The 56665-nt window shown below is 74.9% G+C and carries 47 protein-coding genes and 2 pseudogenes (1 of these 49 cut by a window edge); 19 read left to right on the forward strand and 30 right to left on the reverse strand.

All coding sequences use genetic code 11. The annotated features are described in order from the left end of the window. The 5 genes and pseudogenes from AB0O11_RS19280 to AB0O11_RS19300 form a co-directional block, all read left to right on the forward strand. Window positions 1–384, forward strand: a 384-nt coding sequence (locus AB0O11_RS19280) for an amidohydrolase family protein (RefSeq protein WP_363388093.1), incomplete at its 5' end; no start/stop codon positions are given. A 148-nt stretch (window positions 385–532) separates the two neighbouring features. Then, window positions 533–1432 carry a hypothetical protein gene (locus AB0O11_RS19285; RefSeq protein ID WP_363388096.1) on the forward strand — a complete coding sequence of 300 codons (900 nt, stop codon included), beginning with the start codon at window positions 533–535 and terminating at the stop codon, window positions 1430–1432. Window positions 1433–1682: 250 nt separating this feature from the next. After that, window positions 1683–2321 (forward strand): protein-L-isoaspartate(D-aspartate) O-methyltransferase, encoded by a 639-nt coding sequence (locus tag AB0O11_RS19290; RefSeq protein ID WP_363388383.1) that lies wholly within the window; start codon window positions 1683–1685, stop codon window positions 2319–2321. A gap of 227 nt (window positions 2322–2548) precedes the next feature. Next, window positions 2549–4327 (forward strand): annotated as a pseudogene (locus tag AB0O11_RS19295) (poly(A) polymerase); the annotation flags it as partial. A gap of 178 nt (window positions 4328–4505) precedes the next feature. Then, the gene (locus tag AB0O11_RS19300; protein ID WP_363388099.1) at window positions 4506–6452 is read left to right on the forward strand and encodes a KUP/HAK/KT family potassium transporter; all 1947 of its coding nucleotides are present in this window, start codon (window positions 4506–4508) and stop codon (window positions 6450–6452) included. A gap of 354 nt (window positions 6453–6806) precedes the next feature. Here AB0O11_RS19300 and AB0O11_RS19305 read toward each other — a convergent pair whose 3' ends face one another. After that, on the reverse strand, window positions 6807–8192 hold the full coding sequence (locus AB0O11_RS19305) for an MBL fold metallo-hydrolase (RefSeq protein ID WP_363388102.1): 1386 nt from the start codon (window positions 8190–8192) through the stop codon (window positions 6807–6809). A gap of 399 nt (window positions 8193–8591) precedes the next feature. Here AB0O11_RS19305 and AB0O11_RS19310 point away from each other — a divergent pair, with 399 nt between their 5' ends. The 5 genes from AB0O11_RS19310 to AB0O11_RS19330 all read left to right on the forward strand — a co-directional run bounded on the left by AB0O11_RS19310 (window position 8592) and on the right by AB0O11_RS19330 (window position 15172). Then, window positions 8592–8981: a rhodanese-like domain-containing protein gene (locus tag AB0O11_RS19310; RefSeq protein WP_363388105.1), complete on the forward strand. Its 390-nt coding sequence runs from the start codon at window positions 8592–8594 to the stop codon at window positions 8979–8981. Continuing rightward, the gene (locus tag AB0O11_RS19315; protein WP_363388108.1) at window positions 8978–9727 is read left to right on the forward strand and encodes a sulfite exporter TauE/SafE family protein; all 750 of its coding nucleotides are present in this window, start codon (window positions 8978–8980) and stop codon (window positions 9725–9727) included. The genes AB0O11_RS19310 and AB0O11_RS19315 overlap by 4 nt, the downstream gene beginning before the upstream one ends. A gap of 80 nt (window positions 9728–9807) precedes the next feature. Then, a complete protein-coding gene (locus tag AB0O11_RS19320; RefSeq protein ID WP_363388111.1) occupies window positions 9808–10374 on the forward strand; it encodes a rhodanese-like domain-containing protein in 567 nt (188 codons plus the stop codon). A gap of 270 nt (window positions 10375–10644) precedes the next feature. Beyond that, the gene (locus AB0O11_RS19325; RefSeq protein WP_363388114.1) at window positions 10645–13011 is read left to right on the forward strand and encodes an RICIN domain-containing protein; all 2367 of its coding nucleotides are present in this window, start codon (window positions 10645–10647) and stop codon (window positions 13009–13011) included. Window positions 13012–13120: 109 nt separating this feature from the next. After that, on the forward strand, window positions 13121–15172 hold the full coding sequence (locus AB0O11_RS19330; protein ID WP_363388117.1) for an alpha-galactosidase: 2052 nt from the start codon (window positions 13121–13123) through the stop codon (window positions 15170–15172). Window positions 15173–15178: 6 nt separating this feature from the next. Here the strand turns inward: AB0O11_RS19330 and AB0O11_RS19335 are convergent, their stop codons facing one another. Next, the gene (locus AB0O11_RS19335) at window positions 15179–15622 is read right to left on the reverse strand and encodes a hypothetical protein (protein WP_363388120.1); all 444 of its coding nucleotides are present in this window, start codon (window positions 15620–15622) and stop codon (window positions 15179–15181) included. Between the two features lie 194 nt (window positions 15623–15816). On the opposite strand from AB0O11_RS19335, the pseudogene AB0O11_RS19340 reads away from it, so the two are divergent. Next, window positions 15817–16257: pseudogene (locus AB0O11_RS19340) on the forward strand (sigma factor); the annotation flags it as partial. A gap of 31 nt (window positions 16258–16288) precedes the next feature. Here AB0O11_RS19340 and AB0O11_RS19345 read toward each other — a convergent pair. After that, window positions 16289–17521: an MFS transporter gene (locus tag AB0O11_RS19345; protein ID WP_363388124.1), complete on the reverse strand. Its 1233-nt coding sequence runs from the start codon at window positions 17519–17521 to the stop codon at window positions 16289–16291. Between the two features lie 54 nt (window positions 17522–17575). Here AB0O11_RS19345 and AB0O11_RS19350 point away from each other — a divergent pair, with 54 nt between their 5' ends. From AB0O11_RS19350 to AB0O11_RS19360, 3 genes are read left to right on the forward strand one after another with little or no spacing between them, the layout of a single operon-like run. Further along, window positions 17576–18319, forward strand: coding sequence for a helix-turn-helix transcriptional regulator (locus AB0O11_RS19350; protein ID WP_363388127.1), 744 nt, complete (start codon window positions 17576–17578; stop codon window positions 18317–18319). Between the two features lie 36 nt (window positions 18320–18355). Further along, window positions 18356–19099, forward strand: a complete 744-nt coding sequence (locus AB0O11_RS19355; RefSeq protein ID WP_363388130.1) for an SOS response-associated peptidase — start codon at window positions 18356–18358, stop codon at window positions 19097–19099. Between the two features lie 20 nt (window positions 19100–19119). Next, a complete protein-coding gene (locus tag AB0O11_RS19360; protein ID WP_363388133.1) occupies window positions 19120–19470 on the forward strand; it encodes a nuclear transport factor 2 family protein in 351 nt (116 codons plus the stop codon). A gap of 34 nt (window positions 19471–19504) precedes the next feature. Here the strand turns inward: AB0O11_RS19360 and AB0O11_RS19365 are convergent, their stop codons facing one another. The 12 genes from AB0O11_RS19365 to AB0O11_RS19420 all read right to left on the reverse strand — a co-directional run bounded on the left by AB0O11_RS19365 (window position 19505) and on the right by AB0O11_RS19420 (window position 36371). Further along, window positions 19505–21133: a thiopeptide-type bacteriocin biosynthesis protein gene (locus AB0O11_RS19365; RefSeq protein WP_363388136.1), complete on the reverse strand. Its 1629-nt coding sequence runs from the start codon at window positions 21131–21133 to the stop codon at window positions 19505–19507. Window positions 21134–21151: 18 nt separating this feature from the next. Next, complete coding sequence (locus AB0O11_RS19370; RefSeq protein WP_363388138.1) at window positions 21152–23053, reverse strand: TOMM precursor leader peptide-binding protein; 1902 nt, start codon at window positions 23051–23053, stop codon at window positions 21152–21154. Then, window positions 23050–24765: a hypothetical protein gene (locus AB0O11_RS19375; RefSeq protein WP_363388141.1), complete on the reverse strand. Its 1716-nt coding sequence runs from the start codon at window positions 24763–24765 to the stop codon at window positions 23050–23052. The genes AB0O11_RS19370 and AB0O11_RS19375 overlap by 4 nt, the downstream gene beginning before the upstream one ends. Continuing rightward, window positions 24762–25961 carry a hypothetical protein gene (locus AB0O11_RS19380; protein ID WP_363388144.1) on the reverse strand — a complete coding sequence of 400 codons (1200 nt, stop codon included), beginning with the start codon at window positions 25959–25961 and terminating at the stop codon, window positions 24762–24764. The genes AB0O11_RS19375 and AB0O11_RS19380 overlap by 4 nt, the downstream gene beginning before the upstream one ends. Continuing rightward, window positions 25954–28596 carry a lantibiotic dehydratase gene (locus AB0O11_RS19385; protein WP_363388147.1) on the reverse strand — a complete coding sequence of 881 codons (2643 nt, stop codon included), beginning with the start codon at window positions 28594–28596 and terminating at the stop codon, window positions 25954–25956. The genes AB0O11_RS19380 and AB0O11_RS19385 overlap by 8 nt, the downstream gene beginning before the upstream one ends. Window positions 28597–28820: 224 nt before the next feature. Continuing rightward, window positions 28821–29018, reverse strand: a complete 198-nt coding sequence (locus AB0O11_RS19390) for a thiazolylpeptide-type bacteriocin (protein ID WP_363388150.1) — start codon at window positions 29016–29018, stop codon at window positions 28821–28823. A gap of 566 nt (window positions 29019–29584) precedes the next feature. Continuing rightward, a complete protein-coding gene (gene lanL / locus AB0O11_RS19395; protein ID WP_363388153.1) occupies window positions 29585–32128 on the reverse strand; it encodes a class IV lanthionine synthetase LanL in 2544 nt (847 codons plus the stop codon). A gap of 55 nt (window positions 32129–32183) precedes the next feature. Next, window positions 32184–32351 (reverse strand): SflA family class IV lanthipeptide, encoded by a 168-nt coding sequence (locus AB0O11_RS19400; protein ID WP_224284346.1) that lies wholly within the window; start codon window positions 32349–32351, stop codon window positions 32184–32186. Between the two features lie 195 nt (window positions 32352–32546). Next, window positions 32547–33458, reverse strand: coding sequence for a squalene/phytoene synthase family protein (locus AB0O11_RS19405; protein ID WP_363388157.1), 912 nt, complete (start codon window positions 33456–33458; stop codon window positions 32547–32549). Between the two features lie 90 nt (window positions 33459–33548). Further along, entirely contained in the window at window positions 33549–34094 is a 546-nt protein-coding gene (locus AB0O11_RS19410) for a hypothetical protein (RefSeq protein ID WP_363388159.1), read from the reverse strand. Between the two features lie 132 nt (window positions 34095–34226). Then, window positions 34227–35465, reverse strand: coding sequence for a styrene monooxygenase/indole monooxygenase family protein (locus AB0O11_RS19415; RefSeq protein ID WP_363388162.1), 1239 nt, complete (start codon window positions 35463–35465; stop codon window positions 34227–34229). A gap of 255 nt (window positions 35466–35720) precedes the next feature. After that, window positions 35721–36371, reverse strand: coding sequence for a pyridoxamine 5'-phosphate oxidase family protein (locus AB0O11_RS19420; RefSeq protein WP_363388164.1), 651 nt, complete (start codon window positions 36369–36371; stop codon window positions 35721–35723). A gap of 266 nt (window positions 36372–36637) precedes the next feature. Here AB0O11_RS19420 and AB0O11_RS19425 point away from each other — a divergent pair, with 266 nt between their 5' ends. Then, window positions 36638–37501, forward strand: coding sequence for an NAD(P)H-binding protein (locus tag AB0O11_RS19425; protein ID WP_363388167.1), 864 nt, complete (start codon window positions 36638–36640; stop codon window positions 37499–37501). 19 nt (window positions 37502–37520) lie between these two features. Here the strand turns inward: AB0O11_RS19425 and AB0O11_RS19430 are convergent, their stop codons facing one another. Further along, a complete protein-coding gene (locus tag AB0O11_RS19430; protein ID WP_363388170.1) occupies window positions 37521–38705 on the reverse strand; it encodes an MFS transporter in 1185 nt (394 codons plus the stop codon). Window positions 38706–38982: 277 nt separating this feature from the next. On the opposite strand from AB0O11_RS19430, the gene AB0O11_RS19435 reads away from it, so the two are divergent. Then, window positions 38983–40347 carry an FAD-dependent oxidoreductase gene (locus AB0O11_RS19435; RefSeq protein ID WP_363388173.1) on the forward strand — a complete coding sequence of 455 codons (1365 nt, stop codon included), beginning with the start codon at window positions 38983–38985 and terminating at the stop codon, window positions 40345–40347. Between the two features lie 197 nt (window positions 40348–40544). On the opposite strand, the gene AB0O11_RS19440 is transcribed toward AB0O11_RS19435, so the two are convergent. From AB0O11_RS19440 to AB0O11_RS19460, 5 genes are all read right to left on the reverse strand, one after another. Next, entirely contained in the window at window positions 40545–41165 is a 621-nt protein-coding gene (locus tag AB0O11_RS19440) for a TetR-like C-terminal domain-containing protein (RefSeq protein WP_363388176.1), read from the reverse strand. A 241-nt stretch (window positions 41166–41406) separates the two neighbouring features. Further along, window positions 41407–42084, reverse strand: a complete 678-nt coding sequence (locus AB0O11_RS19445) for a response regulator transcription factor (RefSeq protein WP_363388179.1) — start codon at window positions 42082–42084, stop codon at window positions 41407–41409. Next, window positions 42081–43418 carry a histidine kinase gene (locus AB0O11_RS19450; RefSeq protein ID WP_363388386.1) on the reverse strand — a complete coding sequence of 446 codons (1338 nt, stop codon included), beginning with the start codon at window positions 43416–43418 and terminating at the stop codon, window positions 42081–42083. Before AB0O11_RS19450 ends, AB0O11_RS19445 begins: the two co-directional genes overlap by 4 nt. Before the next feature lie 203 nt (window positions 43419–43621). After that, window positions 43622–44470: an ABC transporter permease gene (locus tag AB0O11_RS19455; RefSeq protein ID WP_363388182.1), complete on the reverse strand. Its 849-nt coding sequence runs from the start codon at window positions 44468–44470 to the stop codon at window positions 43622–43624. Further along, the gene (locus AB0O11_RS19460; protein WP_363388185.1) at window positions 44467–45426 is read right to left on the reverse strand and encodes an ATP-binding cassette domain-containing protein; all 960 of its coding nucleotides are present in this window, start codon (window positions 45424–45426) and stop codon (window positions 44467–44469) included. The genes AB0O11_RS19455 and AB0O11_RS19460 overlap by 4 nt, the downstream gene beginning before the upstream one ends. Before the next feature lie 276 nt (window positions 45427–45702). On the opposite strand from AB0O11_RS19460, the gene AB0O11_RS19465 reads away from it, so the two are divergent. Next, on the forward strand, window positions 45703–46095 hold the full coding sequence (locus AB0O11_RS19465; protein WP_363388187.1) for a DUF302 domain-containing protein: 393 nt from the start codon (window positions 45703–45705) through the stop codon (window positions 46093–46095). Between the two features lie 10 nt (window positions 46096–46105). Beyond that, a complete protein-coding gene (locus AB0O11_RS19470; RefSeq protein WP_363388190.1) occupies window positions 46106–46951 on the forward strand; it encodes a universal stress protein in 846 nt (281 codons plus the stop codon). A gap of 158 nt (window positions 46952–47109) precedes the next feature. Here the strand turns inward: AB0O11_RS19470 and AB0O11_RS19475 are convergent, their stop codons facing one another. After that, window positions 47110–48078 carry an alpha/beta hydrolase gene (locus tag AB0O11_RS19475; protein ID WP_363388193.1) on the reverse strand — a complete coding sequence of 323 codons (969 nt, stop codon included), beginning with the start codon at window positions 48076–48078 and terminating at the stop codon, window positions 47110–47112. A gap of 366 nt (window positions 48079–48444) precedes the next feature. Between AB0O11_RS19475 and AB0O11_RS19480 the strand changes: the two genes are divergently transcribed. Continuing rightward, on the forward strand, window positions 48445–49533 hold the full coding sequence (locus tag AB0O11_RS19480) for a branched-chain amino acid aminotransferase (protein ID WP_363388196.1): 1089 nt from the start codon (window positions 48445–48447) through the stop codon (window positions 49531–49533). A 45-nt stretch (window positions 49534–49578) separates the two neighbouring features. On the opposite strand, the gene AB0O11_RS19485 is transcribed toward AB0O11_RS19480, so the two are convergent. From AB0O11_RS19485 to AB0O11_RS19520, 8 genes are all read right to left on the reverse strand, one after another. After that, entirely contained in the window at window positions 49579–51138 is a 1560-nt protein-coding gene (locus tag AB0O11_RS19485; protein ID WP_363388199.1) for a long-chain fatty acid--CoA ligase, read from the reverse strand. A 39-nt stretch (window positions 51139–51177) separates the two neighbouring features. Beyond that, complete coding sequence (locus AB0O11_RS19490) at window positions 51178–52095, reverse strand: alpha/beta fold hydrolase (RefSeq protein ID WP_363388202.1); 918 nt, start codon at window positions 52093–52095, stop codon at window positions 51178–51180. Continuing rightward, window positions 52092–53069, reverse strand: coding sequence for a beta-ketoacyl-ACP synthase 3 (locus AB0O11_RS19495; RefSeq protein WP_363388205.1), 978 nt, complete (start codon window positions 53067–53069; stop codon window positions 52092–52094). The genes AB0O11_RS19490 and AB0O11_RS19495 overlap by 4 nt, the downstream gene beginning before the upstream one ends. Further along, complete coding sequence (fabI, locus tag AB0O11_RS19500; protein WP_363388208.1) at window positions 53066–53878, reverse strand: enoyl-ACP reductase FabI; 813 nt, start codon at window positions 53876–53878, stop codon at window positions 53066–53068. The genes AB0O11_RS19495 and fabI overlap by 4 nt, the downstream gene beginning before the upstream one ends. Next, window positions 53878–55119 carry a beta-ketoacyl-[acyl-carrier-protein] synthase family protein gene (locus AB0O11_RS19505; protein ID WP_363388211.1) on the reverse strand — a complete coding sequence of 414 codons (1242 nt, stop codon included), beginning with the start codon at window positions 55117–55119 and terminating at the stop codon, window positions 53878–53880. The genes fabI and AB0O11_RS19505 overlap by 1 nt, the downstream gene beginning before the upstream one ends. Continuing rightward, window positions 55116–55370: an acyl carrier protein gene (locus AB0O11_RS19510; protein ID WP_363388214.1), complete on the reverse strand. Its 255-nt coding sequence runs from the start codon at window positions 55368–55370 to the stop codon at window positions 55116–55118. The genes AB0O11_RS19505 and AB0O11_RS19510 overlap by 4 nt, the downstream gene beginning before the upstream one ends. Window positions 55371–55434: 64 nt before the next feature. Then, window positions 55435–56553: a radical SAM protein gene (locus AB0O11_RS19515; RefSeq protein ID WP_363388217.1), complete on the reverse strand. Its 1119-nt coding sequence runs from the start codon at window positions 56551–56553 to the stop codon at window positions 55435–55437. Between the two features lie 48 nt (window positions 56554–56601). Then, a protein-coding gene (locus tag AB0O11_RS19520) for a Phenylacetic acid catabolic protein (protein ID WP_363388220.1) crosses the window boundary here: on the reverse strand, window positions 56602–56665 show its end. The gene runs 656 nt beyond the window's last position; only the last 64 of its 720 coding nucleotides appear in the window; the start codon falls outside the window, past its right edge; it ends in the stop codon at window positions 56602–56604.

Raw genomic sequence — 56665 nt, forward strand, 5'->3', positions numbered from 1 at the left:
CGGGTCGCCCTGATCACCGACGCGATGGGCGCGGCCGGCATGGGCGACGGCCTCTACCCGCTCGGCCCGCTCCAGGTCGAGGTCAAGGACGGCGTCGCCATGCTCCCCGACGGCAGCTCCATCGCCGGCTCCACGCTGACCCTCGACCGAGTGTTCCGCCGAGCACTCACGACAGGGAAGCTGACGCTCGGCCAAGCCGTCGAGTCGCTGTCCGCCACCCCGGCCCGGCTGCTCGGCCTGAGCGACTCGATCGGCTCGCTGGAGACCGGCAAGCTCGCCGACCTGGTCGTGGTCGACTCCGACGACTACGACCTGGTCGCCGTCATGCGCCGCGGCCGCTGGGTCCTCGGCGGCGACACGTTCTCCACCGTCAAGCCCGCCTGAGCAACGCCGACGGCCGCCCTCCCCCAGCGGGGACGGGCGGCCGTGGTGTGTCCGGGGCCAGGAGGCGGCTCGGGCAGCCCCTTGGCCCGGTTCGCCGCTCCACCGGGCGTACGCCGGGCGGCGAGCGGCCGTGACGGCGGACGAGGCCGTGGCATTGACGCCCGACGGCTTCCGTCCGATGCCGCGGTGGGACCTGAAGCCCCACGGTGGGAAGACGATCGCAGATCTGGTCTTCGTCAACCGCTTCATCGGCGGCGCGGCCGCCTGGGACGAGACGGACATCGACAACATCGACCAGGCGCTCAAGTCCTCGATGTCGGACCCCACGCTCCAGGCGGTGATCGCCCAGTACTACCGGGGTGCGATCACCTCCACGATGCTGCCGTCCGAGGTGGTGGAGGGCGCCGGGCCGGCGGGGTCGAGGTTCTTCAAGGACGATGCGGAGACACTCGCCGCGGACCTCTTCTCGGCCGGGGTGCTCGGCAACAGCGATCCTGGGCAGAGCGTCATCAACATGATGCTGCCGCGCGGGGTCATCCTCGTCGACGACTTCTCGCCGGGCTTCCAGCCGCCGGACGGTACCGAGGAACAGCACGGCCGCCGCACCCGCGCACTGATCAAGATCGACGACGACGCGAGCGACTCGACCAAGGGACTGGGCGGCTACCACGGCTCGGTGCACGTGCGGCAGGACGGCCGGGACGTCACGTTCTACTACGCGGTCGGGGTGTTCTCGGAGGGGCACAACGGCATACCGGTGTTCGGCAACGCGAACAACGCCTGGGCAAACGTCGTCGCCACCTTCTACCACGAGCTCAACGAAGCACGGACCGATCCCGACGTGGAGGATGCCATCCGACTGAACGACGATTCGAAGATCGGGTGGTACTCGGAGACCGGCGAGGGCGAGATCGGCGATCTTCCCATCAACGAGGCCGAACCCGACCTCACGCGCGTCTTCAGGTTCGTGAAGCTCGCGAACGGCAGCGGCGAGGTGCCGGTCCAGCTCATGTGGTCCAACAAGGCGCACGCGCCGGCATCCGGGTGACCGAGCCCGGAGGTCGATGGCGCTCACGGTGGCGCCGGCCGGCGACACGGTGCTCGGGCGCAGTGTTCTCGCGGAACTGCGGCGCTCGCCGGCACCCGGGACGCTGCTCTCCGCGGAGGTGCCCGAGGTACCGGCGGCGGCCGACCTGGTCGTTCCCAACCCGGAGTCCGAGGCTTCGCTCTCGCCCGCCCTGTGCCGTTGGGCGCCGTCGAGAACCGGCAGGTGTTCCGAGTTCGGAGCGGGAGGAAGGGTGAGCGGGGCTTGCCCGGAGGATCTGGTGCGCGCGGTGCGCGCAGCCGGTGTCCGCGACGAGCGGCTGCTCGATGCGATTCGTGCGATCCCGCGCGCGGGGTTCGTCCCGGCCGGGCAGGGGAGGGCCGCGTACCAGGACACGCCGGTCCCGATCCCGCACGGGCTGGTGACCACGCAGCCGTCGCTGTCCGCGGCGATGATCGAGGGCCTCGCCCTCGTCGGAGACGAGCACGTTCTCGAAGTGGGCACCGGTCTCGGCTTCCAGACGGCTCTGCTGGCGCACCTCGCGGCCGATGTGGTGAGCATCGAGCTGTGGTCGGACCTGGCCGCACAGGCACGGCAGAACCTCGACCGGCAGGGTGTCACCAATGTTGAGCTGTTCGTCGGGGACGGCAGCGAAGGAGTGCCCGGGCCTGCCCCGTACGACGCCGTACTGGTGTCGGCCGCGTATCCCGATGTTCCCCCACCGCTCGTCGAGCAGCTCCGGCCCGGTGGCCGTCTCGTCCAGCCCATCGGGCCGGGCGGCCGGGAGGACGTCGTGGCTTTCCGGCGGACGGCCTCGGGGCTGGAACGCGAGCGGGTGCTCATCGCGGCGAGGTTCGTCCGCCTCCACGGCGAGTACGGCTTCCCACCTTGATCCGGTGGACGCGGGACCTTGTCGTACGGCGGCCTACGGCGGTCGCCGCTCCGGGGCACCTCCGAGGGAGGGCCGCCGAGGAGCGCTTCGAGCCCTTGCGCACGCCGGAGAGGCGACAGCCTCTGACCCGAGTGGGCCGCGCACCGGCGGCGGGCGGCCTGTTCATGTCGGACCATCGGGGTGTGGAGGCCATCTTCGACCCTGGTGGCGGCGATGTGGGCGGGGCCCTCGATGTCGCGCCGACCGCGCGCACCGCGCTGGCCTGGCTCCCGCCGCGCGAGCTCTGGCCGCCGATCCAGAACGTCCGCCTGGCGCACGACCCGCAGATCCGCCGCTGGCCGCCGCACGTCAACGTGCTCTTCGGCTTCGTACCGGAGGCCGAGTTCGAGGCCGCTGCCCCACTGCTGGCCGCCGCGGCGGCCGAAACGCCGGCCTTCGGGATCCGGCTCCAGGGCGTGCACGCCTTCCGGCACCGGTCGGACTCGACGGTGTGGCTGGATCCCGCGGTGGCCGACCCGGCACCGTGGGCTGCACTGCACCGCGCACTGCGGGAGCGCTTCCCGCGCTGCCGGGGGCGCTCCGAGGGCTTCACGCCGCACCTGTCGCTCGGACGGACCGGCGATCCGAAGCGGCTCACCGCCGAGCTGACGGCCCGGCTGCCGGGGATGTCGACGCGGGTCGACGAACTGGTGCTGCTCTCGCGGCGCGGCGACGAGCCCATGCGGCCGCGGGCCACCGTCGCGCTGGGAACCGGCGAGTTCCGCTGGTTGCCCGAGCCGGTGCCGGAGGGCGGGGCGCAGACGGAGGGCGGGGCGCAGACGGCTGCACAGGCGTCGCACCTCGCCGCTGCCACGGACGAGGCAGCCGGAGAGCAGCTCGCCACACGGATCGCGGCCACGCTGCCCGAGGGCGTGGTCCATCTGGTCGGTTCACGCCGGATGGGCTGCGCGCTGGCGGGTGCGGACGTGGACCTGGTGGCGGCACTGCCCGGCGCCGTCGACCTCGACGAGCTGCGGGCCCGGCTGGCCGCCGCGCTACCGGAGGCCGACCGGCTTCGTCCGGTCACCGGGGCCCGGGTGCCGGGTCTGCGGCTGAGCCTCGGCGCCTTGGGCGTGGACCTGGTCGTGGTCGCCACCGGCCCGATCGCCCCCACCGAGGCGGTGGCTCGGCGTGCCGAACTGGGCGAGGCGGCCGCGGTCGCGCTCAGCGCGGTGAGCGACGCGGACGCGCTGCGGGCGGCCGTCGGCTCCCGGCACGCCACCTTCGCGCTGCTGGCCCGCCAGGTGAAGGCCTGGGCGAAGGCGCGCGGGTTGGACTCGGCGCCGTTCGGCGGCCTGCCGGGGCCGGCCTGGGCCGTGCTGGCCGCGCGCACCGTCCGGGAGGCCGGCGAGCAGAAGCCCACGGAGCTGCTGCGCCGCTTCTTCGGCAGCTGGGCCACCTGGGACTGGCACGATCCGGTCGCGCTCACCGGCCCGCCCCTGCGACAGCGCTCCGAGGGCGTCACCGTGCTCACCCCGACCGCGCCGGTGCGCAGCTGCACCGAGCAGGTCAGTGCCGGCGGCCTGGCGCTGCTGGGCAAGGAGCTCCTCCAGGCCTGGGAGCTGCTGGAGCCCGGAGCCGAGCAGCGGGCCGGCAGCGCGCCGCAGGCCGGTGCGGGCTGCCCGTCCGAGCTGCTGTCGGCGCCGCCGCTGCACCGTCGCCATGCCGCCTGGGCCCTGCTCACCGTCCGCCCGCCCGGGCCCGAGGAGTTCGAGGAGATCCTGGGCCGGGTGCGCGGCCGGCTGCTCGCCCTGCTCGCCGAGCTCGCCGCCGCGGGCGCGCCGGACGCGCACGCCTGGCCACGCCCGTTCGAGAGCGGCCCGGCGCACGTCCGGTACGCCATCGGCCTCGGCCGCACCCCGCCCGACCCGGTCCGCCTCGCCGAGCTCGCCGAGCGCTGGGCCGGAGACCTGCCCGGTGTCGACCTGACGCACGCGGAGGGCGGCACGGTCGCGACGCTGCACTGACCATGCCGACATCCGCACCGAGTGGCGTACAGCAGCGTTCGAACGCAGAGCGGCAAGGCACCGGCCTTCGAGGAACTCGACGACGCGGTGCGCCTGTCCCCGTGGTTGCGCGTGCGATCATCGTCCGCACTGACGCACCCGGGCCGCGTGACGGCGGCACGCACGGAGGAGGTCGCCCATGGCCGATCGCGGTGCCGCGCCGCAGCCGACGGAGGATCGGCGTCCGGGCGCGCGGAACACGGCGAGCCTCGCGCTGGTCGTGGGCGCCCTGGGTGTGGTCTTCGGCGACATCGGGACCAGTCCGATCTACACGCTCCAGACCGTGTTCAACCCGGGCGACCCGCACCCCGTCCCGGTCACCACGGAGAACGTGTACGGGGTGGTGTCACTCGTCTTCTGGTCGGTGGTGGTCATCGTGCTGGTCACCTACGTGCTGCTGGCGATGCGCGCCGACAACGAGGGCGAGGGCGGCATCATGGCGCTGATCACCCTGCTCCGGCGGTCGAGCTCGCCACGCAGCCGCAGGGCCACCGGGGTGCTGGCCGCACTGGGCATCTTCGGCGCCTCACTGTTCTTCGGCGACAGCATGATCACCCCGGCGATCTCGGTGCTGTCCGCGGTCGAGGGGCTCAAGGTCGTGGAGCCCTCGTTGGAGAGCGCGGTGGTGCCGCTCACCGCGGCGATCATCGTGCTGCTGTTCCTGGTCCAGCGCCGCGGAACGGCGGCCGTGGGCCGGGTGTTCGGACCCGTGATGATCGTCTGGTTCGTGGCCATCGGCGTGTGCGGCGTGTCCGGCATCGCCGACCATCCGCAGATCCTCAGGGCGCTGTCGCCGAGCTACGCGCTGGGCTTCCTGCTCGGCCACTTCGGGACCGCCTTCTTCGCTCTGGCCGCGGTCGTGCTCGCGGTCACCGGCGCCGAGGCGCTCTACGCCGACATGGGGCACTTCGGCCGCCGGCCGATCACCCGGGGCTGGCTGTTCCTCGTGTTCCCGGCCTGCGTCCTGAGCTACCTCGGCCAGGGCGCGCTGATCCTCGGGGACCCACGCAACATCAACAGCCCGTTCTTCCTTCTCGCTCCGGGCTGGGGACGGCTGCCGATGGTCGTGCTGGCCACGGCGGCGACCGTGATCGCCTCCCAGGCGGTGATCACCGGCGCCTACTCGGTCGCCTCCCAGGCCGCCCAGCTCGGCTACCTGCCGCGGCTGCGGATCGCGTACACCTCCGAGTCGACGATGGGCCAGATCTACGTCCCCTGGATCAACTGGCTGCTGATGGTCTCGGTCCTCACCCTGGTCTTCGCCTTCCGCAGCTCCACGGCGCTCGCGTTCGCCTTCGGCATGGCGGTCACCGGCACCATCACCATCACCACCCTGCTGTTCTTCCAGGTCGCCCATGCCCGCTGGGGCACACCGGTGTGGCTCGTCGTGGCCGGCGCGACGCTGCTGCTCTCCGTGGACCTGCTGTTCGTGGCGGCCAACACGACCAAACTCCTGCACGGTGCGTGGCTGCCGCTGCTGATCGGCATCACCGCGTTCACCGTCATGACGACCTGGCAGCGCGGCCGAGCGATCGTCACCGCCGAGCGGGCACGGCACGAAGGCCCGCTGCGCGAGTTCGTCGAGGGCCTCCACAGCGGGAAGGTCCCGGCGCTCCTGGTCCCCGGCACGGCCGTCTTCCTCAACCGGGGGAAACAGACCGCACCGCTGGCCCTACGGGCGAACGTCGAACACAACCATGTCCGGCACGACCAGGTCGTGATCCTCTCCATCGAGACCGAGACCGTGCCGCGCGTCCCGGCCGGTCAGCGGATCGCCGTCGACGACCTCGGCTACGCCGACGACGGGATCATCCACGTCACCGCCCGGTTCGGCTACATGGAGACACCGGACGTGCCCACCACGCTGGCTGTGCTCGATCCGGCCGAAACCGAGGGCCGGCTGCAGCTCGACCAGGCCTCCTACTTCCTGTCGAAGATCGAGCTGCGGCGCGGGAAGGAACCGACGATGGCGCCCTGGCGCAAGCGGCTGTTCATCGCCACCTCCTACGTCACCGCCGACGCCGCCGAGTACTTCGGCCTCCCCCGCGAGCGCACCGTCATCATGGGCTCGCACATCGAGGTGTAGGCGTACGTGCACAGCCCGTACACCCACCGAGGGCGCACGGAAGTCCTCCGATCGTCCACAACCCACGGTCTGCGAGCGGCCCGTACCGACACCTCGGAGGCGGTGACACACCGGTGTCCCGCACGGTAGGTCGATCAGGATCCGGTCCACCAGGGGGACGGGGACGGACCGAAGGGCTGCCGCTCCGCCTCCTCGGTCACGCGAACTCGCGCAGGCGCGGCCGCACTCCCACGCCCCTGAGCGTCCGACGAGAGTCCCGTGACTCCGGGACCGGGATGGTGTCCCGGGTCACGTGGCGGCGCTGCCTTCGGGAGCGCCCGCGGCCCGGGCGGGGTGCGGCCGGGGCGGCTGGGTTCAGTCCCGGGCGGGGTGGGTGAGGGTGTGCCAGGCGTTGTAGCCGCCGAGGAGATCGGAGACGTCGGTGTGGCCGTGGTGGCGCAGCAGGCTGGCGGCGACGGAGGAGCGGTGGCCGCTGGCGCAGTGGACGACCAGGGGGCGGTCGGTGGGGACCTCGTTCAGGCGGCTGGGGAGTTCGGCCAGGGCGATGTGCAGGGATCCTTCGATGAATCCCGCTTCGCGTTCGCCGCAGGTGCGCACGTCCAGGACGGTGGGGGGCTGCTCGCCGGCGAGTGCGGTGCGGAGCTGGTCGGCGGTGAGGCGGCTGGCGGGGGTGATCTCCTCGGCGAGGGCGGGCAGGGCGTTGCCGGGGTTGCGCAGGTAGCCGGCGATGTGATCGAAGCCGATGCGGGCGAGGCGGGTGATGACCTCGTCCTCGCGGTCCTGCGGGGCGACGATCGCGATGTCGCTGTCGGGGGTGAGGACGGTGCCGGCCTGTTCGACGAAGCGGCCGTCGACGGGGACGTTGATGGCGCCGCGGATGTGTCCCGCGCCGAAGTCCTGGGGGCTGCGGGCGTCGAGGACGACGGCGCCTGCGGCACGGACCTCCTTGAAGCTTTCGGGGCACAGGGGGCGGGCGGCGTTCGTGCGGTCGAGCAGCGGGTGGTCCTGCCGGTTGAGGGCGGCGTCGTAGCCGAAGTAGGCGGGGGCGGCGGACTGGCCGGCGGTGACGATGCGGACGAAGGTGTCCTGATCCATGGGCTGGCAGGCGTAGTTGGTCAGGCGCTGCGTGCCGATGGTGGACTGCTTCTCGGTGGAGAGGTTCTTGCCGCAGGCGGAGCCGGCGCCGTGAGCGGGGAAGACGCGGACCTGGTCGGGCAGGGCCATGAGCTTGTGGTGGACGCTGTCGTAGAGCATGGCGCCGAGATCCTCGGCGGTGACGCCGGAGGAGGCGAGCAGGTCGGGGCGGCCGACGTCACCGATGAACAGGGCGTCGCCGGTGAGTACACCGTAAGGGGCTTCGTCGGTGGCGTGCTCGTGGACGAGGATGCTGATCGACTCGGGGGTGTGTCCGGGGGTCTCCATGATCTGGAGGGTGACGTCACCGAGGGAGATGCGTTCGCCGTCGGTGAGGTGGCGGATGGGGTACTCGGTCTCGGCACGGTGGCCGTAGCCGATCCAGGCGCCGGTGCGGGCGGCGAGTTCGAGGTGGCCGGCGAGGAAGTCGGCGTGGAAGTGGGTGTTGATGACGCCGACGACGGTCAGGCCGCGTGCCACGGCGTCGGCGAGGTATTCGTCGACGTCCCGCCGGGGGTCGACGATCACGGCCTGGCCGGTGGTCTCGTCGGCGATCAGGTAGGAGGCCTGGGAGAGGCAGTCGAGGTAGTACTGGCTGAAGATCACGGGGTTGTCTCCTCGTCGGGGTCTGACGGGCTGGCTACACGCTCAAGTGTACCCCCGGGGGTATTTACTCCGAAGGATTCGAGGTCGGCGCGGCCGGCCCTGTGGCCGCCGACCACAGGGCCGCCTTGATACCCCCCTCGGTATATTTGCCAGCATACGGCCTTGGCGGCCGATACCGGCGGGGGTATGGATGAACGATTTCGACAATACCCCAGGGGGTACTATGGTGGACATCGAGGGGGCCGGCCGCCGCCACCGATCCAGGTACGGGCGGGGCCGAGGATGCGCGGTCACGCCACAGCGCCAGGCCACCGGGCCCGCACGGACGCCCGCGGGACCCGCGACACCCCCGTCACTCCGGACCACTGCGGTCCGGGTCTGCACCACTGGAGACATCACATGCCTTTGCTCCCGCACGCCCACGGGCCCCACGACCACGGACACAGCGCCCCCGGGCAGGCCACCCCCGCCGAGGCCCACGAGCTCGCCCACACCGGCGCCGCCGTCCTGCTCGACGTCCGGGAGGCCGCCGAGTTCACCGCGGGGCACGCCCCCGGCTCGCTGCACCAGCCCCTGATCGGGCTGGCCGCCGGCGTCCCGCTGCCACCCGAGGCAGCCGGGCGGACCGTGCTGGCGATCTGCCGCTCCGGCAACCGCTCCCAGCGCGCGGCGGAGCTGCTCGCGCAGCGCGGCGTCGAGGTACTGAACGTGGCCGGGGGCATGAACGCCTGGGCGCTGGCCGGGCTGCCGGTCACCACGCCCGGCGGCGGCGCCGGCCACGTGATATGACCACGCTGCTTCTGGCGCTCGCCGCCGGTGCGGTGGTCGGGCTCGCGCTGGGCGGGCTGGGCGGCGGCGGCAGCATGCTCGCCGTGCCCGCGCTGGTCTACCTGCTGGGCTTCAGCCCGGCGCTGGCCACCACCGCCAGCCTGGTGATCGTCGCCGCGACCTCGCTGACCGGGTTGCTCGCCCACGCCCGGGCCGGCCGGGTCCGCTGGCGCACCGGCGCGCTCTTCGCCGCCGCCGGACTGCCCGCCGCCATGGCCGCCGGGGCGCTGTCCGCCCATCTACCGGGCGCGCTGCTGACCGGCGCCTTCGCCGTGCTGGCGGCGCTCGCGGCCTGGCGGATGCTGATGCCGCCCAAGGCGGAGGCGCAGGAACGTTCCGCCGCAGGACTCGGCCGCTCCACCGCGGCGGGCGCCGGACTCGGCGCCGTCACCGGGCTGCTCGGCGTCGGCGGCGGCTTCCTCGCCGTACCGGCCCTGGTGTCGGTGCTCGCCTTCACCATGGCCGAGGCGGTCGGCACCAGCCTGCTGGTCATCACCGCCAACTCGCTCGCCGCCCTGCTCCCCCGCCTCGGCGCGACCGGAGCGATCGACTGGGCCGTGGCCGCCCCCTTCACCGGGGCCGCGATCCTCGGTGCCTGGGACGGCAAGCGGCTGGCCGACAAGCTCAGCGGGCGCACCCTCCAGAAGGCCTTCGCCATCGCCCTGCTCGCCGTTGCCGCGCTGATGCTGATCACCACGCTGAGCTGATCACAGCGGCGGGCCGACGCCCCCGATCCCACCCCCACCACCAGTACCGGTACCACCCTTCCCGAGAGGACCCCACCCCGATGACCACGCCGCTGACCGTCGAGCAGCTCCAGCCCCGCCTCGAACAGCTCACCCTCATCGACGTCCGCTCCCCCGGCGAGTACGCCGCGGGCCACATCCCCGGCGCCCTGAACGTCCCGCTGGACCAGCTCGACCGCGCCCTGCCCGCGCTGCGCGAAGCCGCCGGGCAGGGCGAGATCGCCGTGGTCTGCGCCGCCGGGCCGCGCGCCGACAACGCCTGCCACCGGCTGGCCGAGGCCGGTATCCCGACCCTCACCCTCACCGGCGGCACCAACGCCTGGGCGAACGCCGGCCGGCCGCTGGACCAGGTGGCCGGCGCCCGCCGGGTGTGGGCACTGGACCGCCAGGTCCGCCTGGTGGCCGGCTCGCTGGTCCTGGCCGGCGTGCTCCTCGACCTCGCCCTGCCGGGCGCCCGCTGGGTCTCCGCGGCCGTCGGCGGTGGGCTGGCCTTCTCCGCGCTGAGCAACACCTGCGCGATGGGCTCGCTGCTCTCCAGGCTCCCGTACAACCGGCCCCGCCCCGGTACGCCGAGCCTGGACCAGACGCTCGCCGCCCTCGGCCGCTGAGCCCGGTCCGGGGCCCCGACCGTCACGGGGCCCCGGACCGCGCTCCCACCGGCGTGAAGGCCCTGCCCACCCCCGTCGGGCAGGGCCTTCACCGCTTCTTCCGGTCACCTTCCGGAAGTCGTCACGGTACAGCCCGTTGACGTGATCGAGCCAGCCATGTGAAATGTCACCCATCACATGCGATGCGTCACACCGCTGCGCAATTTGAACGTTCAAGCTCATCCGCCACCGTCGCCACCGCCCGCCCACCCGACCGGAGGTAGCTCAGCCGTGCCGCCCCGCCCCCGCGCCTTACCGACCGGTCTCGCCCTCCTGACCGTCCTCGCCGCCCAGGCCCTCGGCGCCGCCCCGGCCCCGGCGGCCGTCGGAACGCCGCTCGTCGACGGCGGCAGCTACGTGCTCGGCTCCGCCCTGGACGGCAGCTGCCTGGGCCCCCAGTACTCCCAGCCCGCCCCCGGCACCCCGGTGGTCGGCGCGGCCTGCGGCCGGCTGCTCAGCCAGCGCTGGCAGCTGCGCCGCTCCGGCGGCGACTACCTCCTGGTCAACGCCGCCAGCGGCCGCTGCCTCACCCTCGGCGGCCCGGACCGCCGACCCGCCACCGCCGACTGCGGCAGCTCCCCCGAGGCCGAGCGCTTCGCCCTCTCCCGCGCGCCGCAGGGCACCTACACCCTCACCGTGCGCGGCACCGGCGCCTGTCTGACCGCCGACCCGGCCCCGGTGAACCACCACTGCGACGCCCGCCCCTCCCACCGCTGGACGCTCACCCGCACCGAGCCGCTGGTCCTCGCCGACCCCGGCTTCGAGCAGGGCTCCGGCAGCTGGACCTTCACCGGCCACACCGGCACCGCCACCAACAACCCGCACGGCGGCAGCCGCCTCGCCTACCTCGACGCCGGCCCCGGTTACGCGGTCAGCCAGCAGGTGACCGCCGTCTCCGCGGGCGCCTACGACCTGTCCGCCTGGATCGCGACGGGCGGCGCGGGCGGCACCTTCTCGGTGAGCGTCAACGGCACCGTGGTGCGCTCCCTCCCGCTGCCCGAGCAGCCCCTCTACACGAAGTACACCCTCCCCCGGGTCGCGGTCGCCCCCGGCGACCGGCTGACCCTCACCATCGGTTCCTCCCCGACGGGCTGGGTCAACGTGGACGACGCCGCCGTCGCCCCGGCCGCCCCCAACGACCCGGTGATCAGCTCCTCCGACCCCGAGGCCGTCGCCCTCTTCGACTGGGCCAAGACCAAGGCCAACAGCTGGGTGCAGCAGGCCGGCGCCACCGGCGTGCTCGACCAGGACGAGAACCACCCCGGCGGCACCGGCACCACCACCTACGACGCCAGCTACTGGGCCGGTTACCCGTTCCGCTCCGCCTTCTACAGCCGTGACTTCGCCCACCAGCTGGTCGGCGCCCACCTGCTCGGCCTGGACGCCGAGAACAAGACCATGCTGCGCGGCTTCGCCGCCTCCGCCACGGACGTCAACAAGCTCTACCCGGTCTGGGCGCTCAACTTCGACGCCCGCAGCTACCTCGCCATCGACTACCGGAACCCCGACCGCTTCGTCCGCGAGCTGCCGGCGCCGTTCGAACTCGTCCAGCAGGCCGGCGAGGCCTTCCGCTGGACCGGCGACCGCGACTACGCCGAGGATCCGGGCCTCGGCCGGTACGTGCGCAACACCCTCGGCCCGTTCATCGCCGCCCGCCCCGGCCCGGTCGACAACGGCGGGGTGCCGATCCCGCAGGCCACCAGCCGCAGCATCTTCGCCGGTACCGCCAGCTACGCCGAGAACGCCACCCGCACCTACGCCGAGGCCGGCGACGCGGTCGGCGCCCAGTACCAGGCCTACCTCGCCGCGGCCGCGCTGGCCGAGGCCCGGGGCGACGCCACGTCCGCCGCCGGCTACCGCAAAGCCGCCGACCAGCTGCGCACGTACGTCAACTCCACCTGGAGCGTGGACGGTTCGCAGCCCGGCGAGGTGGTGCACGGCTACGACACCACCGGCAAGCCGGTCACCGGCTGGGGCTACGAGGCGAGCGTGCTGATGCCCGTCAAGCGGCTGCTCGACCCGGGCCCGCGCCGGGACGGCTACCTGGCCGCCATCGACGCCGCCGACTCCGGGCCGGAACGCTCGGCCAACCTGGAGGCCTACACCTACCTGCCGGACGCGTTCTTCGCCGGCCACGACGGCACCACCGCCTGGAAGTGGATGCGGCACATCTACGAGAGCACCGGCGAGCCGCACGTGAGCGGCGCGATGCTGAACGGCGACTACCCCGAGGTCCCGTTCACCCTGCTCGCCCAGACCGTCCAGGGCCTGCTCGGCGTCACCCCGGACGCCGCCGGCCACGCACTCACCACCGTCCCGCAGCTGCCCGCCTCGATGGGCTGGCTCCAGGTCGCGGGCATCCCGGTCGGCGCCGGCACGGTGACCGTCCGCCACGACGGCGCGCAGCGCAGCACCGTCACCAACACCGGTACCGAGTCGCTGACCTGGGAGGCCCGCTTCCCCGGGCAGCACGCCCGCATCACCGTCGACGGCGAGCAGCGCGAGGCCCGCACCACGACCGTCGACGGCGCGACCTTCACCACCACCACCGTGACCCTCACCCCCGGCCGCCCCGCGACCGTGACCGTCACCGACTGACCCCCACACCGCACCACCGCGGCCGGCCGGCCCCACCCGGCCGGCCGCGCTCTCCCCGAGACTCCCTGACGGACAGCCATTCCCCCACCACCCCCTCAGGAGGGCGCACATGCGCCGAACCCGCCGCCATGTCGCGGCATCCCTGCTCTCCCTCGCCCTCGCCACCGCCGGCCTCGGAGCCGTCGGCCTCGGCACGGCCGCCCCCGCCGCCGCGCTCGGCAACGGCAACGCCCTGACCCCGCCGATGGGCTGGAACTCCTGGAACTCCCTCGGCACCGAGGTCACCCAGGAGCAGGTCGTCCAGACCATCGACTTCATGGCCGCCAACGGCCTGGTGGCGGCCGGCTACGACACCGTCACCATCGACGACGGCTGGTCGCTCTGGCACCGCGACGGCCAGACCACCGACCTCGTCCGCAACGCCGACGGCGGCATGCAGTTGTACGACAACGCCGGGAACCCGGTCAGCGGCACCGACGGGAACGGCAACGACCCCACCTCCGGCCACCTGATCCCCCGCCCCGACCACTTCCCCGACCGGACCGCCGGCGGGCGCACCGTCAACGGCATCGCGTACCTCGCCCAGTACGCGCACAGCAAGGGCATGAAGTTCGGCCTCTACGCCACCGACACCTACCTCACCTGCCAGATGCACCCCGGCAGCCTCGGCCACGAGTCCACCGACGCGGCCGACTTCGTCTCCTGGGGCGTCGACTTCGTCAAGTACGACGACTGCCCGTACGGCCCTCAGATCGTCGGCCCGGACGGGCACAACTACTACACCCAGGGCGAGGGCAAGGAGCTGACCCGCTCCGTCTACGCCCGGGTGCAGACCTTCCAGCACGCCCTGGACGCCGCCTCCGCCGCCCAGGGCAAGCCCAAGGTCACCCTCAGCGTGTCCGCCCAGCCCGCCCACACCGGCGTCCCGTACCTGCTCGCCGCCGACGACCCGGCCCGCACCGACCCGGTGGTCCAGGCCGCCGGGACGGCCCCGTTCAGCGCCCCCGGCTATGCGCCCACCGGCGTCTGGTGCGGTCAGGTCGCCAATCTCTGCCGGATCGGCGGCGACCGGGACAGCGAGCTCGACGGGGTGCTCTGGAACGGGCAGTTGCGCACCGCACTGGAGTACCCGGGCAACGTCCGCCCGGGCAGCTGGAACGACCTGGACATGATGTTCACGGGCTGGCAGGACGTCTACGGCCTGTGGGGCACCACCGACACCTGCGTCTGCCACAAGCCCTTCACCGACGACGAGTCCCGCACCGAGGCCTCGGTCCTCGCCATGCTCGCCGCTCCGCTGATCTCCGGTGCCGACCTGCGCACCGCCGCGCAGTCCCAGCACAGCGACCGCGGCTACACCTGGTCCACCGGGATCAACGACGCGAGCCTGGCGATCCTGAAGAACCGCGAGGTGATCGCCGTCGACCAGGACAGCCTGGCCAAGCCCGCCACCCTGGTCGGCGCCAAGCCGGCCGACGGGCACGCGCCGGTGGTCCTCAAGCGGCAGCTCGCCAACGGCGACACCGCCGTGCTGCTGGTCAACCAGGACCCGTCGGCCGGCCGCACCGTCGCCACCAGCCTCACCGAACTCGGCCTCGGCGGCTCCGGCTACCAGGCCAAGGAGCTGTGGACGGGCGCGAGTTCGACCGTCACCGGACCGCTCGGCGCCTCGCTCCCGGCGCACGGCGCGGCCCTCTACCGGCTCACCCCGAAGTCGACGGGCGGGCCGTCGGGCGTCGTCGACGACGGCAAGTACCACGCGCTGACCAGCGGCGGCCTCGCGCTGTCGCTGCTCGGCTCCTGCACCGCGCCGATCGGCTCGATCACCGACCTGGAGGCGCAGCGCCCCGGTGATGCCGCCCAGCAGTGGACCTTCACCACCAACTCCGACGGCACCGTCCGGATCACCGACAACTGCGACACCGCCACCCACCGGCACACCGTGCTCTCCGCCGGAAGCTCGGCCGGATACAGCGCCTACCTGCTCGACCTGTCGCCCGGCAACCCCTGGCAGGAGTGGAAGCTGACGCAGGACCCGGCCGGCGCCGTCACCGTCACCAACGTCGCCACCGGCCTCGTCCTCGACGCGGGCGCCGGCACCGCCGGAACCCCCGTCACCACCCGCCCGGCCGCCGGCCAGGCCTGGACCCTCGGTTCCTGAGGACCCTCACTCCCGGGTGCCAGCCGTCCGCTGCGCAGAGCGGGCGGCCGGCATCCGGACCAGCACCGCCACGCTCAGGCCGAAGACGAGCACGCCCAGCGGGACGTGGACCGCCGGCACGTGCGCGATGCCGAGGACGACCTGCGCCGAGGCCAGCACCAGGAAGCCCGACGCGTACAGGACCGGGCGGGGCGAGCCGCCGCCCGGCCGCCAGGCCAGGACGGCGGCGAGCACGTACAGCATCGAGGCCCCGTACATCACCCGCGCACCGACGCTGTGCAGCGCTTCGCCGTAGGAGGTGGAGAGCAGCAGGCCGGCCGAGACCGCCTGGAGGAAGACGGTCGCGGTCTGGAGCGCGACGGAGACCCGCAAGAAGGCCCGGGTGCGCTGTTCCACCGCCGTTCCTGACGCCGTTTGCGCCGTTGCACCCGCCGTGCTGTGGATGGCCATGTCGCGTTCCCCTCTTCTGCCTCGCGGCGGTTGGTCGATAGTGTCCCGGTGATCCGACGACACAGGCCGGCGAAATGTGAGGCGGGGTTGCGTCCCGGGGCGAACATCGCACTCCGGCGCCCTGTCGGGCCGGACCGGCGAGAGCGGGAGCGGGAGCGGGAGCGGACGAGACGCAACAGGGAGTGGCCCCGACCATGAGCACCACAGCCGAGCCCGGGCGGGAGCGGTCCGTACCTGACCTGAGCGTGATCGTCGGCGAGCGGCGGCAGCTCATCAACCTCGCCTACCGGCTGCTCGGTTCGCTGGCCGAGGCGGAGGACGCGGTGCAGGAGGCGTACGCCCGCTGGTACGCGCTGTCGCGACCGCGGCAGGAGGCCATCGCCTCGCCCGGCGCCTGGCTGACCACGGTGGTCACCCGGGTCTGCCTGGACCTGCTCGGATCGGCCCGGGTCCGGCGGGAGCACTACGTGGGCGAGTGGATCCCCGAGCCGCTGCCCGACCGCAGCGAGTGGATCGGCGGGTCGGCCGGCGGCGGACCCGCCGATCCCGCGGACCGGGTCACGCTGGACGAGTCGGTGGACATGGCCTTCCTGGTCGTCCTGGAGACGATGACCCCGGCCGAACGGGTGGCGTTCGATGAACGCACCAGGGTGATCGTCACGGCGGTCACCGGCCGACCGGTGTCACCCCGGCACCCGCGGGCTCGGGACCGGCGGACGGCACCACCGGCTCCGGCAGCGTCCGGAACAGTGCCCAGCTCAGCAACGGCATCAGCACCAGCGGGAGCAGCGCCGTGCGCAGCGAGGTCGCGTCCGCGAGGCTGCCGATCACCGGGCTCGCCAGGCCGCCGATGCTCACCGTCAGCCCGAGGGTGATCCCACTCGCCGTGCCGATCCGCGACGGCAGGTAGTCCTGCCCCAGCGTCACCTGCAGCGAGAACGGCACATACAGCCCCGCCGAGGTCAGCGCCACGAACAGGTACAGCACCGGGCCCGGCACCAGCAGCATCCCGGCCACCGCGACCGCCGCCACCAGGTACGACCAGCGGGCCACCGCGACCCGCCCCCAGCGGTCCGCCAGCGCGCCGCCCAGCACCGAGCCCACCGCGCCGCCCGCGTACAGCACCACCAGCGCCGCGGTGCCCGCCGCCGGACCGCCGCCGAGACGCTGGGTGGCGAACAGCGAGAGGAAGGTGCTCAGGCCGACGAAGGCGATCGAGCGGCAGACCACCGCCAGCGACAGCTTCAGGAATGCGGCCCTGTCGTCGGCGGCCGGCACCGGTGCCTGCGCCGCCCCGGCCGCCCGCCGCCGCTCCAGCTCGCGCAGCACCGGCAGGCAGAGCACGGCGCCCGCGAGCGCGGGCAGGGCGAGCAGCGGGGTCAGCCGCAGTCCGCCCGCCCCGACCACGGCGGCGACCAGCAGCGGGGCGGCCGCGAAGCCCAGGTTGCCGCCCAGCGAGAACCAGGCCATCCCCCGGTGCGTGCCCGGCCCGCCCTGCGACCCCGCTGCCCCGTGGACCCGCTGCGCCGCCAGCCGGGCCACCCGGGCCGACTCCGGGTGGTAGGCCGCCACCCCGACCCCGGACAGCGCCACGAAGGCCAGCGTCAGCCCGTACGAGCCGCTCACCCCGCTGAGCGCGATGCCCGCACCGCCCAGCAGGGTGCTGGCCGGCAGCAGCCAGGGCAGCGGCCGGCGGTCGGTGAGCGCGCCGAACAGCGGCTGCGCCACCGAGGAGAGCAGCGAGGCGGCGAGCACCACCCCGGACACGGCGGCGTAGCCGTAGTGGCGTTCGGTGACGAAGAAGGGCACCAGGGCCGCCACCGCGCCCTGGTAGACGTCCACACAGGAGTGCCCGACGGAGAGCAGCAGGATCGACCGGCGGTCGGAGTTCTTCGGCATGCCGTCAGCCTCGGGCCTGCACGTGCTGTCGAACTTCCGATAACCTGCCATCCGATGCCGAGAATCCGCCACGCTCCCGTCGCGTCGACCGAGGCCCGGCTGCTGCCCTCCGGCGGAGCCATCGACGCGCACCGGCACGACGACCACCAGATCGCCTACGCGGCCCGCGGCGTGCTGAGCATCACCACCGACGCCGGCTCCTGGGTCGCCCCCGGCAACCGCGCCCTGTGGATCCCGGCCGGCACCGTCCACGCCCACCAGGCCCACGGCGAACTCGAACTCCACCTGGTCGGCCTGCCCGCCGCCGACAACCCGCTCGGCCTCGGCCGCCCGACCGTCCTCGCCGTCGGCCCGCTGCTGCGCGAACTGATCGTCGCCTACACCCGAACCGCGGAGCAGGACAGCCCCGAGCGCACCCGGCTGCGCGCCGTCCTGCTCGACCAGCTGCGCGCCTCCCCCCAGCAGCCCCTCCACCTGCCCACCCCCGCCACGCCCCTGCTGCGGTCACTGTGCGCGCTGCTGGAGGCCGACCCGGCCGACGGCCGCACGCTCGCCGAACTCGGCCGCGCCGTCGGCGCCAGCGACCGCACCCTCTCCCGGCTGTTCCGCGCCGACCTCGGCATGACCTTCCCCCAGTGGCGCACCCAGCTGCGGCTGCACCACGCCCTGGTGCTGCTCGCCGAGGGCCTGCCGGTCACCACCGTGGCGCACCGCTGCGGCTGGGCCTCGGCCAGCGCCTTCATCGACGTGTTCCGCCGCACCTTCGGGCACACCCCGGGCGGGCACGCGCCACGCTGAACGCCGTTGTCCGTGCGGCGTGGGAGGCTTGGGGGCATGTGCGGCCGCTTCGTCTCCACCACCACGCCCCAGGACCTCGTCTCGCTGCTCGGAGAGCTCCGCTGGGACCCGGCCGAGACTTTCGCGCCGAGCTGGAACGTCGCCCCGACCGACCCGGTCCCGGCCGTCCTGGAGCGCGTCGACCGGGAGACCGGCGAACTGCTGCGCCAACTGCGCCCGCTGCGCTGGGGCCTGGTCCCGTCCTGGTCCAAGGACCCGTCCGGCGGCGCCCGCATGATCAACGCCCGCTCGGAGAGCGTCGACACCAAGCCCGCCTTCCGCAAGGCCTTCACCGCCCGCCGCTGCGTGATCCCCGCCGACGGCTACTTCGAGTGGCGCGAGGTCCCCGCCGGCGCCGGCCACAAGAAGTACAAGCAGCCGTACTTCCTCAGCACCGGCGGCGTCATGCTGATGGCCGGACTCTACGAGTTCTGGCGCGACCGCACCCGCCCCGAGGACGACCCGCTCGCCTGGCTGGCCACCACCACCGTCCTCACCACCGACGCCACCGACGCCGCCGGCCGCGTCCACGACCGGATGCCCCTCACCATCGCCCCCGACGACCTCTCCACCTGGCTCTCCCCCGCCCACACCGACCCCGCCGAACTCCACCACCTGCTGCGCCGCCCCGCCGACGGCGCCCTGCGCGTCCGCGCCGTCCCCACCACCGTCAACAGCGTCCGCAACAACGGCCCCGAACTGCTGGCCGCCGCCCCGGACCCACTGGGGCTCGCGGACTGAGTCCGAACCAGGGAGATCGCATGAACGGCACCCCCGCAGGCATCGTCGAGGCGGCGTTCCGCCACTACCGGTCGCAGGACCGGGAGGCGGCCCTGCCGCTGTACGCCGAGGACTTCACCTTCACCAGCCCCCAGGACGACCGCATCGACAGGGCCGCGTTCTTCGAGCGCTGCTTCCCCACCGCCGACCGGTTCACGGAGCAACGGCTGCTGCGGGTGACGCCCGCCGACGGGGAACTCGTCTTCGTGCACTACGAGTACGAGCTGACCACCGGCGACCGTTACCGCAACGTCGAGGCGATCACCGTCCGGGACGGGCTGATCCGGGAGGTGCAGGTCTTCTTCGGCGGTCGGGTGCAGGCGGCTCCGTGAACCCGCCTCTCCGCCGGCGGTTCGGCACCCGGCCTCACGCCGCCCCCGGCCTGCCCAGCGGGAGCAGGTACTGGATGGGCTCGCCGAGGTCGTCCAGGCCGAGGAGTTCGTGGGCCAGGTCGTCCTGGAGGCCGCCGAGAGGGGTTGTGCCGAGGCCGAAGGCCGCGGAGGTCAGCAGGAGGTTCTGGGTCAGGTGGCCGGCTTCCAGGAGGCCGAGGCGCAGGGCGCGCAGGCCGTAGCGGCGGCGCAGGTGGGCCAGGTCGAGGTGGACGGCGAGGACGGCGGGGGCGTGGTCGATGCCGATGGCGTCCGGGTCGCCGGCCGGGCGGGCCAGGTAGGAGGAGAGCGCCTTGAGGTCGTCGAGGGCGGGGGCCGGGCCGATCGGGCGCAGGCTGCGGTGTTCGGGGAGGCACTGGTAGGTGCCGGCGGGCAGGCCGTCCACGGCGAGGGCGAGCACCCGCAGCCGGACGGTGTGCAGGGCGCCCGCACTGGGGTACGGGCGGTGGCCCGTGCCCGGGTTCGGGGCGTAGGCGGACCAGAGCAGTCCGCCGAGGGCGCCGGCGGTGAGCGGGCCGGTCAGCGGGCCCCGGGTGGAGTGGCGGGTGCGCAGGGCGTCGGCGAGGGTGACGGGCGGCAGCGGGTCGGCGGGCAGCGGGAGGTCACCGGGGCGGGGGCGCGGCACCGGACGGTGCGGCAGGTCGCGCAGGGCGGTGTCCTCGCTGCGGCCGATCTGGAACTTGCTGCGCTCCAGGTACTGGTGGTCCGGGGCGTGGTGGTCGGCAGGGAAGAAGGTGAACGGCCGCCCGGTCTCCAGCAGGGTGCGGGCGGCGAGGCGGCAGACCGCCCGCTCCTCGTCGGGGCCGACGCCGAGCCGGTTGAACAGCATGTGCAGCTGGGAGGCCCAGATCCAGGAGAGGCGCTCCGCGGAGTCCGGGGCCGCCACGGCCCGCATCCGGGCCGCGGTGTCCGCGACCCGCGCCGCCCAGTCCCCCAGCCAGGGCTCGGCCGTACCGGCGTCCAGCGCCGCGCGCAACACCCGGGCCCGGTGGGCCAGTGCCTCCCGCTGCCGGGCGAACACGGTGTTGACCCGGACGTGGACGGCGGCCCCGGGCAGCGGCCGGAACTCGGTGACCCACCGCCAGGACGCGGCATGGCGGCGCAGCCAGCGGGAGGCGGCGAGTTCGTCGAGGCCGAGGGCGTGCGCGGTGGCGTGGGCGAGGTCGAGCGCGAGCGGCAACCGGTCCTCGGGGGCCGCGCCGAGGGCGCGCAGGGCCCGGACGGCGGTGCGGGTGGAGTGGGTGAACACCTCCTCGGCGACCGGCAGCAGGGCCGCGCCGCCGTAGCGCTCGGTCTCGGGCTCGTACGGGACCGCCGTGACCTCGCCGTGCCCGCCCGCGAACGGGCCGTCGGGCGGGGTGCGGCGGGCGGCGAGTCGGGTGAGCTCGGCGGCGAGGGAGTCGGGCGCCGGGCCCGGGCCGCGGTAGCGGATGCGCAGGTGGGGGCCGCCCTCGCCGTAGCGGATGAAGAACCATTCGGTGTCGGCGAGCCCGTCCATCAGCGGGGCGAGGTCCTCGGTGAGGAAGGCGTCGGCCTCGCGGGCGGACAGCGGCAGCGCGAGGTGCAGGCTGTGCCAGGTGGCGACCGGCAGCGCGTGGGTGGTCATCGCGGGCTCTCCGGAAGGCTAGGGGAACGGGTGCGGGTGGAAGGGGAGTTCGTCGTGGCGCAGCGGCGCCGGGGTGCGGCCGAGGCGGTACGGGACCTCCAGCAGGCGGGGCAGGCCGCGGGTGCGGCGGTTGGCGTGGCCGAAGGTCATGGGCAGCGTGCCGGGGACGACGACCTTGGCGCAGTGCAGGCCCAGCCGCTCGCGGATCCCGGGCTCGTCCTGGGTGACCGCGAGGACCTCCAGGCCCTCCCCCGCCAGCCGGGCGATCGTCCGCTCCAGCAGTTCGGTGAGGTCGGTGACCGGTTCGGGGGCGCCGGGCCAGCGCTCGGTCCAGGGTACCGGCGGCGGGCCCGCGAAGAGGAAGTCGAGCCGGGGCTGGGCCTCGGGCAGGGCGTTGAGGCCGACGTGGTCGTCCAGGCCGACGACCAGCTCGGGGCGGTCCAGCATCGGGCGCAGCCGCTGCGGGTCGCGCGGACCGCCCGGGGCGGTGGCGCGGTGCGGCGCCTCCTGGACGTTGGTGACCACCTCGGCGACGGCGGAGCGGATCGCCGTCCGGGGGTCGTGGTGGGCTCCGGCGGCCAGGAAGGTGTGCGGGGCGTCGGGGCGGCCGCCGCGGTGGCGGCAGAGGGCGATCACGGCGGGCACGCCGAGGTCGTTGGTGGCGTCGAGCAGGGTGAGCCGGTAGCCGAGCAGCCGGGCGCGGTCGGCGAGTTCGGCGATCTGCGGGTCCTCGGTGGGGACGGTGACGCCGGGCAGCGGGGTGCGGGCGTACCAGGCCATCAGGAAGGCGTCGCGCTCGGCGACCTCGAACAGTCCGTAGAGCGCGGCCTCCTGGGGGCTGTTGCCGAGTCCGCAGCCGTTCGAGGACTCGTAGACCACCCGGGGACGGTCGCGGCCGGGTACGTCCCAGTAGGCGACGTGCTCCGGGACGGCGACCGGGCGGCGGTGGGTGAGCGACCAGCCGTGCACCCAGTCGAGTACCAGTTCCGGGGTGTACGGGACGGTGGCCACGGCGGGGTGTCCCGGGTCGGCATCGTCGGGCAGGCCGAGCCGGACCGGGTCGAGGACGGCCCCCGGGCCGACCTCGCCCGCCAGCTCGGCGTAGGAGGCCCGCAGCACGGTTCGGCGTCCGAGCGGCCGCATGCCCGCGTACCGCTCCACCGCCTCGAACAGCGCGACCCGTTCGCTGGAACGGAAGTCCGCGGCCCGCCCGTACCCGCCGTCATCGAGCGCCCGGCCGTCGGTCACCCAGGCGGTGGTGAGGGCGAAGGCCGAGTCCTCGGTGCGGAACAGCCGGCGGACCGGGCCGAACCGCTCGTCGTACAGCTCGGCCCGCAACTGCCCCGGTTCCGTACGCTCGTTGGGCCCGCGTAGGACGGCCGGGTCGGGCAGCGGGCGGGGGGTGGCGGGCAGCCGGGCGGCCCCGGGCGTGTCGGCGGGCAGCGGGTGGCAGACCTCGCAGCCGCCGACCGGGCGGACCCGGTGGGTGGACCAGGTGGCCCGGCCGCCGTGCACCACGTGGACGGTCGCCGCCCCGGCCGCCGGGGGGACGGCGGGCTCCGCGGCCGGCGGGGCGGTGGCCAGGTCGGCGGCGAGCGCGGTCACCGCGTCGGCGAAGGCCGGGGTGCCGGTGCCCCCGAGCGCCAGGTCCGGGCTCTGCCAGGGCACCCGGCCGCCGGCGGTGGCGAGCCGCTGGTACTCGACGCAGGCGAGGCAGGCCGGTGCGCCGGGGGCGAGCACCGGCCCGACCACGGTCAGCGCGCCGTCCTCGCGCACCGGCACCAGGCGTACGGGGTATGCCAGGGCGTGCCGGCTGAGCCGGGCGGCCAGGCCGAGGGTCCACTCGGCGAGGTGGACGACGGCGGTGCCGCTGGTGGTGGCCAGCGCCTGGGCCGGGGTGAGGACCGGTAGCTCGCTCATGGGCGGCCTTCCTCGGTGACGAGGGCGGTGAAGCCGCAGCCGTCCAGGGCGTCGGCGTACGGGCGGGCCTCGGGGGTGGCGGGCTGCCAGCGGGTGGTGCGCAGGCCGGTGAGCCGGACCAGGACGGCGTGCAGGTCCGCTTCCCGGGCGGCGACTTCGGCGAGCCAGCGGTCGGCCCAGCCCGGGTCCGCCCAGGCCGCCGGGGTGCGCCCGGCGGCGGCGAGCGGGGCGGCGGCGCCGGAGAGGGCTGCGTGGTGGGCGGCGACGAGGCCGCCGTCCCGGGCCAGCAGGCGGGTGAGGACGGCCAGGGCTGCGTGGGCCACCGCGTCGGCGGGGGTGGCCTCGACCGCCCGGACCCCCTCGACCTGTGCCAGGTACACCCGCTCGGAGGATAGTTGACTGATCGTCAGATCTGGTTTGCGGTCGAGCCGGCGGGCCAGGACGCCGCACCAGTGCCCGGCCTGTGGGTGGTCCCGCCAAGCGGACTGCGGCACCACGCGCTCGCCCCGGACCGGCCTACCGAGGACGGCCCGGCGCAGGGCCCGGCCGAGGGCGTGGCCCGGGTCGGCCCCGACCACCGGCACGGTTCCGCCGCCCAGCGCCGCCAGATGCAGCTCGGCGGACCGGCACGCGGCGGCCAGCCGGGCGAGGTCCGTCCGCGCCGCCCCGGCCACCAGCAGACCGGACGGGCTGTCGCAGAAGACCAGGGCCACGGGCAGCTGTGGGAGGTCGCCCGGGGAGGGCGCGTCCAGCACGCCGAGTCGGGGGTCGCCGAGGGCGTTCACCCGGCGAAGTGCCTCGGCCAGGTCCCCGGGTGGCGCGGCCACGGCTCCGGGGCCCGCCGCCCACGGATGGTGCTCGGCTCGCGGCGGGCGGGCCTCGGCGATCAGGACGGCGGGGCGCCCGGCGAGCAGCCGCGGGTCGTCGGCCGGCTCGGCCGGGTCCGGCAGTCCCGCGACGGCGCAGAGCAGCCGCTGGGCGCCGGCGGCGGCGAGCAGTGCGAGGAGCGCGGCGGGCGGTTCCGCACCCGGGTCGAGGCCCAACCGGGCGGCGACTGCCGTGGCGTCCGTCCGGGCCCGGGCCGGGTCGGCCGGCTCGGTGACGAAGCCGCCGTCCGCGCCGAGCTGCACCGCGACCGCCACCGCGCGGGCCGCCGGGTCGTCCGCCGTGGCCACCACCCGGCCGGCGGGCAGTCCGGGCTCGGCGACCACCGCCGGAGCCCTTGTCCCGCCCCGGGCCAGGGCGCGCACCACCGCGCGGGCGAGCGGGCCGTCCGGGTCAGCGGCGGCCACCACCGGGTGCGCCGCCGCCAGGGCCGCCGCTGCGCCGCCGGGATCGTCCGCCACCGAGCCCGGCCAGGGCGGCAGTCGGGCCCCGTCCGGGTGGTCCACGAGGAGGCCGTGCTCACGCAGCCGGGCGGTGACGGTGGCCAGCGCGGCCGCCAGTTCCGGCTCACCAGCGGCGTCGGCGGGCTCCGGGTCCGGCCCGGCGTCGGCGTCCGGCCCGGCGTCGGGTTGCCGCTCGGCGTCCGCGTCCGCGTCCGCGTCCGGCCCGAGCCGGGCGGCGAGCACCTGCCACAGCGCCGGGAGCGACCGGCTGCCCTCCAGGGTGAGGCTGGCGTCGCGGCCGCGCAGGTGCAGCCCCTCGCGCAGCGGCGTCACCGCCACGCCGGGGCGCAGCCGGGGCCGGACGGCTTCCGGTTCGGTCGTCATGCCGCCGCCCCCTCCATGCCCGTCTTCTCCATCCCGGGCTCCTCCGCGCCCTTCTCCTCCACGGCGCCGAGGACCGCCTGCCACCGGTGGCCGGTCAGCTCGGGCACGCTGCGCACCAGCAGGTGGGCGGCGAGGTAGCGCTCCACCGGGCGGACGTCGCAGATCGCGAGCAGCCGGTACAGGCCGTTGGTGCCGGCCCGGTTGATCAGGTAGTCCGGGCGCTGCCACATCGCGCCGTCGGGGTCGGCGCGGTGCAGCAGGCGATGGAACTCGCTGTAGCGGGTGCGCAGTTCGGCGTTCCAGCGCTCGGCCGTGGCCCGGTCACCGAGGGCCTCCGCACGCTGCCGGTACTCGGCGTGGCGGCCGCCGAGGTCGGCCCCGGCCGCCAGCCGCCGCTCGGCCAGGCTCCAGGCGGCCGCCGACCAGTGCGCCCAGTCCCGCTCCCAGCCGCGCCCGCCGCCGCTGGTGATCCGGCCCACCAGTGCGGTGACCGCCCGGCCGGTGCGCTCCCAGCGGCGCTCGAAGCCGGCCCGCAGGCTGCCGTCCGGGTCCTCGTGGACCAGGAAGTCCTCCAGGTGTGAGAGCACCGAGTAGTGCGCACCGACCAGCCCGTCGGGGTGCGCGGTGGCGTGCGCCGCCAGCGCCGTCAGCACCAGCTGCACCCGCGCCTGCGGCGTGTCGCCGTGCGCGCCGAGGAAGTGGCAGGCCGAGTCGAGGGCGGGCAGGCCGATCCGCAGCAACTCCTCGCGCAGCTCGGCGGATTCGGCGCCGATCAGTGCCCGCAGGGAGTGTTCGGCGGACCGGTCGACGGGCGCCGCCACCACGGTGTTGTCCGGCACCAGCGGCGCGTACGGCGGCGCGACCAGCTCCGCCCGTCCGGCGACGGCGGCCTCGGCGAGCAGCTGATCGTCCGACCGGTCGGCGACGGACGGGTGCACGATCGCCCACTCCCGCAACGCCTCGGCGGCCCGCTGCGCCGCCCCGGCCGCCCGCGCCTCCGGGCCGCGCAGCCGCAGCCGCAGGTGTGGCCCGTACCGCCAATGCCGCTCGACATGGGCGGCCAGCCCGTCGGCGGCCGCCTGCCGGGCCAGCGGCAGGACGGCTTCGCGCAGCGCGCGCGCCTTGTCGGGCTGGTAGTGGTACAGGACCACCTCCCAGGCGGTCGCGGCCTCCTGGCCGTCGGCCGGGTCACTCATCGGGCGCCTCCTCGGCGATGGCGGTACGGACGGAATCGAAGGCACCGGCGCCCTCCGCGCTGCCCCGGCCCGGCCGGTACGTCTCCACCACGAGTTCCACGGCCCGCGTCGGCTCCGCCTGTCCCGCGATGCCCGGGAGGGCCTCCTCCAGCACCACGCCGCGCTGGTGCCGGGTGAGCCACTTGGCCAGGTGGCGCAGGTGCAGCGGGTTGCCGAGGTCGACGGGCTGTGGCTTGGGGGCGCGCAGGTGGGCCACGAAGGCGTCGGCGGGGGTTCCCTCGGGGTCGGCGGCGGCCGGTACGGGGTGGAGGAAGAGCTGCTCGGGCAGGCCGAGCCGGGCCCGCCAGCGGGCGACGGCCGCGGCCGGGACCCCGTCGGGGCCCTGGTCCGTGGCGAGTTCGGCCCGCAGGGCGTCGAGCACCCCGGCCGGCAGGTGCCAGCGGCGGCGGGCGAGGACGACGTGCCGGTGGCGCAGGCGCGGGGTGCGCAGCACCTTGCCGCCGGGCGCGGCGAGGGTGGTGCGCGGCAGCAGCGGCCGGAAGTCGACGACCCCGTTGGGGTGGTCGGCGAGCAGCGGGCCGAGCCGCCGGGGCAGCATGACCGGCGCGAGGAAGCCCAGGTAGAGGACGTCGAGCAGCTCGCCGCTGCTCCTCAGCCGCAGCCGGAGCTGGTCGCCGGCCGGGTCGTGCACGAGGTCGAGGTCGGCCTCGGTGAGGCTGGTCCACCGCCGGTCGGGGCCGATCTCGTCGGCAAGCAGCCGCGGGTGCAGGTTGGCATTGAAGCCGCCGACCGGCCGGACCTGGGCGGCGCGGGCGCCGCCCCCGAGGCCGGACCGCAGCTGCCGGGCGACCTCGGCGGCGGCCCGCGGGTCCAGACCGTCGAGGAAGCGGCTGGTGAAGCGCCCCCAGCCGCCGTAGACGTGGTTGACGCACAACAGGCCGTCCACGGGCTCGTGTTGGACGAACCAGGAGTAGCTGAGCGGCCGGGCCGCGGTCCAGTGGGGCAGCCGGTCGGCCAGGGCGCGGACCTGCCCGGCGGGGAGCACGAGTTCGCCGTCCAGCTCCGGCAGGTGGGCGAACTCCTCGCGCAGCTCGGCCAGTTCGTCCGGCAGCGCCGGCTGCGCCCAGGCATCCGCCGCCTCGGCGCCGAAGTCCCAGGGCGCGTCGCACACCCCGCCGACGCCGTAGCGGGCGACGAAGCGGTCCCGGGCCGCCCGGCGCATCAGATGGCCGTGGTCGAACAGCTCGGCCAGTGCAGTGAGTTCGGCGAGCGCCGTACGGTCGGCCGCGTCCGGTCGCAGGTGCGGCGGCACCGGCGCGTGGACGTCCTCGCTGAGGACGCTGAGCGGTGCGGCCTCGTCCGGGACCGGCCGTCCGGCGTCGGCCAGCAGCCGCCGCCAGTTCGCACCGAGGGCGGCCAGCAGCGCGGGGCGGCGTTCGCCCGGAGTCCTGGCCAACTCGCCGGTTGCCAGGCCGAGTCGATCGATCCGTCGGGCCAGTTCGGCGTCCTCCGGCCATTGCCGCAGCCAGTCGGCCAGGCTCCGGAGCGGCTGCGGGTCCTGCGGGTCGACCGGCTCGGCGGGCACCAGCAGCCGGGCCGTCAGGAGCCGGTCCACGAAGCGGTGCACGGCCGGGTCGTCGCCCGGACGTCCGAGGGCCTCGGCGAGCCGGGCGGCGAGCCGCTCCGGTGGGGCCGGGACGGCCGCGAGCGAGGCGAGCAGGGCCAGTTCGGGCCGGGCGGCGAGCTCGACCTCCTCCTCCCGGGTGACCAGGTAGCGCCCGCCCGCGAACAGCACCTCGGCGCGGGCGTAGCGGGCCCGCCCGTCGGCGACCCGGGCGGAGCTGGTCATCCGGTGCGGCAGCGTCCGGCTGCGGCGGGGGTCGTCGAGCAGGGCCTGGACGAGCGCGGCGACCAGCGCCCGGTTCTCCCGGACGACCGCGCGCGGCTCGCCCGCCGGCTCGCCCGCCCACCCTTCGCAGACCCAGCCGACGGCGGTGAACCAGGACAGCGGGCTGGTCTTGGCGGTGGCCCGCAGGGCGTGCCGCAGAACGGCCGCCTCCTCCTTGCGGGCCCGGCCGCGCGCCTGCCCGGTCGCGCCCGCCGTGTTGGCCACCGCGCGCAGCAGGTCGGCGCTGGTGAGCGCGACGGCCCGGGTGAAGGCCGGCTCGCGGCAGACGCCGGCCAGGGCGGCCCGTTCGGCGGTCAGGGCGGGCGGGACGGCGTCGGCGAGGGCGGCCAGCAGCCGGGCCCGCAGCCGTCGCAGGTCCAGCCACTCGGCGAGTCGTGGGACGCGGCGCGGCAGGTCGGCCAGCCGGTCGAGCAGGGCCGCCCGCGGCGGGCGCCCGTTGTGCAGGTCGCGACGGAGCGGCAGCACGACCCGGCGGTGGAACTCCTCGTCGTGTCCGGCCCGGCTGGCGTAGAGGTCGTCGCAGAGGGCCGGCCGCAGGGCCTCGGCCGCGGCCTCGGCGGCGGCGAGTGCACCCAGCAGCGCCCGGGCGCCGACCGCGGCGGCGGACTGGGCGGGCCGGGCGAGCACGGTGGAGCGCACCAGGGCGTGGCGCGCGGTGTACGCGGCCGGGGCCGGTACGGGCGAGGGCGCCAGGACGTCCCGGGGCAGGGCGGCGCGGTCGGGCATGGCGGTTCCCTCCGGCGGGGCCTGGGGCGGGTCACGTGGGACTGCTCGGATCGGGCCGCGGCGTCGCGGCCCGGGCGGGGAACCGCACGTCAAGCCCCGGGTGCGCGGGACGGAACCCGGCGCGTCCAGGCGGACGCGTCGGGTTCCGTCCCGGTGCGGCGGCGCCGGCCCCGGAAGGCCCGGCCGGCAGGTTCGGCGTGCGGCCGAACCTCGGTGACGGTGCGTCAGACGATCGGCGCGACCATGGTGTCCGGCTGCGCGCAGGAGGACGAGCCCTGGCAGGAGCAGGAGCCCCAGGACGCGCCGTTCTCCGGCAGGGCGACGGTGTCGCGCAGCGAGGTGACGGTCAGCTCGCTGAGGTCGAGGTCCTGAAATTCGAGGCCCTCGGTGGCAGCGGTGCGGGACGTGGTGGTGTCGGACATGGCGTTCTCCCTGGAGTTGGCAGGCGTACCGGTCGGACCGGGAAGGTGTGCCTGCGAAGCGGGTGATGCGGGATGTGCCGGGCCCCCCGTGGGTGCGCCGTCCGCGGGCCGCTCGGACCCGGGCTTCGCGCCGCCCGAGGACGACTCTAGGCAGCGGGCGGCGGCCGCCGGTACGGGCGGCCGGCACCTTGGCCGGGAGCCCGTACCCCGTCGGCTCAAGACCGGTCGGGCTCAAGCGACGCTCCAGCGGCCCCCCACGGACCCCCGACCACGGCCCGATCCGGCCGCGACCGGCACCGGCCTCACGCGTCCTCCCGGCCTCCCCGCTCCTTGCCGTGGGCAACCTGGTTCATGAAGTCCTCCAGGGACTTCTTGACCAGCGCCCGATCGCGCGTCGAGCAGTGAAGGTTCAACGGGATGCACGGCCCGACGGGGCGTCGCCGCCGGGGCCCACGCGTTCGGCCGAGCGGCACGGCCCGACGGGGCGTCGCCGCCGGGGCCCACGCGTTCGGCCGACGGTGCCGTACGGCACGGGCCGGACGGAACCGCCGCCCGCCCGGGGCCGCTCAGGGCAGCGGCAGCAGCCCCGGCACCGGGCCGCCGCGCCGGGCGAGGCGGCGCAGGAAGGTAGCGACGCCGGGGGTGCCGACCGCCCAGGCCCGGGCCTGCGCGTCCGGTCGGCGGCCGGGCAGCAGCGGCCGGGCCGGCGGGCCGCCGGCCCGGGTGAGGATCAGCGCGGCCAGCTCCTCGGCGGCCGCCCAGTGCCGGGCCTCGCCGGTGGCCACCGCGAGGTCGACCAGGAGGTCCCCGACGCCCGCGAGGCCGCAGCAGCGGAAGACCTGCGCGGTCCTCGGGGCGAGCGTCCGGCAGGTGTCGGCCGCCTCGACGGCCATGGCGAGCAGCGCGTCGTCGCCGTACTGCCGGCCGGCCTGGACCAGCAGAGTGCCGATCCCGGCCAGCCCCCGGCACCAGGAGAGGTAGCGGCGGGTCGCCCCGGGCGCGCGGGCGGCGGCCACGATGCCCGGGAGGTCGGACGCGAGGCCGTCCACGATCCGGCGGGCGGCGAGCCGGGAGTCCTCGTCGGGCATCGCGAGCAGGAAGTGTGCGACGCCCGCGCGGCCGTGCGCGAAGCCCTCGGCCAGGGCCGCGGTGCCGGCGTTGGGCTCCTCCCCGAGGTCGTCCAGCGGCCGGCCGGCCAGCCGGGCGGCGCAGTCGGCCGCCGCCGCACGGTGCGCTCCGGCCGCCGGGCCGACGGCGGCGAGCAGCAGGTGCCCGGTGCCGATCCCGGCCGTGCCGGCGATCTGGTCCACACCGGTCCCTTCGTACCGGCGGTGCTCCGGGGGCTCGGTGCCCAGCGCGGCGGCCGCCTCGGCGAGGAACAGGTCGACGCCCGCACCGCCCTGGTACAGCGAGCCGTCCAGGTGGCCGAGGGCCGGGTGGGCGGCCGTCCAAGCGGCGAGTTCGGCGGCGGCGGCCCGGGCGTCCGGGCGGTCCGGGTGCTGGAGCAGTTCCAGACCGAGGCCGGCCGCGCCGTCGTACAGCGAGAGCAGTGTGCGAGGCCGCTCCGCGCCCGGGCCCGCGGCGACCAGCTCGCGGGCCATCCGGACGCAGGTGGTGACGGTGTGGTCGAGCGCCTGGGCCGGCCGGCCCGTGCCCCTTCGGGCGGGGGCGTCCCGTCGGCCCGGCACGGCCCCCTCCCGCAGCCCCGCCGCGGCGGCTGCGCGCCGGGCGGGGTCGAAGCTCAGCAGGCCCGCGACCAGCTCCTCCGCCGGGTGCCCGGGCTCCGGGAGGGCGGCGCGCAGGCAGGCCAGGGTGCGGTCGCGGTTGGTCGCCGGGTCCGGGTCGATCACCACCGGGTCGAGGCCGGTGAGGGCGTGGTGCAGGGTGGCGCCCAGCGCGTAGTGGTCCTCGGTGGGATCCTCCCCGGTGGCGCCGGGCAGGCCGTACCCGGCGGTGGCGCCCGGCGGGCGGTCGCCGGCCAGGGCGCTCACGCCGAAGTCGACCAGGGCGGGCCGGCCGTCCCGGTCGAGCACCACGTTCGCGGGCTTGAGGTCGCAGAGCACCACGTCGCGCGCGTGCACCGCGTCCAGCACCCGCAGCAGCCGGCGGGCCAGCGTCCACCAGTCCCGCCCGCCCGCGGCGCCGGCGTCGGCGCCGTACGGGCCGCAGGTGAGGACCTCGCGGCGCAGGTCGATCCGCCCGCAGGCGGTGCTGACCAGGTACTCGTCGGTGCCGTGCCGGAAGTAGTCGACCGGCGCGGGCACGCCGGGCACCCCGGCCAGCGCGTCGAGCACCCGGTGCTCGTGCCGCAGCCGGCCGCGCGCGTCGGTTCCCGCACCGTCCTCGGCGACGAAGGCCCGGGCCTGCTTGACCACCACCTCGCGCCCGGTGTCGAGTTCGACCGCGCGGTAGACGTGGCCGCTCGGCGCGCGGGTGATACCGGCGGTGATCCGGTAGCGGCCGGAACCGACCCGGGTGGTCGCCGGGCCGGCGGGGGCGCCGGGTGCCTCGAACGGGTCGCCCGCCCAGGGCGGCCGGCGGTAGCGGGCCTCGGCCAGGCCGGGGAACAGAGAGCCGTCCGGGCCGGTCATGCCGGCCTGCGCCTCGTCGTCGGTGACCCGGAACGGCCCGTAGCGGTAGTGCACCGGGGCGTCCGGTCGGACGGGCCGGTCGCTCACCACGGTGGGGCCTTCCCAGCCGGCCAGCGCCTGCGCCAACTCCAGTCCCAGGGTGCGGACTTCCTTCTGCCGGGGGTAGACCGTGACGGCCTTGCCCACGGCGGCGGCACCGTGCCGGCCGCTGTTGAGCTCCCACAGCGCCGCCGCGCTCACCGCGAACTTCACGTCGCAGACCCGGCCGAGCAGGATCGGGAGCGCCGTGTCCAGCAGCGCTTCGAAGCCCTCCGGGCGGGCGGACAGGTGCAGCTTCCAGCCGTGGGCGAGGTCCGGCATCCGGGGGTCCCGGAGGTACCACCACTGGCCGTCGGTGCGCAGCGGGCGGTGCGGGCCCGGCGCCCGGGACGCCAGTTCCTCGACCCGGCGCCGGAGTTGTTCGCGCAGCGCCTCCGATCGGCGGGCCTCGGCGGAGCCGGGGTCGGGCGGTGCGCTCATGGTTCCGTCCTTCCCCGGTCCGCCGTGGTCCGCCGTCCGTTCGGATCCGGGTGGATCAGGAGTTGAACTCACAGGGGAAGCGGGTCGGGACGTACGTCACCCACGGGTCGGCGAGGCAGGCGGCGGGCGCGAGGTCGGCGTCGAACTCGTCCTCGAAGACGATGGCGTCCTCGTCGATCTCCAGCGGGCCGGCGTCGCGGATGTCGGTCACCAGTGCACTCATGGGGTCCTCCCAATGATTCGGGTCCTTGGGTCCTACGCGCTGAGCGGGCTCATGCTAGCCAGACCGCCCGACCCGGGACAGGGAGCTGACAGAGCCGCCGGATCGGCTACGACAAAGGGAGGTTCCGTTTGTGGACGCCGGCTCCGCCCGCCCTGACCCGGGCGGCACGCACCGGATCGACACACCTCGGGCGGGTCAGCCGCGCAGGCGGCGGGCCCGGAGGTACTCGCGGGCCAGCAGGCGCAGCGCGGCGGGCTTGGCCGGGCTCGCCGAGCGGCGCAGCAGGGCGCCGAGGTCGGCGCGGGCGGCAGCGCTGGTGAGCTCCTCCACGCCGACGATGGAGCGGACCATCGGCCGGTGAGCGGGCGGCACCCGGTCGATGACGGCCCTGCCCTCGGCGAGGCTGCGGTCGGCCCGGTCGAGCAGGGCGCCGAGCAGGGCCCGGACGGCGGGCAGGTCTCGGGCCTGCTCCAGGTCGGTGCGGGTGACGCCGTGCTCCTTGAGGGCCTGCTCGGGGATGGTCAGCCGACCGTCCGCGAGGTCCTCGGCGAGGTCGTTGACGAAGTCGAGCCGTTGGCTGCCGTCGATGAAGGTGCGGCAGGCGGCGCGGTAGTCGCTCTGGTCGCCGTCCGGGCCGATCAGGGCGGCGACCACCATGAAGCCGGGCAGCGAGTACCCGTCGACGTAGGCCTGGTGGTCCTCCTCGGTGGCGAACCCGGTGAAGTCCAGGTCGGCTCCGGCCGCGGCGAGGAATTCCAGCACCCGGTCCCGCAGGACGGGGTGGGCGTCGACGCTGTGCAGCAGGGGACGCAGCTCGGGGTCGTCGGTACGGCCGGCGGCGAGGCTGTCGGCGACCTGCTGCTGCCAGCGGGCGGACGCCGCCCGGCGTTCGGCGAGCGGGCCGCTGTCGAGCAGGGTGTCGGTGCGGTGCATGAAGGCGGCGGCCGCGATCACGTGCGGGACCATCCGGGCGGGCAGCAGCAGTTCGGTGGCGAGCGCGGCCTCCCGCCGGTACCGGGCCATCTGCTGCCGCTGCCGGCCGTAGTCGGCCCGCAGGCCGGCCTCCCGTACGCCGGCCGCGTCCAGCGCCCGCTCCCACCTGCCCACTCGGTCCACCCCATCGTTCGTTCGACGGGGACCGAGCGTAGCCGGTGGGAGCGGGAGGACCTATTCGGGCCCTGGCCGCCGCGCCGCGCGTCAGCGTTGGCGGATCGCGGAGAAGCCGCAGGCCGGGGTGCAGAGGGTGACGATGCCGCTGTAGCGGTAGGTGGTGCGGCCCCGGGTGACGCTGTGCATGGTGTACTTCTCCCGCAGGTTGAGCTCCCGGCAGCGCGGGCAGGCGGCGCTGACCGGTTTGCCCCAGGGGCGGTTCGGGTTGAGCTTGGCGATCGAGACGACCATCAGGACGGCGGCCACGCCCGCGCCGCCGAAGCCGACCGCTCGCCACACCCCGTTCGAGGACTCCCGACGGTCGATCATCTCGTCGTAGGAGTAGGTGCCCCCGCCGCCGCGGCTGGACCAGATCCGGCACTCGCTGTGCCGGGTCATGGTCTTGCCGTCGCAGGTCGGCGGGGTGTCCGGATCCGACTTGCCGACCACGAGCGCCAGGAAGAAGCCGAGTGCGATCAACAGGCCGAACACGGCCACGGCGACGGTCCGGCTGCGGCCGGTGTGCAGCCGTTTGCGCTCGTTGAACGCCGTGTCGATCACAGCCTGGGCCATGTTGCCCCCGTCGACCGCCACTGCTCTTCTCCCGTCCGTCCGCGCCGTTCGCCCGGCCCGCGTTCCGGGCCCGGCGTCCCCCTCGTCCGGGGGCGAGAAGAACCCACCATCAACGATGCGCGCTTGTACGGGACTTGGGAAGAGCTTGACCGTTCAGTTGTCCGCCGTGACCGAAGCGAGGTAGGCGGCCGCCTTGGCCGGGTCGAAGTACCACTCCTCCAGGTCCGCCGGGTCGTCGAAGGCGTTGGCGAACCGGTGGGCCACGGCGGGCAGTGCACCCCCGGCGGCGAGGATTTCGAGGACGTGCGGGGGTGGCGCGGCGAGCAGTGCGTTGCTCCAGGCGGTGGCGGGGGTGGCGGTCCGCCAGAACCCGTCGAAGGCCGCCTGCTGGAAGGCGCGGTCGAAAGGCTCGTCACCGTGGGCGAGGATCGCTTCCAGGTAGCCGGCGGCGCACTTGGCGGCGTTGTTGGAGCCCTGACCGGCGATCGGGTCGTTGAGGACGACCACGTCCGCGACGCCCAGCACCGTGCCACCGCCGGGCAGTTCGCCGATCGGGCGACGCACCCCCGGGGTGAAGCGACCGGCCAGTGTGGCACCGGCGTCGGTGAGTTCGACGCCGGACCGGGTGCGTTCGTACTCCCAGGGAGTGAATGTCTTCATCAACTCCAGTGTCACCCGCAGGTGTTCGGCCGGATCGCGGATCCCGTCGAAGGCGTCCGCCGGACCGCCGGGCCGGGCCTCCCAGACCAGGGCGTCACAGGGCCCGGCCTCGGTCAGCGCCGGCACCAGGAAGAGCTCGCCGACGCCCGGCACCAGGTTGCAGCGGACCGCCGGGAAGTCGTGCTCGGGGCGCGGCCCGAGCCCGTGCACGTAGCTGGCGGCCAGTGCGCGCTGCGGCCGCTCGTACGGGGAGCGCTCGTGGTCGCGCTCGAACAGCGAGGCCAGCGCGCCCTTTCCGGACGCGACCAGCACCAGGTCGTACGAGCCGACCAGGTTCTGCAGGTCGCTCGCGGTCACCTGACGCAGCTCGACCCGGCCGCCGCGCTCCGCGAACAGCTCCAGCCACGTGGACATCTTCAGCCTCTGGTCGACGGACTGCGCGTAGGCGCCCAGCCGCCCGACCCAGTCGATCGCCCGCTCCGACCCCGGCCCGGCGACCGACACCCCGAGGCCTTCGATCCGGGGCGCCCGGTCGGCCCACAGGTCCAGGCCGAGGGCACGCTCGGTGCGCAGCGCGGAGTCGAACATGCACTGGGAGGACATCACCCGCCCGCCGCGCACCTCCTCCGGGCCGCGGTCGGTCAGCACCGTCACGTCGTATCCGTGGGCCTGTAGCCCCAGGGCCAGTTGGAGTCCGGCCTGCCCGGCGCCGACGATCAGAATTCTTCGCATCGCCCCTGCTCTCCTGGTAGTTCGTCCCGGACGGCGACCAGGACGGCGGCCGCCCCCAGCCTGCTTACCAGTCATCGGGGCGCCCGTCCACGGGCCGTGCCGGTGCCCGCCGCCCCGGTCACGGTCCCCGGGCCCGCCCGCCGGCAGCCGGCGCCCAACGCCCTGCGGCGGTACAGCACCTGCCGGCCCTGCTCGCCCCGGCCCGTCACTTTCCGGCGGTGCGCCGGGCCCGGGCGCGGCGCGGGGGCGGGTGCCTCACCCCGCGACCAGCCGCCGGCCGTTGATCTCCTCCGGACGGATCCGCACCCAGCGCGGCCGCGCCCCGCCCGCCCAGGGGGTGGCACCGGGCAGGCCCGCCAGGCGGTCGAGCTCGGCCGGGTCGTCCACGTAGTGGGCCGGGCCGAGGGCGAGCACGCTCCAGCCGCGCCCGAGGTACTCGTCGATGTGGTCGACCTGGAAGGAGACCGCGGCCCCGTCCTCCGGCGCGGCGGCGTCGTGCTCGCCGGTGCGGTAGGCGAAGGAGCCCTGGTCCACCACGTAGTTGACCGGCAGCACCACCGGCCCCGGCTCGACCGGCAGGCCGATCCGGCCGATGCCGTGACTGCCGACCAGCTGCCAGCACTCCGGCTCGGTGAGGTCGAGCAGCCGGGGGCGCGGGCCGGCGCCGCCCTGGCCGGGCGGGGCGTCGGCGCGGCCGGACAGCAGCTCGCTGCGGGTGCTGTCGAGGGCGGCGGCGATCCGGACGAACCCCGCCGGGTCGAAGGCGGGCCCGGCGTCCAGCAGGCACCGCAGATAGCGGGGGGCCATCGCGGCCCGCTTGGCCAGCGCCTCCTCGCTGAGGCCCAGCTGCTCGCGCCGCTCGGCGATCCGACGGGCCACGACGGCGGGGTCGGGGGTGTCGTTCACGGTGGTGACTCCTCGGCTTGCCGGGGGCCGTCGGGCCGCGTCCGGGCATTGACCAGGCCGGATCCATCCAAGCGCCCGGCCTGCGGCAAGTCGAGCAACAGCACGGTCCCGTGCGTGTCGGTCCGTGACGCCGGCCACCCGGCTCTCCGACTCCGTACGAACCGTCCGCGGACCCGGACCCCGGCCTTGATCGCCCAGTGCCCGGCTGCGATCATCGGCCTGACGTGAAATCAGGTCCGCGTCCGCAACGGGGAGGAGTGCCATCCGTGATCGTCGTGACGGGTGCCACCGGCACGGTCGGGTCCAAGGTGGTCGTGGGGCTGCGGGAGCGCGGTGAGACGGTGCGCGCGCTGGTGCGCGACAGCGGTGCGCCGGCGCCGGCGGAGTGGGACGCCGGGGTCGAACGGGTGGCCGCCGACTTCACCGACCCCGGCTCGCTGGAGGCGGCCCTCGCCGGGGCCGACACCGTCTACCTGCTGGTCGCCGTGCACCCCGAGATGGTCACGCACGAGCGGAACGTGATCGACGCCGCCGTCCGCACCGGCCGCCGCCCGCGGATCGTGCTGCACGCGGCCGCCGGCGTCGAGCAGCGCCCGGAGGGCGTGCGCTTCATCGGCTCGCACCTCAGCGGCCTGGACCACCTGAAGGCCTCCGGCCTGCCGTGGACGGTGATCGCGCCGAACGGCTTCCACCAGAACTTCCTCGGCACCGCCCCGACCGTCATGGCCGGCTCGCTGGCCCTGCCGGGCGGCGACGGCGCGGTGTCGTACGTCGACGCCCGGGACGTCGCCGCGGCCGCCGTGGCGGTGCTGGCCACCGACGGCCACGAGGGCGCGGTCTACACCCTGACCGGCCCGGCCGCGCTCACCCACGCGGAACTGGCCGAGCAGCTGGCCGCCGTCGCGGGCCGCCCGGTCGTCTACACCGCGCTCACGCCGGAGCAGGCCCTGGACGGCCTGCTCGCCATGGGCTGGGAGGCCTGGCGGGCCGAGGGCATGGTCGAACTGTACGGGCTGTACGCGGCCGGGCTCGCCTCGGCAGTGACCTCGGACGTGGAGAAGCTGACCGGCCGCCGCCCGCGCCCCTTCGCCGAGTTCGCCGCCGAGCACGCGGACGCCTTCCGCGCCTGACGGCGGCACCGGGCCCACCTCAGGCGCCTCTCGCACTCCCCCGGCCCCGGCGGCGGTCCCGCCGGGCCGGGGCGAGCGCGGCGAGCATCACCGCCGCCGTGAGCACGAACGCCCACGGGTAGCCCGTCCCGCCCGCGACCGCCCCGAACGCGACCGCGCCGACACCCATCCCGCCGTCGTACGCGACGTTCCACAGCGCCGTCACGGTGCCGTACCCGGCGGGCGGCACCCGCGCGTACATCAGCGCCAGTGTCGCGTTCTGCGCGACGCCGAAGCCCGCGCCGAACACCGCGGCCCCGGCCACCACCGCGACCGCACTGCCCGTCCAGCCGAGCAGCAGCACCCCGCCCGCCGAGACGAGCAGGGCGGGCAGCACCAGCCCCGCCGCGCCCCGCCGGTCCCCGTACCGCCCGGCCAGCCAGCGGGCCACCGTCGCGGCCCCGGTCTGGACCAGCAACGCCACCGCGGCGGCGGACGGCACGGCGAGCGGCAGGAAGGTGACCAGGATCCCGGCCGCCAGCGCCGTGGCGCCGAACACCGCGGCGGGGCGCAGCAGCGCGCCGCTGCGCAGCCCGTCCCGCAGGCCCACCGTCGGCCCGGCGGCCCGGGTGCGGTCGGGCAGCGCCGGAACGGAGGCGACGGCGGCCAGCGGCGCCGCCGCCCCGATCGCGAACACCCAGGCCCAGCCCAGGTGTTCGGCCAGCCAGACACCGAGCGGCAGACCGAACACGGCGGGCACCCCGGAGACCAGGCCGACCAGCGCGAGCCCCTCCCCGCGCCGCTCGGCCGGGATCAGCCCGGCGGTCAGCGCCCCGCCCGCCACCAGCGTGACCGCGAAGCCGAGTCCGCGCAGCAGGCAGACTGCCACCACCGCCGCCATGCCGCCGGTCCGGACCAGGACCAGCGCGGGCGCGCCCAGCAGCACCAACCCGGCCGCCAGTACCGGGCGGTAGCCGAACCGGGAGGTCAGCGACGGGGCGGCCAGCTCGCCGACCACCGTGGCGAGCATCAGCGCGCCGGTCGCCGGACCCGCCGCGTGCTCGCCACCGGACTCCCGGGCGTACAGCGGCACGGCGGAGAGCAGCAGGTTGAAGCCGACGGAGGAGCCGAGCAGGGAGACGAAGCGCAGCAACAGCGCCCGGGTCACCAGCGGCGGCCGGGCGCAGCCGGAGCCCGCCGCCGGGGAGTCGGTCGTAGCGGTCACCCCGCGACGCTACCGGCCCGCACGGTCCGCCGGCAGGGCTCGCACCGCGTGACCGGGCCGCTCCGGTCCCGGGGCGGCTGCGCCGCGACGGGGAGGTCGGAATCGTGGCAGCTGTCGTGGTCGTCGCCGTGGTGCTCCTGCTCCGACGACCCCTGACCCATAGATCATCCCTATGACCTAAAAAATCATCGCCGCCTACTCCCCAGGTCATCCGTAGGGTTTGGTACAAAGATTCAGATCATTCTTGGCCTCGCCCGACCGGAGGACACCAACCGTCATGCCCCGCCCGATCCGAGTCGCGATCGTCGGAGCCGGCCCCGCCGGCATCTACGCCGCGGATGCCCTGCTGAAGTCCGACGCCGCCCAGACGCCCGGTATCTCGATCGACCTGTTCGAACGGATGCCCGCCCCGTTCGGTCTGATCCGATACGGGGTCGCGCCCGACCACCCCCGCATCAAGGGCATCGTCACGGCCCTGCACCAGGTGCTCGACAAGCCCCGGGTCCGGCTCTTCGGCAACGTCGACTACCCCACCGACCTCGCCCTGGACGACCTGCACCGCTTCTACGACGCGGTGGTCTTCTCCACCGGCGCAATGGCCGACCGCGCCCTGGACATACCCGGCATCCACCTCGACGGTTCCTACGGTGCGGCCGACTTCGTCTCCTGGTACGACGGCCACCCGGACGTGCCCCGGACCTGGCCGCTGGAGGCCGAGAAGGTCGCCGTGCTCGGCGTCGGCAACGTCGCCCTGGACGTCGCCCGGGTCCTCGCCAAGACCGCCGACGAGCTGCTGCCCACCGAGATCCCGCCGAACGTGTACGAGGGCCTCAAGCGCAACCGGGCCGTCGAGGTGCACGTCTTCGGCCGTCGCGGCCCCGCCCAGGCCAAGTTCAGCCCGATGGAACTGCGCGAGCTGGGCCATTCCCCCACCATCGAGGTGATCGTCGCCCCCGAGGACATCGAGTACGACGAGGGCTCGATCGCCGAGCGCCGCGCGGTGAAGCACGTCGACCTGGTCGCCTCGACGCTGGAGAACTGGGCGATCCGCGACGTCGGCGACCGCCCGCACCGGGTGTACCTGCACTTCTTCGAGTCCCCGGTGGAGGTGCTCGGCGAGGACGGCCGGGTGGTCGGCCTGCGCACCGAGCGCACCGAGCTGGACGGCACCGGCAACGTGCGCGGCACCGACCGCTTCACCGACTGGGACGTGCAGTCGGTCTACCGCGCGGTCGGCTACTACTCCGACGAGCTGTCCAAGCTGCCCTTCGACCCGACCTCGGGCACCGTCCCGCACCAGGCCGGGCGGGTGCTGGACGGCGACGGCTCGCACCGCACCGCGACGTACGTCACCGGCTGGATCAAGCGCGGCCCGGTCGGTCTGATCGGCCACACCAAGGGCGACGCCAACGAGACCGTCGCCTGCCTGCTGGAGGACCACGCGGCCGACCGCCTGCCCGGCGCCGTCGAGCCGGACCCGGCGGCCGTCGAGGAGCACCTGCGCGCGCAGGGCGTCCGCTTCACCACCTGGGCGGGCTGGCAGCTGCTGGACGCCCACGAGCGCGCGCTCGGCGAGGCCGAGCAGCGTGAGCGGGTCAAGGTCGTCGAGCGCGAGGACATGCTCCGCCACAGCGGGGCCTGAGACGCAGCGGAGCCCGAGGTCACAGCGGAGCCGAGGTCACAGCGGGCCCCGAGTCACAGCGGGCCCCGAGCGCGGGGTACCGCTGCCGAATCCCGCGGGAATTCCCCCCGGAACACACCCGCGGGATTTCGGCCGATGACCACCGGGAAGTCCGCGGGCCGCTGCCGAACGCCCTGCCGCTCCCCGGGGCAGCGCCGTCAGGGACGGACGATCGGCAGCAGCACCTCGTCCACGATCGCCGCCGGATCGAGTTGCACCAGGTCCTCCCCGCCGCACATCTTGATCCGGTACAGCATCAGCGCCGGCACCAGGTCGGTGACCAACGGGGTGACCGCCCCGGGGCGGACCTCCCCGCGCACGGTGCCGCGCTCCAGCACCTCGGCGATCAGCGCCGTCGTCGGCTCGACCACCCGTTCCAGCACGATCTCCACGAAGGCGTGCGCCCTCTGGTGGTCGAGCTCGCTCATGATGGCCCGCACGGCGGCGCCCAGCTCGCTGAACATCGCGGCGCGCAGCCTGGTGACCACCTCCAGCAGGTCCCCGCGCAGGCTGCCGGTGTCGGGGGCCGGGCCGGACGGCGGCAGGCTGGCCCGCAGGGCGTCCTTGACCAGTTCCTCCTTGGAGGACCAGCGGCGGTAGAGCGCGGCCTTGCCGGTCTGCGCGGCGGCGGCGACCCCCTCCATGGTCAGCCGGGCGTAGCCGTCGGTGATGAGCTGCTGGAGGACCGCCTCGTGGATGGCGCTCTCCAGCGCCTCACCGCGCCGCCGCAGCGGGGCGCCCGTCACCGGCCCGTGCCCGGCATCCGTCTCAGCGGTCATGGTTGCGCACCTTCTTCAGTCGCCTTTCCTCGATCCCCGCACTCCACGCATTCGCCCGGGGTTGTCCGGGAAATCCCGGGCCGGCCGCGCGCATGCTGAAGCGTTTCCTCTGTCACGGAAATCAGTTGGATCCCACGGTCGATGTTAGTGAACGAACCCGTTCCCGGTGAGGTCGGTCGCCCCCGGTCGTCCGGCAGCGTCGGACCGGCAGGTTGGGGCGTCGGACCGGCAGGTTGAGGCGTCAGACCGGCGGGTTGGGGCGGGTCAGGCCGCGGTCGTAGGCGAAGATCACGGCCTGGACGCGGTCCCTGGCACCGATCTTCCCCAGCACCCGGCTGACGTGCGTCTTGACGGTCGACTCCGCCAGCACCAGGCGCTGGGCGATCTCGCTGTTGGTCCAGCCCTGGGCGATGGCGACCAGGATCTCCCGCTCGCGGTCGGTCAGGGCGTCCAGCCGCGGGTCGGCGGCGGGCGCGCTGCCGGGCGGGCGCACCGGCAGGCGGTGGGCGTAGGCGTCGAGCAGCCGCCGGGTGATGGCGGGGGCGACCACGGCATCACCCACGGAGACCGCGCGGATGCCGGCCAGCAGCTCCTCCGGACGGGCGTCCTTGAGCAGGAAGCCGCTGGCGCCGGCGCGCAGAGCGGCGTGCGCGTACTCGTCGAGGTCGAAGGTGGTCAGCACCAGGATGCGGGAGCGTCCGCCGGTGGCGACGATCCGGCGGGTGGCCTCGATGCCGTCCATGCCGGGCATCCGGATGTCCATCAGGACGACGTCGGGCCGCAGGTCGGCGGCCAGCCGGACGGCCTCGCCGCCGTGGGCCGCTTCGCCGACGACCTCCGTGTCGGGCTGGCTCTCCAGCAGCATGCGGAAGCCGTAGCGCTGCAAGGGCTGGTCGTCCACGATGAGGACGGTGGTCACGTCGGGCCGCCTGTCGGGTCGGGGGTGAGGTCCGGGCCGGGGCTGGGGTCGAGGCCGGGAGTGAGGTCCGGGTCGGGGGTGAGGTGCAGCACGGCCTCCACGGTCCATCCCGCACCGGGGCCGGGGCCCGCCGTGACCGTCCCCTGGTACAGGGCCGCGCGTTCGCGTATCCCGGCGAGGCCGTGACCGTGACCGTGGCCGTGGCCGTGGCCGTGCGTGCGCCCGTGCCAGCGGGAGCCGCCGGGCGGGCCGGTGTCCTCGACGCGCACCCGCAGCCGGTCGGGGCCGACGGTCAGGGTCACGTGGGCGCGGGTCTCGGGGCCGGCGTGCTTGAGGGTGTTGGTGAGCGCCTCCTGGACGATGCGGTAGGCCATCAGCTGGACGCCGCGGTCCGGCCGGTCCAGGGCGCCGGCGGCCGTGTAGACGACCTGCGGACCGGCGGCACGGATCCGGGCGCACAGCCCGTCGAGGTCGGCGATACCGGGCTGCGGGGTGAACTCGGCGGACTGGTCGCCCTGGTCGCGCAGCACGCCGAGCATCCGCCGCAGCTCGCCGAGCGCCTGCCGGCTGGTGTCGCCGATCAGCAGCAGTGCCTCCCGGCCGCGCTCGGGGGCGGCCTGCGCCGCGTACGCGCCGCCGTCGGCCAGGGTGACGATGACGGACAGGTTGTGGCCGATGATGTCGTGCATCTCCCGGGCCACCCGGGTGCGTTCGGTGGCGGCCGCGAGCCGGCTGCGCTGGTCGCGCTCGATCTCCAGCCGGGCGGCGCGTTCGCGCAGCCCGGCGAGCTGGGCGCGCCGGACGCGCACGGCGATGCCCAGTGCCACGGCCGCCGTCGCGGCGCTGAACAGGAAGAACAGCGCGTCCCCGACCGGCAGCCCACCACCGGAGACGGCCACGGCGACCACGGCGACGGCCACCGCCATGGCCGCGCAGGACCATGCCAGGTGTCGTAGCCGGCCGTGCAACGCGAGGCTGTAGAGGGCGACCAGCAGCGCGGCATCGGCGCGCAGGCCGACGTCCAGCGACCACTGCAGGACGAACACCGCCATGATCGCGGCGAAGGCCGCCGTGGGCCGACGGCGGCGCCACAGCAGCGGCAGCACCAGGCCGGCTTGCAGGGCCGCCGTCTGCGGCAGCGGCAGGCGGGCGAGCACGAACCGGTGCTCGCGCGGGCCGCCCTCGACGTGGCCCGGCACGAGGTCGGGCAGGCAGAACACCAGGAAGACGGCGGCCACCACCGCGGCGTCGAGCACCCAGGGGTGGTCGCGGTCCGCCTGGCGCAGCCGCTGCCCGAGCCGAGCCAGGCGGGCGAACAGGGGGTGGCCGGACAGGGTCTCGGCGGGCGACGTGCCGACGGACGGTGTACCGACGGACGGTGTACCTGCGGTGGGTGCGCCGGCGGCCGCGAACGGGCTCGTCGCGGTGATGTGCTCGCTCACCGGTGGCACCTCCCTGTCGGCCGGGCTGTCGTGGTCGCGCGTTGCGGCGCCGGTTTCTTCCCGGCGCCGCAACAGATGTCCTCCCATCGAGTCTCTCAGGCGTCGGTGCGCACCAATCGCACGGCCGCCGCACCGAGGGCGAGGACCGTCCAACCGAGGAAGACCGCCAGGCCGACCGCCGGCGAGAGCGTGGTCGAGTCGTGGTGCAGGGCGAACATCGCCTCCCCCGCGTGGCTGGGCAGATAGGGGCTGAGGTGGCTCTGCCAGGAGCTGGGCAGCAGCGAGGTCAGCCCGGGGATCAGCATCAGCGTGGCCACCAGGACCGCGATGCCGCCGGCCACCGAGCGCAGCAGCGCGCCGAGCGCCACGCCGATCACGCCGACCAGGGCCAGGTAGAGCCCGGCGCCCAGCAGGCCGCGCACCACCCCGGCGTCGGAGAGGGTCATCGCCACGCGGGTGCCGGAGAGGACCCCGCTGTCGGCCACGAAGACCGCGAACACCCCGACGGTGCCGAGGACCAGCGCGATCAGCCAGTACACGGCGGCCTTGGACCAGAGCACCGGCAGCCGGCGCGGCACGGCGGCCAGGGTGGAGCGGATCATGCCCGTCGAGTACTCCCCGGCGGCGACCAGCACGCCGAGGACTCCGAGCGCCAGCTGGGCGAAGTTGGTGCCGAACAGGGACAGGCTCAGTGTGCTCGCGCCCGCGAAGTCCCGGTCCATCGGGCGGCCCGAGGTCATCCGCGACTTGAACTGGTAGGCGGCGATCAGGCCGAAGGCGACCAGGAAGAACAGGGCCAGGCCGAGGGTGATCCAGCTGGAGCGCAGCGACCAGAACTTCGCCCACTCGGAGCGCAGCACCCGGGCCGCGGTCACCTTGTACACGGGACGCGCGGGCCGCGGATCGGCGGAAGCGGACGTCGGGCTCGGTGCGATGGCGCTCATGCCGCGCTCCTTGAGGTCTCGGTGCCGGTGGTGCCGGCGGGCGCCGTGGCGGTGGTGCCGTGGTACTCGACGGCGTCGCGGGTCAGCTCCATGAACGCCTCCTCCAGGGAGACCGTCCGGGGGGTGAGCTCGAAGAGGGCGATGCCCTGCTCGGCGGCGGTCAGGCCGATCTCGCGGGCCGTGCGCCCGGTGACCAGCAGTTCCTCCGAGCCCGCCCGGCCGGTGATCTCCACACCGGGGCCGGCCAGCGCGGTGCGCAGCCGGGGCGGGTCGGCGCTGACCACCTTGACCACGTCGCCGCCGGCCCGGTGGACGAGCTCCTGCACGGTGGTGTCGGCCAGCAGCCGGCCCCGCCCGACGATGATCAGGTGGTCGGCGACCAGGGCCATCTCGCTCATCAGGTGCGAGGACACGAAGACGGTGCGGCCCTCGGCGGCGAGCGAGGTGAGCAGGTTGCGGATCCACCGGACGCCCTCGGGGTCGAGGCCGTTCACCGGCTCGTCCAGCATCACCGTGGCCGGGTCGCCCAGCAGGGCCGAGGCGATGCCGAGCCGCTGGCCCATGCCGAGCGAGAACGCCCCGGCCCGCTTGCGGGCCACCGAGGACAGCCCGGTCAGCTCGATGACCTCCTCGACCCGGCGGCGCGGGATGCCGTGGGTGTGGGCCTGGGCCATCAGGTGGTTGAAGGCCGAGCGGCCCGGGTGGATCGACTTCGCCTCCAGCAGCGCGCCGACCTCCTGGAGCGGCGCCGCGTGCTCGGCGTACCGGCGGCCGTTCACCCGCACCGAACCGCTGGTGGGCGCGTCCAGCCCGACGATCATCCGCATCGTGGTGGACTTGCCCGCGCCGTTCGGCCCGAGGAAGCCCGTCACCGTCCCCGGCCGGACCGTGAAGTCCAGCCCGTCCACGGCGGTCTTCTCCCCGTACCGCTTCGTCAGCCGGTGCGCCTCGATCATCGCTCACCCCTGTGCTCCGGGGCCGGTCCGTCCCGGCCACCCTCGCCCTCCACGCTACGTGCGGGATCGGCTCCGATCCGTGGTACCGGGGGCCGATCATCGGCGCGCCCGTAGTACCCCGGTACCACCCCGGCGCCCACCACGGCAGGTTCATCCGCCGTCCGTACGGCGCACGGTCCGACGGCCGGTCGGCCTCTCCCGCCGCGGTCCGCTCCGGGAGGCGGCGGGCCCGGCGCCCGTCGATACTGGGGCCGCCCGGACTCTTGCGGAGGAACCATGGACTACGGTCTCGGCGTACGGCTCGACCGGCCGTTCGCGCAGGCGGTGGAGGCGGTCACCGCCGCACTCGAGGAGCAGGGCTTCGGCGTCCTGACCACCATCGACGTCCGGGCGACCCTGCGCGAGAAGATCGGGGTGGAGGTCGAGGACTACCTGATCCTCGGCGCCTGCAGCCCCGCCCTCGCCCGTCGCGTGCTCCGGGCCGACCGCCGCATCGGGCTGCTGCTGCCCTGCAACGTGGTGGTCCGGACGGACGGCGACGCCACGGTGGTGGAGGCCGTCGACCCGCAGACGATGGTCACCCTGGCGGGGCCCGGGGGCGGGCTGGGCGAGGTCGCGGACGAGGCCGCGCAGCGGCTGACGGCCGCTCTGGACACGCTGCGCGCATGAGGAGCAGACCATGACCGGACCCGTCGTCGTCGGATTCGACGGCTCGCCCGAGAGCCTCGCCGCCACCGAGTGGGCCGCCCGCGAGGCGCAGCGCCGCGCCTGCCCGCTCGACCTCCTGCAGGCCTGGCCGTGGCCGCACCGGGACGTGGTCGGCAGCGAGGAGACCTACCGGAACGCGATGGACCGACTGACGCTCCGGGCGGAGGAGTTGCGCGCCTCGGCCGGTGCCGGGCCGGTCACCTCGGCGATCGTCCCGACCGATCCGGCCGAGGCGCTGCACGCGGCCGCGAACTCGGCCTCGCTGCTCGTCCTGGGCTCGCGCGGCCTGGGCCCGGTGCGCGGGTTCCTGGTCGGCTCGGTGAGCCAGGAGGTGCTGCGCCGGGCCGACTGCCCGGTGGTGCTGGTCCGGGCGGAGCCGGTCGACCCCGAGGGCCCGGTGCTCGTGGGCCTCGATCTGGCCCATCCGACGGACGACGTGCTGGCCTTCGCCTTCGACGCGGCCGCCCGGCGCGGGGCGCCGCTTCGGGTGGTGCACGTCTGGTCGCCACCGGTCACCAACGAGTACATGGCGCTCCAGGCCACCGGCGGGCTGAAGGGCGAGCTCTCCGTGGTCGAGCGGACCCTCTTCGCCGAACGGCTGGACCCCTGGCGGGAGCGCCGCCCCGAGGTGTCGGTGACGGCCGACCTGATCCAGGGCAGCCCCTCCGTCGCCCTGGTGGACGCGGCGTCCGAGGCCCGGCTGCTCGTGGTCGGCCGCCGCATCCGCCGCACCCTGCCCGGCGCCCACCTCGGCCCGGTCGCACACGCCGCGATCCACCACGTGCGCTGCCCGGTCGCCCTCGTCCCGCACGTCTGACCGGGACGGATTCCCGGCGCGGTCGCCGGCGGCCGCTACCCGGGGCCGTCGGCGGGCACGTGCGCGGCGTAGAGGCGTCGGAGAGAAGGCCCGGCCGGGCTCCGACGGCCGGGGGACGGAAGTCCCGGGGCCGCCGGCCGCCCGGCCGGGCCGGTTGCTCAGCGGGTGCCGCGCCGGCGGGCGATGCGGGTGAGCACCGAGCCGGACACGAGCGTGGCGGCGGCGACGGCGCCGACCGCGGCGACGGCCTGACCGTGGGAACCGGTCGCCGCGAGCTCGGCCGGGGCCGTGCCGTCACCGACGGCGCCCGCGGCCTCGCGGATCTGGCGGAACACCACGTCGGGGTGGGAGATCATCGACACGTGCGAGGAGTCGACCTCGACGGTGCGCGACTTGGCGCGCTCGGCCCCGAAGCGCTCCAGGTCGGGGTCGATGGCCCTGTCCTGCCGGGAGACGACGGCCCAGGACGGGATGTCGCGCCAGGCGGCGGCGGTGGCCTTCTCCGCGAACCCGGCCTCGGCGAGCGGGCGCTGCTCCGCGGCCATCAGCCGGGTCCGGGACTCGGGCAGGTCGGCGGCGAAGACGGAGCGGAACTTCTCGCCCTTGAGGTAGAGGTCGGTCCCGCTGCCGCCGGGGCCCGTGTAGGGAACGGGGTTGAGCGCGGCGGCGAGGTCGCTGCCCGTGAACTTCGCCGACAGCTCGGCCGGTGACTCGCCCACGTCGGGCATGAGCGCCGACACGTACACGAGGGCCTTCACGTTCGGGTTCCCGGCGGCGGCCTGGCTGATGACGGCTCCGCCGTAGGAGTGGCCGGCCAGCACGATCGGGCCGCTGATGTTCTTGAGCACACTGGCCACGTAGGCGGCGTCGTTGGCCAGGCCACGCAGTTCGTTGGGCGGGGCGACGACCTGGAACCCGTCGTCCAGGAGACGTTCGACGACGTCGCTCCAGCCGGAGGCGTCGGCGAACGCGCCGTGGACCAGGACCACCGTCGGCTTCACCCCGCCGCCCGGCCCTCCACCGGTTTCGGCGGCCAGCGCGGGTGACACCGTGGCGGCGACCAGACAGGTCGCGAACGCCACCGTGGCAGCGGAGGAGATCGAGTGGCGGGACAGCGATATGCCCATGGTTCCTGCCCTTCCAAGGAGGTAAAGGGGCTGAAACCACCCTGCTCACGCCCCCGCCCGGACGGCATATCACGCTGCGCATCCGGGTGAATGCGTACCGCCGTTCGAGTCCCTGTGCGGCGGCACGGGGTTTGGCGGCGGACCGGGCCCGACCCGACGACGGCCGGACGGCGCTCAGGCCGGCCCCCACTCCGGCCACCGGCAGGACGCCGCCTCGGAGCCGTCGGCCCCTCGGGAGCCGACGGCTCCGGGCTCGGCCGGGTCGCGCCGTATCACGTCCGGCTGACGACCGTTAGCATGACGGGTATGGCGCCGGTCGTTGGCGTCAGTTCGCACGGATTCCACCGCGGTTTCGAGGAGTTGACGATGAGTCGCGCTTTCTCTCTGTTCCGGACGCCCGATCCCGTCCCCGAGGAGGAGCGACGCACCATCCTCGCCGCACCGGGGTTCGGCAAGTTCTTCACCGACCACATGGCCTCGGCCACCTGGACGCCCGCCGAGGGCTGGCACGACCGCAAGGTCTCCGCGCTGGTGCCGTACTCGCTGCACCCGAGCGCCGCCGTGCTGCACTACGCCCAGGAGATCTTCGAGGGGCTGAAGGCGTACCGCCACGCCGACGGCAGCGTCTGGCTGTTCCGCCCGGAGTTCAACGCCCGCCGCTTCGCCCGCTCCGCCGAGCGGCTCGCCCTGCCGGAGCTCCCGGAGGAGGACTTCCTCACCAGCGTCGAGGAGCTGGTGCGCGCGGACGAGGCGTGGGTGCCGGGCTCCGCCGACGAGAAGAGCCTCTACCTGCGGCCGTTCATGTTCGCCTCGGAGGCCTTCCTCGGCGTCCGGCCCGCCGAGCGGATCGCCTACTCGGTCATCGCCAGCCCGGCCGGCCCGTACTTCGCCGGCGGCGTCACCGGCATCACGCTCTGGGTCAGCAGCAACTACACCCGCGCCGGGCGGGGCGGCACCGGCGCCGCCAAGTGCGGCGGCAACTACGCCTCCAGCCTGGCCGCGCAGATCGAGTCCCGGAAGAACGGCTGCGACCAGGTGCTGTTCCTGGACGACACCGGCGGCGAGGGCGACCTGGAGGAGTCCGGCACGATGAACCTGTGCCTGGTCACCTCGGCCGGCGAACTGGTCACCCCCGCGCTCGGCAACATCCTCGACGGGGTGACCCGGGACTCGATCCTGGCCCTGGCGGGCGAGTTCGGGCTGACCCCGGTGCAGCGTTCGATCACCCTCTCCGAGCTGCGGGCCGGTGCCGCCGACGGCACGATCACCGAGGTGTTCGCCGCCGGGACCGCCGCGGTGATCACCCCGATCGTCGGGTTCAAGGGCGAGGGCTACGAGTTCACCCTCGGCAACGGCGCGCCCGGCAAGCAGACCCTCGCGATCCGCGAGCACATGCTGGACATCCAGTACGGGCGCGCCGAGGACGTCCACGGCTGGATGCGCCAGGTGCTCTGACACCCCGGGGGCGGCCCGACCGGGCCGCCCTCCCGCCGGCACCGGTCAGTCCCGTTCGGGCACGACCACCTCACGCTTGAGGATCTTTCCGGTCGGCCCCTTGGGCAGCGCGTCGACCGTCCAGACCAGCCGCGGGTACTTGTACGGGGCCACCCGCTCCCGGACGAAGCCGCGGATCTCGCCCGCGGTCGCCGACGCGCCCTCGCGCAGGACCACGGCGGCGGCCACCTCCTGGCCGTGGGTGGGGTGGGGGACGCCGATCACCGTGGCCTCGGCCACCGCCGGGTGTTCGTACAGCACGTCCTCCACCTCCCTCGGGTAGACGTTGAACCCGCCGCGGATGATGACGTCCTTGCGGCGGTCGACGATGCGGAAGTCGCCCCGCTCGTCGCGGGTGCCGAGGTCCCCGGTGTGCAGCCAGCCGTCCCGGACGGTCTGCGCGGTGGTGTCCGGCCGGCGCCAGTAGCCCTTCATCACGTTGTGCCCCCGGATCACCACCTCGCCGACGGTGCCGTCCGGCACCTCCGTGCCGGACTCGTCGACGATCCGCATCCGCACCCCCTCGATCGGGATGCCGATCGTGCCCGCGATCCGCTCCCGGTCGCTCCGGTTGGCGCAGGCCAGCGGCGAGGACTCGGACAGCCCGTAGCCCTCCAGCACCACGCAGCCGAAGTCCGCCTCGAAGCCGCGCAGCACCTCCGGCGGCATCGGCGCGCCGCCGCACAGGCACACCCGCAGCGAGGAGACGTCGTGCCCGGCACGCTGCGGGTGGGTCAGCATCAGGGTGTACATGGTCGGGACGCCGAGGAAGACGCTCACCCGGTCGCGTCGGATCACCGAGAGCGCGGCCGCCGGGTCGAAGCGCGGCACGAGGGTCAGGCACGCCCCGACGGCCACCGCGCAGTTCAGGCCGATCACCTGGCCGAAGGAGTGGAACAGCGGCAGCCCGCCGAAGATCACGTCTCCCTCGGCCAGCCCCAGCACCCGGACGCCGGCCCGGATGTTGCACACGATGTTGCGGTGGGTCAGCTCGGCGCCCTTGGGGGCCCCGGTGGTGCCGGAGGTGTAGAGGATGACCGCGGTGTCCTCTCCCCCGCGTCCCGCGGTCCCGGGCAGGCCGGCCGGGTGTTCCGCGAGCGTCGCGGCGAGGGCGGCCGGCTCGACGGCGACCAGCCGGGTGCCGGTGCGCTGCGCACCGGCGACCGCCTGCTCGGCACCCGCGTGCCAGGCGAGCAGCAGGGCGGCTCCGGCGTCGGCGAGGCAGTGCTCGATCTCCCGGGCCTTCAGCAGCGGGTTCATCGGTACGACCACCGCCCCGGCGCGCAGGATGCCGTAGTACAGCACCGCGAAGTCCGGCACGTTGGGCAGCAGCACGGCCACCCGGTCGCCGGGCGCGACGCCGAGCGCGGCCAGCCAGTGCGCGGCCCGGGCGCTGCGCGCGTCCAGGTCGGCGAAGCTCAGCACCTCCTCGTCGAGTCTCAGGACGGGGTGCTCCGGACGGCGCGCGGCGGTCGCGGTGAGCAGGTCCGGAATGCCGTGCGGCAGGTCCGCGGGGTCGTGCGGCAGGTCGGCGCTTCTGTCGGACGGGGCGGGGACGGCGGACATGCGGGCGCTCCTCGGGGCGGTGGGGCTCGGTTCGGATCCTCATACGGTCGGGCGGACACCGCCATGCGGAGCAACGGTCTCCCCGGCCCCGGCGGCCGTGGCGAGCATCCAGGGGGCGATCCGCTCCACCAGCCCGCGGTTGTGCCGGATCCAGCGGAAGTGGTCCAGCGCGCGGCCGTCCGCCTGCTCGGCGGTGTAGCTCCAGCGCTCCACCCGGGCCGAGCGAAGCTTGGCGCACAGGTGGTCGACGGCCCGCGGCGGCGCGAGCTCGTCACCCTGCACGTCCACCGCCAGCACCGGCAGGTCGACCCGGGCCAGCGCCCGTTCGTAGTCGGTGACCGCGCCGCGCACCCGGTAGCGGCCGGTGCGCATCTGCCGCGCCCAGTCCCGCATCAGCCGGGCCGACTCGCGGCCGCCGAAGCCGAAGCGCTCGCCCGGCCAGTGGCCGACCGCCGCCGAGGCGACGATCGAGAACTGGCTCAGTGCCAGCCGCTTCAGGCCCGCCCGTACGCCGAAGGTCCGGTACCACGCCGATCCGCTGGCCACCAGCACCGCGCCGGCGAGCCGGGGCCGGAACACGCCGCAGTGCACCAGGCCGAGCTGCCCGCCCAGGCTGTGCCCGAGCAGGAGGCGCGGCGCGCCCGGGAACGCCCCGGCCACCGCGTCGAGCACCGCCCCGAAGTCGTGCTCCACCAGCTCGCGGAAGCCGAAGGCGACACCGCGCCGCGGCACCGGGCGGCTCTCGCCGTGGCCGCGCAGGTCGCAGGTGGCCACGCTGAGGCCGGCCGCGTGCAGCGCACGGACCAGCGGGGTGTAGTGCCGGGCGGCCGTCCCCATCGCCGGCAGGACGATCACCACCGGGGCGGCCGGTTCCGGCCGGGCCAGCGCCCGGACGGTGAGCCGGGCCCCGTCCGGCGCGGCGATCTCGGCGATCACGGGGAACCGGGGGGTCTTCACCTCCGTGCCTCCCCGTCGGCGTCGGCGTCGGCACCGGCGCCCGGCCGCCAGCCGATCACCCCGGCGCCCCAGGTGATGCCCGCGCCGAACGCGGCGAGGCCGAGCAGCTTCGGGCCGTCCAGCAGGCCCTCCTCGCGGGCGTGGGTCAGGCCCAGCGGGATCGAGGCAGCCGAGGTGTTGGCGACCCGGTGGACGTTCAGGTAGAGCCGCTCCGGGGGCAGCCCCACCTCCTTGCCGACCGCGCGCACGATCCGGGCGTTGGCCTGGTGGGCGACGAACAGGTCGAGGTCCTCGCAGGTCAGGCCGCGCCGGGCGAGCACCTCCCGGGTGGCGGCGGACATCTTCTCCACCGCGTGGTCGAACACCTCCCGGCCGTCCATCCGCAGCTTGCGGTCGTCCCGGTCGGCGTACAGCAGCGGGATCTGCTCGCCGTCGCTGCCGAGCGAGAAGCACGGGTCGGGCGCGCCGGGCACGTCGGCGACCACCGCGGCGCCGGCGCCGTCGGCCAGCAGCACCGCGGTGCCGCGGTCCTCGTGGTCGGTGATCCGGGTCAGCGCGTCGGCGCCGCAGACCAGCACCGCCTCGGCCCGGCCGGTCTCGATCAGTGCGGCGGCGTGGTCCAGGCCGTAGACGAAGCCGGCGCAGGCCGCGTGCAGGTCGAAGGCCGTGGCCTGCGGCATGCCGAGCCGGGCGGCGACCTCCACCGACACCCCGGGGGTGACCCGGTCCGGGGTGATGGTGGCGACCACGACGTGCCGGATGCTCCCGGCGGCGCGCCCGGAGCTGCGCAGCGCCTGCTCGGCGGCGGCCACCGCGAGGTCGGCGAGCCGTCCCTCCGGCGCGAGGAAGCGGCGTTCCTCGATGCCGGTCCGCTTGACGATCCACTCCGGGGAGGCACCGATCCGCTCGAAGTGCGCGTTGGGGACGACGCGTTCGGGCAGTGCGGCGCCCACGCCGACGATGGCGGCCGTCATGCCGCGCCTCCTTCGGCGAAGGCCGGGCCGGTGCCCATCCGGACGGCGTGCATCCCGCCGTCCGCGTGCAGGATCTCCCCGCTGACGGTCGCGGCGAGGTCGGAGAGCAGGAACAGTACCGGCCCGACCACCACGGCGGGGTCGGTGCGGTCCCAGCCGAGCGGGGCCTCGGCCTGCCAGCGGTCGGCGATCCGGTCGAAGGTGCTGATCGCCTGCCCGGCGACGGTCTCCACCGGGCCGGCCGCCACCAGGTTGACCCGGATGCCGGACGGGCCGAGGTACATCGCCAGGTACCGGCAGACCGCGCCGAGGGCCGCTTTGCCGACCCCCATCCAGTCGTAGCCGGCCCAGGCGCCGGTCGCGTCGAAGTCCAGTCCGACGACGCTGCCGCGCCGTCCGTCCGCGCTGAGCAGCGGGGCGAGTGCGGTGGCCAGCGAGTGCAGCGAGACGGCGGCGGTGCGCAGCGCGAGGCCGGCGGCCTCCGGCGGGGTGGTGAGGAAGTTGCCGCTCAGCGCCGTCTGCTGGGCGGCCGCGACGGCGTGCAGCACGCCGTCGACCCCGCCCCAGCGCTGCTCCAGTTCCTTGACCAGCCGGGCGAAGTCCTCGGGCCTGGTGACGTCCAGCTCCAGCACGTCGGCCGGGCGGGGCAGGCCGCTCGCCGCCTTCTCGGTGATCCGCCGGGCCCGGCCGAAGCCGGTGAGCAGGACCTCCGCGCCCGCCTCCTGGAGCGCCCTGGCGGTGTGCCAGGCGATGGAGTCCTCGTTGAGCACCCCGGTGATCAGATAGCGGCGTCCGTGGAATCCGAGCATCACTCCTGGCCTTTCGTCGTACCGAAAGCCTCGGCCGCCGCCAGCACCAGGGCCGCGTTGTGTCCGCCGAACCCGAAGGAGGTGGAGAGCCCTGCCCGGCGGCCGCCGGGCAGGGCGGGGGCGGCGAGCGGGGTGGCGCGGCGGATCAGGTTCAGCGGGCCGAGCTTCTCGTCCGGCTCGCGCAGCCCGACGGTGGGCGGGGCGGTGGCGTGGCGCAGCGCCAGCAGGGTGGCGATGGCCTCCACCGCGCCGGCCGCGCCGAAGAGGTGGCCGGTGCAGGACTTGGTGGAGGACAGCGGGACCGCTTCCACGGCCGGTCCGAGTGCCAGCCGCAGCGCCTCGCACTCCGACCGGTCGTTGAGGAGCGTCCCGGTGCCGTGCGCGTTGAGGTAGCCGAGCTGCCCGGGGGTGACGCCGGCCGCGTCGAGCGCCAGGGTGACGGCGCGGGCCGCGGGCTCGCCGGTCGGGTCCGGGGCGGTGAGGTGGTGGGCGTCGCAGGTGGCGCCGTAGCCGAGCACCTCGCCGAGCACGGTGGCGCCCCGGGCGGCGGCACCGGCCTCGGTCTCCAGCACCAGGATCCCGGCGCCCTCGCCGATCAGCAGGCCGTCCCGGTCGCGGTCGAAGGGCACCGACCGGCCGCTCTCGGACAGCGCCCCGGCGGTCCGGAAGGCGGCCTGCACCAGGCCGGAGGTGGAGGCCTCGGCGCCGCCGACCACCACCGCGTCGGCGGCGCCGGCCGCGAGCAGCAGCAGGGCGGTGCCGATCGCCTGGGTCGCGCTGCTGCACGCCGAGGCCAGGCAGAGCGCCTCGCCCCGGAAGCCGTGGCGCTGGGCGATCTGCGAGGCCGCGGCGTTGGCCATCATGGCGGGCACCATGAGCGGGGAGACGAACTCCCCGCCCTGCTGCCGGAGCACCTCGGCCTGGCTCTCGAAGCTCGCCGTCCCGCCGAGCGCGCAGCCCACCACGCAGGCGATCCGCTCGGCGGGGTAGGGCGGCGGGCCGTCCGTCCATCCCGCCTGGGCCAGGGCCTCGGCGGCGGCGACGAGCGCGAGCTGGGTGAAGCGGTCGGTGCGGCGGATCTGCTGGCGCGACAGGTGGTCGGCGGGCCGGAAGTCCCGGCACAGTCCGAGCCCGTCGGCGAGCCCGCTCTCGCCGGCGACGGCGCGCCGGTGCAGCTCGTCGGCGCCCACGCCCAGCGGGGTGACCGCGCCCAGGCCCGTGACGACGGCCCGGGGCCTCACTCCAACCCGGCCTTCCTGCGGCACAGGGCGAGCACCTCGCCGACGGTGTACAGCTGGTCGAAGTCCTTCGGCTTCACCGGGATGCCCAGCTTCTTGCGGATGGACTGGCTGAGCTCGACCATGTCGAGCGAGTCGATCTCCAGCTCGTCCAGGGCGGCGTCGTCGACGATGTCCTCGCGTTCGACCCCGAGGTCGACCAGGGCGTCGACGACGAACTTCTCGATGGCGGTGCGGTCCAGTGTGTCGGGCATGACTCTCCTCGTCCGCGCGGGGCGGCGGTGGCGGGGAACGTACGGGCGGTGGGCGGCGGCGGGCTCAGGCCGCGGTGCCGGCCTTGGTGGCGTGGTAGGGGGCCCAGTGCCACTGCCGCCAGTAGCTCTCGGCGATGTCCAGCCACTGCTCCAGCCGGGCGGCGTCGTCCAGGAAGCGGTTCGCGCTGACCACCAGCCAGCTGTAGACGGCCTGGCTGTCCCGGCAGCCGCCGCAGTCGCCGGAGGTGCAGCAGAACTGGAGCGACTCGTAGTCGGCGCCCCAGACGTTGAAGCCGGGGATGACCGGGTTGCCGTTGGCGACCCGCTCCTCGTGCTCGGGGGCGTCGACGCTGAGGCTGGGGCAGACGTCGTAGCCGAACCGGCCGCCCCAGTGCGTCCGGCCGGTCACCAGGGTCCGGATGAAGTACGGGTGGCTCACCACGGCCTGCGGGTACAGCTCCTTGACCCGCTGCGCCTCGTCCAGCACCCGCTGCTCGTTGGCGATCTTCAGCGGGGTCTCGGTGCCGTGCTCGCTGTAGAAGTTGAAGGTGACGATGTTGCCGTTCTCGGCGATCTTCCGCACGGTGGGCTCGATGTGCTCGACGCCGGCCTCGGAGAGCGCGTAGATGAACAGCACCCGCTGGTCGTCGCGGTAGTGCGAGAGCGCGGTGTCGAACAGGCCGGTGAACTTCGAGCCGTTGACCCGGATCGCGCGCAGGTCGTCGTCGAGCGGGCCGCCGCCGAAGACGCTGACCGCGATGGCGATCCTCTCGAAGCCCTGCTTGGGCATCGGGCGCAGGCCGTTGGTGGAGATGGTGATGTACGGCAGCTGTTCGACGAATGCCTCCACCCGGCGCGGGACCAGGGTGGGCTCGCCGCCGATCAGGGTGGCCTGGTTGACGCCGTCGTCGGCCAGCTTGCGGGCGAAGGCCCGGATGCGGTCCAGGTCCGACAGCTCCCTGACGGCCGTGTCGAAGCCGCCCTCGAAGTACCAGCAGCCCTTGCAGCGGATGTTGCAGGCGTTGGTGAGGTGGACCTCGCAGGAGCGGACCTCGCGCCCCAACCGGCGCAGCCGGTGCAGGCGTTCGGCCAGGTCGGGCCGGTCGGCGATGAGTTCGGCAGTGCGCGCCTTCGCCTCGCGCCGGCTCAGCGGGCGCTGTTCGATGGTGACGGGTGTTGCCATGGTGGTGGGCTCCTCGGGAGTCGCGGGACCGGCGTGCTGCTGCACCTGCTACTCCGGGAGGCGCAGACCCAGGTTCTTGATCCGCGGGGTGACCTTCTCGCGCCACAGGTCG

The sequence above is a fragment of the Kitasatospora sp. NPDC093102 genome, assembly GCF_040683915.1.
Taxonomy (GTDB): domain Bacteria; phylum Actinomycetota; class Actinomycetes; order Streptomycetales; family Streptomycetaceae; genus Kitasatospora.

What these genes read in the sequence shown, in the direction of transcription:
- AB0O11_RS19300 (WP_363388099.1), top strand. Translation starts at nt 4,506, where the DNA reads ATGGCCGATCGCGGTGCCGCGCCGCAGCCGACGGAGGATCGGCGTCCG.
- AB0O11_RS19310 (WP_363388105.1), top strand. Translation starts at nt 8,592, where the DNA reads ATGCCTTTGCTCCCGCACGCCCACGGGCCCCACGACCACGGACACAGC.
- AB0O11_RS19315 (WP_363388108.1), top strand. Translation starts at nt 8,978, where the DNA reads ATGACCACGCTGCTTCTGGCGCTCGCCGCCGGTGCGGTGGTCGGGCTC.
- AB0O11_RS19320 (WP_363388111.1), top strand. Translation starts at nt 9,808, where the DNA reads ATGACCACGCCGCTGACCGTCGAGCAGCTCCAGCCCCGCCTCGAACAG.
- AB0O11_RS19330 (WP_363388117.1), top strand. Translation starts at nt 13,121, where the DNA reads ATGCGCCGAACCCGCCGCCATGTCGCGGCATCCCTGCTCTCCCTCGCC.
- AB0O11_RS19335 (WP_363388120.1), bottom strand. Translation starts at nt 15,622, where the DNA reads ATGGCCATCCACAGCACGGCGGGTGCAACGGCGCAAACGGCGTCAGGA.
- AB0O11_RS19345 (WP_363388124.1), bottom strand. Translation starts at nt 17,521, where the DNA reads ATGCCGAAGAACTCCGACCGCCGGTCGATCCTGCTGCTCTCCGTCGGG.
- AB0O11_RS19350 (WP_363388127.1), top strand. Translation starts at nt 17,576, where the DNA reads ATGCCGAGAATCCGCCACGCTCCCGTCGCGTCGACCGAGGCCCGGCTG.
- AB0O11_RS19355 (WP_363388130.1), top strand. Translation starts at nt 18,356, where the DNA reads ATGTGCGGCCGCTTCGTCTCCACCACCACGCCCCAGGACCTCGTCTCG.
- AB0O11_RS19360 (WP_363388133.1), top strand. Translation starts at nt 19,120, where the DNA reads ATGAACGGCACCCCCGCAGGCATCGTCGAGGCGGCGTTCCGCCACTAC.
- AB0O11_RS19365 (WP_363388136.1), bottom strand. Translation starts at nt 21,133, where the DNA reads ATGACCACCCACGCGCTGCCGGTCGCCACCTGGCACAGCCTGCACCTC.
- AB0O11_RS19370 (WP_363388138.1), bottom strand. Translation starts at nt 23,053, where the DNA reads ATGAGCGAGCTACCGGTCCTCACCCCGGCCCAGGCGCTGGCCACCACC.
- AB0O11_RS19375 (WP_363388141.1), bottom strand. Translation starts at nt 24,765, where the DNA reads ATGACGACCGAACCGGAAGCCGTCCGGCCCCGGCTGCGCCCCGGCGTG.
- AB0O11_RS19380 (WP_363388144.1), bottom strand. Translation starts at nt 25,961, where the DNA reads ATGAGTGACCCGGCCGACGGCCAGGAGGCCGCGACCGCCTGGGAGGTG.
- AB0O11_RS19385 (WP_363388147.1), bottom strand. Translation starts at nt 28,596, where the DNA reads ATGCCCGACCGCGCCGCCCTGCCCCGGGACGTCCTGGCGCCCTCGCCC.
- AB0O11_RS19390 (WP_363388150.1), bottom strand. Translation starts at nt 29,018, where the DNA reads ATGTCCGACACCACCACGTCCCGCACCGCTGCCACCGAGGGCCTCGAA.
- lanL (WP_363388153.1), bottom strand. Translation starts at nt 32,128, where the DNA reads ATGAGCGCACCGCCCGACCCCGGCTCCGCCGAGGCCCGCCGATCGGAG.
- AB0O11_RS19400 (WP_224284346.1), bottom strand. Translation starts at nt 32,351, where the DNA reads ATGAGTGCACTGGTGACCGACATCCGCGACGCCGGCCCGCTGGAGATC.
- AB0O11_RS19415 (WP_363388162.1), bottom strand. Translation starts at nt 35,465, where the DNA reads ATGCGAAGAATTCTGATCGTCGGCGCCGGGCAGGCCGGACTCCAACTG.
- AB0O11_RS19435 (WP_363388173.1), top strand. Translation starts at nt 38,983, where the DNA reads ATGCCCCGCCCGATCCGAGTCGCGATCGTCGGAGCCGGCCCCGCCGGC.
- AB0O11_RS19440 (WP_363388176.1), bottom strand. Translation starts at nt 41,165, where the DNA reads ATGACCGCTGAGACGGATGCCGGGCACGGGCCGGTGACGGGCGCCCCG.
- AB0O11_RS19455 (WP_363388182.1), bottom strand. Translation starts at nt 44,470, where the DNA reads ATGAGCGCCATCGCACCGAGCCCGACGTCCGCTTCCGCCGATCCGCGG.
- AB0O11_RS19460 (WP_363388185.1), bottom strand. Translation starts at nt 45,426, where the DNA reads ATGATCGAGGCGCACCGGCTGACGAAGCGGTACGGGGAGAAGACCGCC.
- AB0O11_RS19465 (WP_363388187.1), top strand. Translation starts at nt 45,703, where the DNA reads ATGGACTACGGTCTCGGCGTACGGCTCGACCGGCCGTTCGCGCAGGCG.
- AB0O11_RS19470 (WP_363388190.1), top strand. Translation starts at nt 46,106, where the DNA reads ATGACCGGACCCGTCGTCGTCGGATTCGACGGCTCGCCCGAGAGCCTC.
- AB0O11_RS19475 (WP_363388193.1), bottom strand. Translation starts at nt 48,078, where the DNA reads ATGGGCATATCGCTGTCCCGCCACTCGATCTCCTCCGCTGCCACGGTG.
- AB0O11_RS19480 (WP_363388196.1), top strand. Translation starts at nt 48,445, where the DNA reads ATGAGTCGCGCTTTCTCTCTGTTCCGGACGCCCGATCCCGTCCCCGAG.
- AB0O11_RS19485 (WP_363388199.1), bottom strand. Translation starts at nt 51,138, where the DNA reads ATGTCCGCCGTCCCCGCCCCGTCCGACAGAAGCGCCGACCTGCCGCAC.
- AB0O11_RS19495 (WP_363388205.1), bottom strand. Translation starts at nt 53,069, where the DNA reads ATGACGGCCGCCATCGTCGGCGTGGGCGCCGCACTGCCCGAACGCGTC.
- fabI (WP_363388208.1), bottom strand. Translation starts at nt 53,878, where the DNA reads ATGCTCGGATTCCACGGACGCCGCTATCTGATCACCGGGGTGCTCAAC.
- AB0O11_RS19510 (WP_363388214.1), bottom strand. Translation starts at nt 55,370, where the DNA reads ATGCCCGACACACTGGACCGCACCGCCATCGAGAAGTTCGTCGTCGAC.
- AB0O11_RS19515 (WP_363388217.1), bottom strand. Translation starts at nt 56,553, where the DNA reads ATGGCAACACCCGTCACCATCGAACAGCGCCCGCTGAGCCGGCGCGAG.